The organism is Nocardia brevicatena NBRC 12119 (assembly GCF_000308495.1).
GTDB lineage: Bacteria > Actinomycetota > Actinomycetes > Mycobacteriales > Mycobacteriaceae > Nocardia > Nocardia brevicatena.
In genome coordinates this window covers 1-57,671 of the sequence record NZ_BAFU01000006.1, presented here as the reverse complement: position 1 = coordinate 57,671, position 57,671 = coordinate 1, and the positions used below count along the sequence as shown (strand labels likewise).

The window sequence follows — 57,671 nt, the reverse complement described above, 5'->3', positions numbered from 1 at the left end:
CCCCAGCCCATGCAGATAGGCGGACAGCTGCCCGGGACCGCAACCGATATCGAGCACCCGACCTCCGGACAGTTCGGCCCATCGCCGCACCATCGCGAGATCATCGGCGTGCACACTGTCGACCGATCCGAAAAGCTCGATGTACTCCCGGGAACGCGCCGCGTAGGCGTTCTCGACCGTTCGTTGACCCATCCGGCGACCCTAACGAGGGGGTCGAACCCCGCCACGAGGGGACGCGGATACGCCCGAAGCGCGGCATAACTCGGCAGCGGGCCGGCCGGAATATCGGACGGGTACCGCTGTTGCACGGGACGACAGCCGAAACCGAGACGGACGGGATTGCGACCATGCGGGCAGCCATATATGACCGGTACACCTCCGAGAACACCGATGTGCGGATCGGCGAACTGCCGAAACCCAAAGTGTTCCCCGGATCGGTACTGATCGAGGTCCGCGCGGCAGGCGTCAACCCCGTCGACTGGAAGGCGATGTCGGGCGGTCTGGACGGTCTGATCGACGCACAATTCCCCGTGATCCCGGGCTGGGACGTCGCCGGGGTGGTGGTCGAAACCGGTATCGACACCCCCGAATTCGCGGTGGGCGACGAGGTGCTGGCCTATGCCCGCAAGGACATCCTGCACGGCGGCACCTTCGCCGAACTGGTAGCGGTCGAGGCAGCGCACGTGGCGCGCAAACCGGCCACGCTGACCTGGGAGCAGGCCGGAGCGCTCCCGCTGGCCGGGGGAACCGCTCTGCGCACCCTCGACCTGCTCGAGGTCGACGCGGACGACACCGTGCTGATCCATGCCGCGGCGGGCGGTGTCGGCAGCCTGGGCGTCCAGATCGCGAAGGCCCGTGGTGCCCGGGTACTCGGCACCGCGTCCCCGACCAACCACGATTTCCTCCGCGAGCTCGGCGCCGAACCGTTGGCCTACGGCGAGGGTCTCGCCGACCAGGTCCGGGAACTGGCATCCGGCGGCGTGCAGGCCGTCGCGGATTTCGTGGGCGGCCAATTGGACGTCACCCTCGCCGTCCTCGCCGAGGGCGGTAGACACGCCTCCATCGCCGACGGCACCGTCGCCGAACACGGCGGCCACGTGGTCTGGGCGCGGCCCGACGGCTCCCACATCCAGCGCCTGGCCGATCTCGCCGCCGAGGGCAAGCTCACCGTCCCCATCGCGCGGACCTTCACGCTCGAGGAGGTCCCGCAGGCATTCGCCGCCGGTCAGAGCGGACACACCCGCGGGAAGAACGTCATCGTCCTGTGAGCCACCCCACGCCGAACGGACGGTGTCGGAATATGACGACCGGCTCGTCGAAGTCGAGGCCATAGCCACCGCCCGGGCGAGTGATTCTTCCTCGTCCTGGGCTCCTCGCTTGCCGCGATGAGCTCCGGTCGTCGGCCTCTCACGCCCTGCACCGACATCACGTCGACCGGTATCGACACCGAGTTCGCCTCGACTTCGACAAGCCGGCGCATCCTTCCTGTTGCGTCGCAGGACACCAGCGGCTTATAGTCGAACTCGACTAGACGAAATCGACTATAAGGGGTGCCGGTGGCCCGGGAACCGCGCGCGGTGGAGACGCCACTGACACTGGCGGTGCTGACGCTCCTGGCGGAGCGACCACGACATCCGTACGAAATGAAGATCGCCATCCGCGAGCGGCATGTGGACGATGTGGTGAAGCTGCGCGGTGGATCGCTCTACGACGCGATCGGCAGACTCGAACGCGCGGAATACGTACGGCGGGCCGGCACCGCCCGCGCCGGCACCCGCCCGGAACGGACGGTCTACGAGATCACCGAAACCGGTCGGGAAGCGCTGAACACACTGCTGGAGCGATTCCTGACCGAGCCGGTGAACGAATACCCCCGATTCGTCGCCGCACTGGCCCACCTGCCCGCGCTGACCCCCGACAACGCCGCGCGGCTGCTGCGGCGGCGCGCCGAGCGGCTGCGCGAGGACGCCGCCGACGCGAGCCGGATGCAGGCGGAATACGTGACCGGTCTGCCTCGCGCGGTGCTGCTGGAAGCCGAATACCTCCACCATCTGCGCGACGCCGAAATCACCTGGTTGGAACGAACCGCACACGATATCGACCACGGTATGCCGTGGCCGGAGGCCGACAACGCCCCGGACAGCGACAAGGAGTAACCATGACCAGCGAAAACGACCGGCTGCGGCGGCGCCTGAAGCGACTCAACCGAGTGGTGATCGCGTTCCAGCGGCTCGGCCTCGCGGTGGGCACGATGCGAGTTCTCTCGGTTCCCGGCCGCAAAACCGGGCAATTGCGCACCACACCGGTCTCCCCGCTCACCGTCGACGGGGTGATGTATGTGGTCGGCGGATTCGACGACGCGGACTGGGTACGCAACGCCCGCGCCGCGGGGTGGGGTGTGCTCGCGAAAGGTCGGCGCAACCAACGGGTTTCGCTGGTGGAACTGCCGGCGTCCGAGCGGGAGCCGGTGCTGCGGGCATTCCCGGAGAAAGTGCCGCACGGCGTACAGTTCATGATCCGATCCGGCACGGTCGAATCCGCCGACCCCGACGCGTTCGCCGCCGCCGCACCTCGCTGCCCGGTCTTCCGGATCGAGCCGGCGCCCCATGCGCCCGCGCCCGCAGACCCCCCATCGCAAACCTGACAAAGGACTCCGCGATCCTCGCCCCGCGTACCCACACGACGGACTATGGGCCACTTCCCCACCCGACACCTACACCGTCGTCCTCTGCGGCGCCGGTGTGCGGAACGCGACGTTCGGGAAGGCGAACGTGACTCTGTGGCGGATGTCGGCAGCAATGGAGCGGTGAGAAGAACCCGGCCGAGCAGACCTTCCTGTCCGAAGCCGACCCACTCGTCGTCCTGACTTCACATAAATTCCCGTGCCCGCGCCACCGGACGAGAACTGGATTTCCCCACTGGAAATCCCGTGGAGGATTGCTCATCCGCCATAGCGGGTATACGACCGTGCCGCACTGCCGCCGCAATGGTCGGACACCCGCCATCCGCTCGCAGTGTCTGCTTTCTACAGTCTCGCACTCTTCGCCGTATCCTCCTGAACAGCACAAACCAACCAGGCGAGCGGAGAGGCAACCGTATTCGATCTCACGGAACCCGGCAGTGAAACCTCTGAACGGCCACCCCCACCGAGCCGGACGAAGAAATACCGGCGAGCCGGACGAAGAAATACCGGCGGAATTTACGATACGAACCCGATCGGACCTGGACGCAAGATCGAAGCCGAATATTTCCCAATTCGTTTCCATCGTGCGCCGAATTTCGTTACGTCCCGTTATTTCCTGCCGACAGAGAGGATGGCGACGTAGCGCGCCTTCCACTTCCCATGGCAAGGCGGCGGAAACCTGGTTGTACGCCGCACGAACGGCCGACTCGCTCGCGACCATGGGCGGGTACCGCCAGTACTATCGTGGGCTCCACTCCGACCCGTTACCGCGGTGTTACCCAGCGCTGCCGTTCGAGCGTCATCCGGAAGCCGAATGATCTCATACCGATCCTTCGGATACGACACGCCCGGCACCATCGGAACTCGCCCGTCCCTTCGAAAGCGCTGGTGAACTGCCCTCACCAGATCGTTGGACCGGACTTCGAGCCATGCGGCTCGTGCGTGCGGGCAGCCTGCCGGCCACCCTGCGACCGTATTGGAGACCGCTGTGACCAATATGGCAAGGCATAGTGCAGCGCGGGGCGGTGGCGGGGGTTGGACGGACGGTTCCGGGTCAAGCGGATCAAAGCGGTCGTCACCGACCTCGGGATCCCGCCGGGAAAAGGTGGAGCCGCCTGGGGGAATCGAACCCCCGACCTTTTCATTACGAGTGAAGCGCTCTACCGACTGAGCTAAGGCGGCATGCCGTTCGGCGTGGCGAGTCTATCGTCTCGCACCACCGAATGCGAAAACGGGTGGTCAGGGGGCTTGCGCGGCGATGAGGCCCGCGACCATGGCCGCTACCGCGAAACGGGGTTTGACATTGTGGTCCAGGGCCTCCCGGCAGGCGAGAACGGCTTCCACCGACCGGAGCAGACCCTCGGGGCGTACACGGTCGGCGAGGTCGCGGGCCTGATCGGCCATATCGGGGTGGTTCATGGTGATGCCGGGGACCGCGGCATCGGTTCCGAAGCGGAGGGCCAAGGCGTCACGGTAGAGGCCGGCGACATCGATGAGGGCGCGGTCGAGGGCGTCGCGGCCGGTGCGGGTGGCTCGGGATTTCTGGCGACGTTCGAGGTCCTTGAGTACGCCGGCGGAGCCGCGGGTGGCGCTCGCGGCGCCCTTTCCGGTTCCGCCGGCGCCGAGGGCGGTCGCGAGCTCCTCGCGTTCGCGCTCGTCGCGGTCGGCATTCAACTGTCTGGCCTCGTCGTCGGCGGCTTTGACCAGTTCGTCGGCGGCAGCGTAGGCGGTGCCGGGGCGGAATACCGCGGTCACCAGCGACAGTGCTCGTTTGCGCCGGGCCCGTGTTTCCTCGTCGGTGGCGAGCCGACGCGCCCGCCCGATATGGCCGCCGCTGACCGCGGCCGCCCACGCGGCGGCCCTCTCGTCGATCCCGTCCTGTTCCCGCAATACCCGCGCGATCGCCGGGACGGACGGGGTCACCAGATGCATGTGACGACATCGGGACCGCAGGGTGATCGATATGTCCTCCGGGTCCACCGACGGGGCGCACAGCAAGAACACCGTCCGGTCCGGCGGCTCCTCGACCACTTTCAGCAATACATTGCCCGCCGCCTCGGTGAGGCGGTCGGCGTCCTCGATCACCACCACCTGCCAGCGGCCGGTGCTCGGCCTGCGGGCCGCGATCTGCACGATCTCGCGCATCTCCTTGGTGGAGATACTCAGACCCTCGGGAACGACGCGACGCACGTCACCGTGCGTACCGGTCATGGTGGTGGTGCAGGCATGGCAGCGACCGCAGCCTGGTGTGCCCGGGTCGGTGCACTGCAGTGCGGCGGCGAAGCAGAGGGCGGCAACGGACCGGCCCGACCCCGGTGGCCCGGTGAACAGCCACGAATGTGTCATCGCGCCCGCGACCACCCCCGACCGGGCGGCGACCGCGGCGGCGGTCAGCGCGGATTCCACCGCTTCCTGGCCGACCAGACGATCGAAGACACCCGCCATGCGCTACACCCTAATGGGGCACCGGTCTGCGCCATCCATCCACGGCCGGCACGGTCCCGCGGGCGGGCCGAAGTGAAGGCGGGGCCATGCCTTGTCCGACGCGCCGATACCAGGATCTCGGTCCCGTGTCGTTCGCGGTCGATCGGATGACAGCACACCGGGGACCGGCTCGCCGAGGGCGGCGTGTCCACGGACCCGCTCATCGGGGCGCCCCGGAAGAGACCGCTGCTCGTCGGGAGGTCGATCGCGTCCTCACGATCCCGCCCGGGTGGCCGGGTTATTCCGTCTCCCCACCCGAACGCGATGTGGCCCGGCTCGCCGTGGCCTTCTTCGCGGTGGTCTTCTTCGCCGCCGCCTTCTTCGCGGTCTTCTTCACCGGGCCGCGCGCCCGTCGATCGGCCAGCAGTTCCGAGGCACGCTCGTCGGTGATCGTCGCGATATCATCGCCCTTGCGCAGGCTGGCGTTGGTTTCCCCATCGGTGACGTACGGGCCGAACCGGCCGTCCTTGATCACCATCTGCTTGCCGGTGGCCGCATCCGTGCCGAGTTCCCGCAGCGGCGGTGCCGCCGCGGCCTGTCTACCGCGGCGCTTGGGTTCGGCATAGACCTTCAGCGCTTCTTCCAGGGTGACCGTGAAGATCTGGTCCTCGGCGGCCAGGGAACGGGAATCGGTGCCCTTCTTCAGGTAGGGACCGTAACGGCCATTCTGGGCGGTGATCTCCTCACCGGACCCCGGATCGGTACCGACCACGCGGGGCAACGACAGCACCTTCAGGGCTTCGTCGAGGGTGACGGTCGCCGGGTCCATGGACTTGAACAACGAACCGGTGCGCGGTTTCGGACCGGTCTTCTTGGCCGTTTTCCTACCGTTCGCCGAGTCCTCGACCGGCTCGGGCAGGATCTCGGTGACGTACGGACCGAACCGACCGTCCTTCACCACGATTTCGTGTCCGGTCGCCGGATCGGCGCCGAGGGAACGTCCCTCCTGCGGAGTGGCGAAAAGTTTTTCGGCCGCCTCGGGCGTCAACTCGTCCGGGGGAAGGTCGTCGGGCAGGTTGGCGCGCTGTGAGACCGGCTCGGCGTCGGGGTTGTCCGGGTCGGTGACCATCCGTTCGAGATACGGACCGTATCGACCGACGCGCACCACGACATCGCGGCCGTCCGCGTCGGTGAACAGCTTGATCGAATTGACCTCGCGGGCATCGATCTCGTCGAGCCGGTCGCCGACCATCTTCTTCAGCCCACCGGAGCGGGCAACCGACCCCTCGGCGCCGTGGTCGCCACCGAAATAGAACCCGGTCAACCAGTTTCCCCGCCGCTCACGACCGGCCGCGATGGCGTCCAGATCGTCTTCCATGGCGGCGGTGAAGTCGAAGTCGACCAGCCGGCCGAAATGCTCCTCCAACAGGCCGACCACGGAGAACGCCACCCATGACGGCACCAGCGCACTACCGCGTTTGTACACGTAGCCGCGATCGAGGATGGTCTTGATGATCGACGAGTAGGTGGACGGCCGGCCGATGCCCAGCTCTTCCAGGGTTTTGACCAGCGACGCCTCGGTGTAGCGGGCGGGTGGATTGGTATTGTGCCCGTCCGGGGTCAGCTCGACCGCGGTGACGGCCTCGCCCTCGGACAGGTCGGGCAGGCGGTTCTCCGCGTCGTCGGATTGGCCGCCCGCCTCCTCGTCGACGCTCTCCACGTACGCCTTCAGGAAACCCGGGAAGGTGATGGTCCGCCCGGACGCGGCGAATACGCATTCCTCACCGGTCCCGGCGGTGCCGGTGATCCGCACCGTCAGGGTGGTGCCCCGTGCGTCGGCCATCTGCGAGGCGACCGTGCGCTGCCAGATCAATTCGTAGAGGCGGAACTCGTCCTCGTCGAGCCGGGAGTGCAGCCGGCCGGGCGTGGCGAAGGTGTCGCCGGCCGGACGGATGGCCTCGTGTGCTTCCTGGGCGTTCTTGACCTTCCGGTTGTACTGGCGGGGGGTGGGGTGCAGGTACTCCGCTCCGTAGAGCTGGGTGGCCTGGGTGCGTGCGGCGTGGATGGCCGACTCGGACAGGGTCGTCGAGTCGGTACGCATATAGGTGATGTAGCCGTTCTCGTACAACCGCTGCGCCACCCGCATGGTGCGTTCCGAGGTGAATCGCAGTTTGCGGCCCGCCTCCTGCTGCAGCGTGGATGTCATGAACGGTGCGTAGGGCTTGCGGGTATAGGGCCTGGACTCGACCGACGACACCACGAGATCGGCGCCGTCGAGCGCTTCGGCCAGCCGGCGGGCATAGGCCTCGTCCAGCACGACGACCCGCGGAACATCCTTCGCATTCGCCTGGGAAGGCGCTTTGAGCTGCCCGTCGGGGCCGAAGTCTCGGCCGGTGGCGACGCGGGAACCGTCGATATCGACCAGTCGCGCCGAGAAGATCCGCGGATTGGTGGCGTCCGCCTCACCGCCCGCGTCGAGCTTGGCCGCGATATCCCAGTACTCCGCCGAGCGGAATGCCATCCGCTCGCGTTCCCGCTGCACGATCACGCGGGTGGCGACCGACTGCACCCGGCCCGCCGACAGCCGCGGCATGATCTTCTTCCACAGCACCGGGCTGACCTCGTAGCCGTAGAGCCGGTCCAGGATGCGCCGGGTCTCCTGGGCATCGACCAGGTCGTTGTCCAGTTCGCGGGTATCGGTGGCGGCCGCGCGGATGGCCGGTTCGGTGATCTCGTGGAACACCATTCGCCGGACCGGGATCTTCGGTTTCAGGGTTTCCAGCAGATGCCAGGCGATGGCCTCGCCCTCGCGGTCGGGGTCGGTGGCCAGATACAGCTCGTCGGCCTCGGCGAGCAGGCTCTTGAGTTCGGTGACCTTGCTCTTCTTGTCCGGGCTGATGACGTAGATGGGCTCGAAGTCATTGTTGACATCGACTCCGAGGCGGGCCCAGTCCTGGCCCTTGTATTTGGCCGGGACATCGGCCGCGCCGCGCGGCAGGTCCCGGATATGGCCGACGGAGGCCTCCACCGTGTAGTCACGGCCCAGATAGGGCGCGATCTTCCGAGCCTTGGTCGGAGACTCGACGATCACGAGACGACGCAGGGGGCGCCCCTGGTCGGCTGCACTGCGGTCTCGTGTTGCCACCGGTGGATACACCTTTCCTCTCGACCTGCTCGGCACCATTGGCGCGGGCGCGGCTGGGGTAATGGCGGCAACAAACGTTCGAAGCCACCAGAGACGTTTATACCTTGACGCTGCGCATGGTCGAGCGGTTGCGAGAAACCACCGGGCGTAGGCGTCGACGCGTTCAGTATGCAGTGTCGCCGGCCGGCCGCGCCGCGCGGTGTGATGCGGATCTACCCGGATATAGCTCGTCCCTCACCGCCGTTATGGGGGTGAGGGACGAGATGGATGTCACGTGCTCAGCTGAGCGCGCGGACTCCGGTGGCCTGCGGGCCCTTGGTGCCCTGGCCAACCTCGAACTCGACCTTCTGGTTCTCCTCGAGGGTGCGGAATCCCGAACCCTGGATCTCGGAGTAGTGAACGAAGACGTCAGCGGAGCCATCCTCCGGCGCGATGAAGCCGAAACCCTTCTCCGCGTTGAACCACTTCACAGTTCCCTGTGCCATTCTGTTCCTTCTCTTTTCTTACTCGGAACGGCGGACAACTGGGTTTCGTCCACCGGGCCCGTTCCGACCGCTGTACTGTTGGCTTCTTTCTCACGAAATACCACCATGTACACCGGTCGCAACATCGATCCCCTGCCGACGGTTTGGACTTTGCATCCGTCCCTCGAACACAGAAGCTTGCGACCAGGACCCAGTGAACCATGTCTTCGGGCAATTCAACAGCGGAGTTACCGACAATTTGCAAAAAACCTGATCTTGCGAATGCGCAGATAAGGGACAGATTGCCGTATTCTGGACTTCCGGTATGTTTGCCTCTCGATAACCAGGATTCGGTCCGGCAACACTACTGTGACCCAGATCGCTATTTGGTATCGAAATCGCAGGTAGCGCAACTCGGACGCACACGTTTCACACTTCGTGGCCGCCTGGAAGACTGGACGCCGTGAATCCCCGGGGTCGAGAACACCGATCGACGGACACGATCGGCTCCAGCTACGGCCAATCGTTGCTGAATCGTGTCCTGAAAGGCAAGCACGACGGGGAACTCCAACCGACCCATATCGCGGAGCTTCCCGAACGCGCCGCCTCGGTCGCGGACTGGCCCGAGTGGGTGCCCCCCACGGTCGTCGACGCATTGCGGGCCTCGGGTATCACCGCCGCGTGGAGCCATCAGGTCGCCACCGCCGAATCGGCGATCTCGGGGCGCCATGTAGTGGTCGCCACCGGCACCGCGTCGGGTAAATCGCTGGGTTACCAGCTGCCGGTGCTGAGTACGCTGCTCGACGACCCCCGGGCGACCGCGCTCTACCTCGCCCCGACGAAGGCGCTCGGCGCCGATCAGCTGCGGACCGTCGCCGCGCTCACCCACGACGGTCCGCTCCGCGATATCCACGCCGCCGGATACGACGGCGACACCCCGGGCGAGATCCGACAATGGGTGCGGGCCAATGCCCGCTGGGTCTTCACCAACCCGGACATACTGCACCTGGGGCTGTTGCGCGCCCACCCGCGCTGGGCACGCCTGTTGCGCCGCCTGCGCTTCGTGGTGGTCGACGAATGCCACGCCTACCGGGGAGTATTCGGATCGCATGTGGCGCTGGTCCTGCGCCGGCTACGTCGGTTGACCGCACACTACGGAGCCGAACCCGTATTCATCCTGTGCTCGGCGACCACGGCCGAACCCGCGGCGGCGGCGTCCCGGCTGATCGGCGCGGACTGTGTGGCGGTAACCGAGGACGGTTCCCCGCGCGGCCCACGCACCGTGGCGTTCTGGGAACCGCCACTCCTGGCCGAGAGCACCGGCGAGAACGGAGCACCGGTGCGACGGGGAGCGGCCTCGGAAGCCGCCCGGCTCACGGCCGAACTGGTGCTCGCCGGCGCACGGACGCTGACCTTCGCCCGTTCCCGCCGCTCGGCCGAACTCATCGCCATGGATACGCGCAGGCTGCTGCGCGAGGTCGATCCGGTGTTGGCGGACCGGGTGGCCGCCTACCGGGGCGGCTATCTGCCGGAGGACCGGCGAGAGCTGGAGGCGGGCCTGTCGAACGGTTCGCTGCTGGCCGTCGCGACCACGAACGCGCTGGAACTCGGCGTCGACATCGCGGGCCTGGACGCGGTGGTGCTGTCCGGTTTCCCGGGGACGGTGGCCTCTTTCTGGCAGCAGGTGGGACGCGCGGGCCGCGATGCCCACGGGTCGTTGGCGCTGCTGGTGGCACGAGACGATCCCCTCGACACCTACCTGGTGCACCACCCTCGGGCACTGCTGGACAAACCGGTCGAGGCCACGATCACCGATCCGGGAAACCCCTACGTACTCGGCCCCCAGTTGCTGTGTGCGGCCATGGAACTGCCGCTCACCGACGAGGAAGTGGAGCGTTTCGGTGCCGGCCAGGTCATCGGAGACCTGGCCGAACAAGGCCTCATCCGACGACGGGAGAACGGGGCCGCCGGGGCGGCGCGTTGGTTCGTCACCGCCGAGACCGAGCCGCACGATTCCGTGGACGTGCGCGGCGGTATCGGTACGCCGGTGGCCATCGTGGACAGCGAGACCGGCCGGCTGCTCGGTACCGCCGACGCCGCCCGAGCCCCCGCTACTCTGCACGAAGGGGCAGTTCACCTGCATCAGGGCGAGACCTATGTCGTCGAGGAACTCGATCTCGACACCGGCGTCGCGTTCGTCCGCGCGGACAGCCCCGGCTGGACGACCAGTGCCCGCCAGGTCACCTCCATCGAGGTGGACGAGGCACTCGAACACCGGGTATATCGCGGGGTGACCACTGCGCTGGCGACGGTCCGAGTGACCGGTCAAGTGGTCGGCTACCTTCGCACCCTGCCGACGGGAGAGGTTCTCGACCTTGTGGAACTGGATCTACCCGCCCAGACCCTGCCCACGGTCGCGGTCTTCTACACGGTGACGGCCGACCTGCTCGAACGAGCCGATATCGACCCCACCGAACTGCCCGGCGCGCTCCATGCCGCCGAACACGCCGCGATCGGTCTGCTGCCACTGGTCGCCACCTGCGACCGCTGGGATATCGGCGGCGTCTCCACCGCCGAACACCCGGATACCGGCTTGCCCACCGTATTCGTCTACGACGGACAGCCCGGTGGTGCGGGCTTCGCCGAACGCGGCTTCACCCGCCTACGGAGCTGGTTAACGGCCACGCTCGGTGCCATCGACTCATGCGGTTGTGGCTCCGGGTGCCCCTCCTGCGTGCAGTCGCCCAAATGCGGGAACGGCAACGCTCCTCTGGACAAGACGGCCGCGACCCGGTTGCTGAGTGTTGTTGTCGCCGACCTGGCCTATGAGGCGGAAGGCGAGTTCGGGACCACCTCCTGAGATCGCAGTGCGCGGCGGTGTGGGCGGCCCACAAATCAGGTCGAATGTCCAGTTGTTGATCTCAATAAAGAGGAGCGCTGTCCGGTTAACCGGCCAATAGCCATTCCCGATTCGGTTTGCTCACCCGCACCCTTCCCCAATTTCCGCTTCTGTGCGGAGAACCATTAACGGCGCGACAATTCCAATTACTGCACGATTTCAATAATTCCCGTTAACAAATTTCACCGCGAGAGCTTCAACTCCCTTCTTCGACCTGCCCTGCCCGCGCGATCGCACGTACACTACGCGACCCGAACGCTCCCCCCGGCAGATCTTCCTCCACCGAGATCACGGCATCCCAGCCGATGACTTCGCAACGGACGAGCCGCACCTCCATCCGGCGGGCAAGGGTCTCCGCTTCCGCGCAACCGGCCTCGACACCGCGAAGGAGTGCGCTCGCCGCGGCAAGCGCCGCGAGATCGGCGCCGGCCTGCGCACGGTGCCGCGCCACCACGACGGCACCGACCTGAACCACCGCAACCGTCACGGCGAGCAGCCCGGCCAATGCCAGAGCCGCCGCCACACTCGCTGCCCCGGCGTCGTCTCGCCACCCCTTCCATTCCGTCACGGTATTCCTCCCGGCTCCACAGCGGCGACCGCTTCCGCCCGCAACACCAGTAGGGGCAACAGCGGCGGCTCGGCGGAGACCACAACGACCACGCGGTCGCCCTCTCGACGGATGGCTATACCCGCATTCTCGGGCGCTACTCGCCGCGCCGCCTCCAGCGCGTTCGCCCGATCGCCCCTGGCGGCCAGTCGAGCGGCTTCCCGAGCCGCATCGACGCAACGCACCTGGGTCGATGCCGCCAGCACGGCACCGATACACAGGGTGGCAGCGGCGGCAATCGCTCCCAGCGCGATCGCCGCCTCGACCGTCACACCGCCCCGCTCGCCACGGAGCGGATTCCCGCACGGGCGGGTCCGTGCGGCGCCTTCGGCCGCTACACGCCGGTGTTCAACGCCTTGTCGATGATCTTCGTCAAGGCGTCCGGAATGCTGTCCCCGGTCACCACCCCGTACAGCACGGCACCGAATGCCGCGGCCGCAATCGTGCCGATCGCGTATTCGGCGGTGCTCATCCCCTCCTCCCCGCTCGAGAATCGCAGCAGCCGTATACGCGCTTCCCGCGACACCACATGCGATACCCCGACCGTCCGCCGTACCAGTTCGATACGCACCTGATTCCCCTCTCTCATCCGCCCGCACAGCCGATCCGCGCGGACACATCTCGATTGCCGGACCATGCGAGGCGCTCACAGCAGGCCCCCACCAAGCACCCGTCCGGCCAGGCCGATGATCACAGGCACGATCCCCAGGCAGATGAAGGCCGGCAGGAAACACAGCCCGAGCGGGCCGCCGATCAGCACACCCGCCCGCTCGGCCCGCGCCGCGGCCGCATCCTCGACCTCCCCGCGCCGCTGCTCCGCCAGCTCGCCCACCGCGGCCGCCAGTGCGGAACCCGAGCGCGCCGAACGCCGCACCATCCGGGCCAGCGATTCGAATTCCGGTGTGGTCGCGGCGGCGGGTCCGGACCGCCCCCATGCGAGGGACGGGTCCGCGCCGAGAGCGAGCAGATCGGCCGATCGGCGTAGGGACGTCCGTAAGGCTTCGGGGGCACCCGGGAGCACCGCGCGGACCGCCGGGACGGTCGGCAGACCCGCGCGCAGGCAGGCCGCCAGGAGATCGAAGACGGTGGCGACCGCGAGCGGATCATCCCTTGTCCGTTCGGAACCGCGGGGCGCTCTCCACAGTCGCTCGGGCGCGGAACGCAGTCGAGCGGTCACCGGACGTGGACCCGGAACCAGCAGTGACACCGCCGCCAGGATCGCGCATGGCAGCGCCATCGCCGAGTTCATCGGGATCTCCGTGCACCGAACATGCCGGCACATCGCCGATACCAGAGTCCCCGGCGTTCCGCCGCGTGCGGTGCGCGGCAGCCATGTCGCGGGAGCGCGCGTATCGGGCCGGGCCGATATCGAACACCTTTCACAGCAATACCTTTCGTGCGATGGCATCGGCCCAGAGCAGGCCGGCGCAGGCCAATACGGTGCCGAGTGGAAGCAGATAGGCTCCGGCGGCGGATGCGAACAACACCCGCAGCGGTTCGGCACCCATCAACTGCCCCAGTGCGATCCCGAGCACCGGCAGCACGGCCAGCACGGCGGCGGTGGCGCGCGCACCCGCGAGAGCGGCGTCGGTACGGTTGCGGAACCGGATCCGGCCGGCCAGGTCTGTTCGGGCGGCGGTCAACGGTTCGGCCAGGGCGAGCCCGTACCGTTCGGCCACCTGCCATGCGTCGGCGACCCGGTCGAGTTCCACAGCGATCACCGAGCCGGGACATCGCAGTCCGTCGGCACCGGAACCGCCGAGTCTGCCGCGCGCCGACCCCACCGCAAAGACCTGTGCCGCGATCCCCGCGACCTCCTCCGCGGCGGCCTGGGCCGCGACGCTCGGATGCGCGCCGACGCGCAGTTCGCCGATCACCGACTCCAACGCCGCGAGCAGATGCCCGCATTCGCTACGGTGGCGGCGGTCCCGACGCACCCGCCGCATCCTGATCGTGGCCGTGCCCAGAACGAGTACCGCGGCGATGAGCGCGCCGCTCCCGAATGTGAACGCGGCGACGCAGCCGATGCCGAGACCGCAACGGAGCAGGGTTGCCGTAGAGAGGTTCCATGATCGCGGCCCTGGGCCGAACAGATCGTCGAACCGCCGCCGCCCGGCCGAGACCGGTAGGACCACCAGGGCGAGAGCGCCGCATATCAGAGGCCCGGTCATGGTCGCATCCGTTCGCGCAACAGGCGGTCCAGCGCGGCGCCCGCGGGTGTGGGTTCGCCGGCCGCGGCACACCATGCGGGACCGATATGGACATATCCTCCGCTATCGCGGGCGACCATACCGATCTCCCTCAGCCCGCGGGACCCGTCGGGCCGTCGGTGCACATGCAGTACCACTTGAACCGCCGCCGCGAGCTGACTGTGCAGGGCCGCACGATCCATACCGCCGAGAGCGGCGAGCGCCTCCAGCCGTGCGGGAACCTCCCGAGGCGAGTTGGCGTGTACGGTGCCCGCCCCGCCGTCGTGGCCGGTGTTGAGCGCGGTGAGTAGGTCGACGACCTCCGCACCACGCACCTCCCCGACGACGATCCGATCCGGACGCATCCGCAGGGCCTGGCGGACCAGATCACGCACGGTGATCTGTCCGGCGCCCTCGATATTGGCGAGGCGGGCGACCAAGCGGACGACATGCGGATGCGGTGGAGCCAGTTCCGCCGCATCCTCCACGCAGATGATCCGTTCCCGAGGGTTCACCTCGGCGAGCAACGCGGACAGCAGTGTGGTTTTGCCCGCACCGGTGCCACCGACGACCAGAAAGGCCAGCCGGGCGCGGACGATCCGCCGAAGCAGAGCCATCGCCTCGACGGGAACGGCGTTCGAGGCGGCGAGCGCGTTCAGACCCTGGGTCGCCGGCCGCAGCACACGCAGCGAAAGACAGGTGCCGCCGTGCGCGATCGGCGCCAGCACCGCATGCAGACGGACACCGAAGGTTTCCCCGAGTGCCGCGCCGAGCGCGGGCAGCCGCCCGTCCACCCAGGGCTGCGCGTCGTCGAGGCGGCGCCCCGCCGAGAGCGCGAGCCGCTGCGCCAGTCTGCGTACCGCTGCCTCGTCGGGGAAGGTGATCGGGGTCTTCTCCAGCCCGCGCCCCCGGTCCATCCACACCGCGTCCGGCGCGGTGACCAGGACATCGGCGATGTCCGGGTCGTGTAGCAGCGGCTCCAGCGCCCCCGCACCGGTCAACTCGGTCTGTAGCAAACGAAGCGCCCGCAGCAAATCGGTATCGCCGAGCACCCCGCCGGCTTCGGCGCGGATCGCCTCGGCCATCCGCGCGGGTTCCGGCTCGCCGGACTCATTTGCCAGCCGCTCCCGGACCCGGTCCAGTAGTTCGGCGGTCACCACCCCGCCTGTTTCCGGCGATGTCACCGGCCCGCCGGCGCTCGGCAAACCGCCTCGTTCCCCGGTCCGCAGCACCGGCGGCAGCGGAGGTAACGCCGGACCCGCACCGAACGGCCCTGTATCACCGATCATCCCGCTCTCCGCTCCGCGAGTGGGCTCAACACGGACAGAACCGCATCGCATGCGTCGCGCAACGGCCCGCGCCGCAGCCGAAGACCCCCGCGTTCGAGCCGAGCGGACAATCCCGGTTGGGCGCGAACGGCGGCCAGCAACGGTAGGTCGAGTACTTCGGCGATCTCGTGGCCACGGAGATTTCCCGGCGACGGACCACGGACCACCAGGGCCTGGTTCGGGTTTCGGCATGCTATCCACCCGGTGACGGCCTCGGCCGCGGCGACGGCGCGTATGCGGGCGGGGACCACGAGCACCACCAGATCGGCGGCTTCGAGTATCCGATCGGCATGTGGGCCGCGCTCACTGGATATATCGCAGACGACCAGGTCACCCGCACCGCGCCCGGCTTCGATCACCGCGTGTACCGCGGCGGAGCCGAGATCGCCGGGACGTCCCGCACCGCGAGCGCACGACAGCACCGACAGTCCGAGCCCGGCTTCGGGAAGCGCGTTGTGCAGTGCGGCGGCGGCCACGCGTCCGTCGTCGACCACCAGGTCCGGCCAGCGCAGACCCGGTGTCTGCTCGATACCGAGCAGCAGGTCGAGCCCACCGCCGAACGGAGCACCGTCGACCAGGATGGTGTGCGGCCGGAAACCCGTGGTGGCCGACCGCAACGCCGTGGCCGCCGCCAGTGTCGACGCTCCGGCACCGCCGCCGGTTCCCGCGACGGCCACGACCATCCCGCCATCGGCGCGACGTTCGGCATGTTCGGCGAATTCCTCGATGAGTCCGACAGCGGCGTCCGGTAGCGCGACGACCCGTTCGGCGCCGACGGCCGCGGCAGCCCGCCAGTCGTCCAGGCCGGGTTCACCCTCGGTGACCATGACGATGCCGGGCCGCCGCGGGTGCCGGGAGGTGGCACATCGGGCGGCGGTCTCGGTATCGAGGACGATGAGCGGCGCGGCGACCCATGGATGTCTGCCGATAGGCGGTTCGCGTTCGTCGAGCTGCCGACCGGCCGCCGCGGCGACGCGACGGACTTCTTCACGCAGCCGACCGTCGCCGATGAGCACCAGGGCCGCCGGGGCCGCGTGCTCCGCTGTCAGGTCGTGGTCCATGCAGGTCAGCATCGCCGAGATGGCGACGGGTCGATCGGACCTGATACCGAATGTGGATAACTGCGGGGGTGTGGACAACTGTGGACAATTTCCACATCCGCAGTGGTCACATCCGGAACGGAGCAGGAGGCCGCGATAGAATGACCGCGGGGAAATGTTTCCGCGACCGCTCGGAAAAATCGCGGCCACCTGGAAATAGAGGACGGCCCCAGCCGGGGGGGGGAGGAGGCTGGGGCCGTCGGGTTCAGCCCCGGGGGGTCGGGCTGAACGCGCCTGGAACATGTCCAGGTGCCAGCAATACTACACCCAAGAACCGGCCACCGTGCAAGTCCGACTCGGGAGAAGTTCATTGTGTCGTGTTACCTACGACGCAGAGGAAAAACCACCAGCTCACGACCGTGGAGCCGGTCATAGGAGGCCGGATCCGCGCAATTGCGATGCCTATCCTGGACTTGTGACCGACCTCGGCAACACGACAGATTCTCCGAATGACGCGAGTCGCTCGAACGGCCGCGTCGCCGCCTTTTTCGATCTCGACAAAACGGTGATCGCGAAGTCGAGCGCATACGTATTCAGCAAACCGTTCTTCGCTCAGGGTCTGCTCAATCGCCGGGCCGTTCTGGAGAGTAGCTACGCGCACTTCATGTTCCTGCTCGCCGGTGCCGATCACGACCAGATGGAACGAATGCGGGCCCATCTGACCGATATGTGCACGGGCTGGGATGTCGAACAGGTGAAGACAATCGTCTCCGAGACCCTGCACGAACTGGTCGAGCCGCTGATCTACGCGGAGGTGCTCGACCTGATCGCCGATCACAAGATCCGCGGGCACGATGTGGTCATCGTCTCCGCCTCGGGCGAGGAGATCGTCGGGCCGATCGCCGAGGCGCTGGGGGCCACGCACACGGCGGCGACCCGCATGACCGTCGTGGACGGCAAGTACACCGGAGAGGTGGAGTTCTACTGCTACGGCGAGGGCAAGGTCACCGCGATGGAAAAGCTCGCCGCCGCGGCGGGTTACGACCTGTCCCGGTGCTACGCCTATTCCGACTCGATCACCGATCTGCCGATGCTCGCCGTGGTCGGTCGCCCCACGGCGGTGAATCCCGACCGGAATCTGCGCCGCGAGGCGGCGGTCAGGGGCTGGCCGATACTCACCTTCTCCAATCCGGTATCGCTGTGGGCGCGATTCCAGGCACCGTCGTCGACAACCCTGGCCGCTGCCGGACTGGGCCTGAGCGCGATAGTCGCGGCAGCTCTCACCTACCGACTCCTGCGCCGCCGCTGAGCCCGCAGACGGCTCCTGTTCGCAGGGCGCCCCCGGGCGGCCGAACCCCGGCGGGGCCGCTTCGGTGAGCTTGCAACCAGGGATTTAAGCACAAAATTCCGATCGACACGCCAAGAATTCAATACCTTCCGAACCCTTGATGTGAGTGCAGTCACAGTGGTAAGAATGGAGGCACGGAGGGACGGAAGGCCAAGGCGGAGCCGGAAGAGAAGGTTCAGTCTCCCGACCATCCTTCCCAGCACGGACGCCAGGAACCCACGCGGAGCTCGCCGCGACAAGGGCAGAAGCGTTGTGGGCCTGCGAAATCCGGCTTGCCGGCGGCGACGGCCTCGCACAGTCTGCGGGGATGAGCCGCGGTAAGGCTCGGAGGAACGCCGAGGCCGTGGACACAACCCACTCAGCACGCCTGGTACCCCGGCGATCCGTGCTAGCGGGCGGTGAGGTCGACAACGACAACGCCGCCCGCTTCGACGTGTGCGCCCGCTACCCTCGGCCGGCTACGGTGTTCGCGATCGACATCGCCTCGCGCGCACCGTCCTCCAGCGCGCCGCAGCACAGAATCACCCAGCCGCCGACTCCCTCGGCGGTCCCGGTGGCGAACCCGGCGGCGGCATCCCGATACGCCTGCCGCCGACGCAACCAGAACACCTCGGGCACCCCGAGGGCATGTGGGTCCAGACCGCTGGACACCGTGACCAGCCGGGCGGCCGCCCGCGCCACGATCCCGTCCGCGGAACCGAAAGGCCGCAGGGACAGCAGCTCGCCGTGCACAACGGCGGCCACTACCGGTGCCGGCGCCGATGAGCCGAGCACCGTCTGCGCGAGCAGGTCCAACCGCTCGGCCACCCCTTCACCGGCGCGCGGACGGCCCAGCCGATCCTTGTCGTCGACCAGGTCCGCCGCGGCGAGCAGATGCAACCGGGCCAACGCCTGCAACGGCGCCCGCTGCCACACACCGGTCAGATTGCGCAGACCGTCACCGTCCAATGCCTGCCCTACGCGCAGCGCACCGGCCAGGATCGGATCGGGTGGGGTGTCGTCGGCGGGCAACTGGGCACTGCCGCCATCGATCGCCCCCGACGAGCGCGCCGCCCGAACCGCCGCCTCGGCGGCCGTGGTGGGCCAACCGCGCCGGTTCGCCTTGTGCCGGTGTACCTCGGCGAGGGCATCACGGGCCTTGTCGGCGGCCGCGCGCACACCGGGCAGTTCGACGAGGGGCTGCAGCGGATCGGTCACGGGGTACGAGGCTACTGCCGCCGGCCCGGCCGGCCCGCCGGCAGGTCCCGTCCCGGAATGGCCGCGAGCAGCCGCCGGGTGTATTCCTCACGCGGGGAGTCGAAGATTTCCTCGGTGCTCGCCGACTCGACGATATGACCGCCCCGCATGACGAGCACCTCGTCGGCGATCTGCCGGACTACGGCGAGATCGTGCGTGATGAACAGGTAGGTCAGGCCGAGCCGATCCTGGAGTTCGTCGAGCAGGTTCAGGATCTGTGCCTGGACGAGGACGTCGAGCGCGGACACGGCTTCGTCGCAGACCAGCAGCTCCGGTTCCGGCGCCAGCGCGCGAGCGATGGCGACCCGCTGCCGCTGCCCACCCGACAGTTCGTTCGGATAGCGCCCGAGCACACTACTGGGCAGGGCCACCCGGTCGAGCAGTTCCCGCACCCGGGTCTCCCGCTCCGCCCGGGTACCGATGCCGTGGACGCGCAGCGGTTCGAGCAGGCAGCGGTGAATCGAATACATCGGGTCCAGGGATCCATACGGGTTCTGGAAAACCGGCTGAACGCGCCGGCGAAAGCCGAGCTGTTCGCCGCTCCGCAGCCGTGTGATGTCCTTGCCGTCGAAACGGACCGACCCGGAGCTCGGCGGTATCAACCCCAGGACGAGCTGGGCGATGGTGGACTTCCCGGAGCCCGATTCGCCGACCAGGGCGGTCGTGGTGCCGCGCCACAGTCGGAACGAGATACCCTCCGCCGCCACGAGTTCCGTCGACTTCCAGGGCGCCGACCCCCGGACCCGATATCGCTTGGCGAGCCGGTCGGTCTCCAGAATCGGGGCCTCACCCGGCGTACCCCTGTCCATCGCGTCTTCGGCCGCCGGCCCCATGGCGACCGATAGCCGGCTTCGCCGCGTCGACCGGCGGGCCGATGTCAGCGATGGCGCCGACTCCACCAGCCGCCGGGTGTACTCGTGCCGGGGCTCGCGCAGCAGATCCGGTGCGGGACCCGATTCCACAACCCGTCCCCGATACATCACAACCAGGTGTTCGGCACGTTCGGCGGCCAGACCCAGATCGTGGGTGATGAGCAGCATCGCGGTCCCGAGCTCTGTGGTGAGCCTGTCGATATGGTCGAGTATCTGCCGCTGCACGGTCACGTCCAGGGCCGAGGTCGGTTCGTCGGCGATGAGCAGATCGGGCCGCCCGGACAGGGCCGTCGCTATCAGCACCCGCTGTCGCAGCCCGCCGGACAGTTGGTGCGGATATTGGTCGAGCCGGTGCTCGGCATCTGGTATCCCGGCCGCCTCGAGCAACTCCACGGCGCGCTCCTGGGCCGCTCTACCGCGGGCGATGCCACTCGCGGCGAGCGTTTCCCGGAGCTGGAAACCGATCTTCCACACCGGGTTCAGGTTCGACATCGGATCCTGCGGCACGAAACCGATCCCGGTGCCCCGCAGCCGCACCAGCTGCGCCCGAGGCGCCTCGGTCAGTTCGCGGTCGTCGAAACGGACGCTTCCGGACACCACTCGTCCCCCGCGCGGCAGCAGGCCGATGATCGCGTGGGCGGTGGTCGATTTACCGGATCCGCTCTCCCCCACGACGGCCACGGTCTGCCCCCGATAGACGGTCAGGTCGACACCGCGGACCGCGTCGACCCGATCCGCACCCTCGCCGAAAGCGATACGCAGATCCCGGACCTCCAAGAGCGGGCCGGCGGGATCGGCTGCCGTCGGTCGGCCGCTCATGGGCGCCTCCTGCGGGATGTGGGGTCGAGGGCGTCACTCAGCGCATCGCCGAGCATGATGAACCCGAGTACGGTCAGCGCCAGCGCGGTCGCGGGGTAGAAGAGGATCAGCGAACCCCCGCGCAGCTGCTGTCGGCCTGTGGCGATATCGGCACCCCACGACACCTCCGTCGGCGGCAGCCCGACACCGAGGAACGACAGGGTCGCCTCGGTGACGACGAAGACGCCCAGCCAGATGGTGGTCACCACGATCACCGGCCCGAGTGCGTTCGGCAGCACATGCCGTACCAGAACACCGAAACGCGATACCCCCAGCGCCCGCGCCGCCAACGCGTATTCGCTGTTCTTGGCGGAGATGACCGCCCCGCGCGCGATGCGCGCCGCCTGCGGCCAGGTGAATCCGGCCAGGGTGACGATCACCAACCAGATGGTGCGCTGCTCCGACAGTTGCATGAGCACGATGGCCGCGAGCATGAGCGGTATCGCGTAGACGATCTCCGAGATACGCGAGATGACCGAATCGAGTACGCCACCGTAATAGCCGGCGAGCGCCCCCAGCGTCGCGCCGATCAGCACGAACAGCAGGGCAGCGCCGACCCCGGTGAGTACCGACGCACGGGCACCGTAGACCGTGCGCGCGTAGATATCACAGCCCTGCAGGTCGAATCCGAACCAATGTTGCGCGTTCGGCGGCATCAGGCTGTTCTCGATCACGCAGTACCGCGGGTCCTGATCGGTGAACAGTCCGGGAAACACCGCGAGCACCAGCACGATCGCGATGAGCGCGACAGAGATGGAAAACAGCGGATTACGCCGCAGCCCATACCAGGCCTCCCCCCACAGTCCCCGCGGTATCCCGGTGATATCCACTCGGTCGACGGCTTCAACCGACACCTCATCCGGAGGGGCGACCCAGCGTTGCTGCCCCGGCCGAACCGGGGGCCGCTCATCGGACATGACCACACCCTCGTTCAGACATAGCGGATTCGGGGATCGAGAACCGCGTACAGCAGGTCCACCACCAGATTGGTGAGCAGGAAGACGACGATCAGCACGGTGACGAAGGAGACCACGGTCGGCGCTTCGCCCCGCACCACGGCCTGATAGAGTGTGCCGCCGATACCGGGGATATTGAAGATGCCCTCCGTGACGATTGCTCCCCCCATCAACGCGCCCAGGTCGGCTCCGATAAAAGTGACCACCGGGATCAGCGAATTGCGCAGGATGTGCGCCACCACCACTCGCCGCCGGCCCAGCCCCTTCGCGGTCGCGGTGCGGACATGGTCGGCGTCCATGTTCTCCGCGATCGCGTTCCTGGTCAGCCGCAGTACATAGGCGAACGACAGCGAGCCGAGTACCAGCGCGGGTACGACGAGTCTGGAGAAACTCGCGTTCGCGCCCACCGTGACCGGCGCTATCCCCCATTCGACACCGAGGAGGTACTGGGCCAGAAAACCCAGGACGAAGACCGGTATCGCGATCACCACCAGGCTGAGCACCAGCATGGTCGAGTCGAACAGTCTCCCCTTGCGCAGGCCGGCGAATACCCCGAAGAGCACGCCGAACACCGTTTCGAACACCACGGCCAGGAAGGCCAACCGGAAGGTGATCGGAAACGCGCGGGCCAGTTCGTCTTTCACCGAGCGCCCGGAGAACGAGGTGCCCAGGTCGAGGGTGAAGATTCCCTTCAGGTAGTACAGATACTGCACCACAAACGGCCGGTCGAGGTGATAGCGGGCGCGCAGCTGCGCCTCCAATGCCGGGGTCAGGGTCCGTTCACCGGCGAGCGCGGCGACCGAACCGCCGGAGACGCGGTAGATCAGGAAGTAGATCAGCAGGGTCGCGCCGAAGAACACCGGAACCATCTGCAGCAGCCGCCGCACGATGTACCACGCCATATGTTCTCCTCGTAGTCTCCCGGAATCGCGTTCGGTCGCCGCTCACTTCGGCTCAATGTTCTCGAAATCGGCCAACCCGTTCCAGGCGAAGGTGACATTGCGAACGCGCTCGGAGTAGCCGGCGGTATTCACATACCCGAAGATCGGGATGGTCGGCAGATCACGCAGCAGCACCTGTTGGGCTCGCCCGACCAATCGCCACGACTCCGGCTCGGTGGGCGCGGCCTCGGCCGCCGTGATGAGCGAGTCGAATTCGAAACTGTGGTAATCGAAGTCGTTGGTCTCCGAGTTGCCCAGGAAGCTCGGTTCCAGGAACTGCAGCATGGTGGGATAGTCGCCCTGCCAGCCGGATCGGAAGGCCTTGCCGACGGTGTGGGCGGTGATCTGGTCGCGCAGCTGTTTGAAGGTCGGGTACGCGATACCCACCGCATCGATTCCGAGCGTGTTCTTGATGCTGTTGGCCACGGCGTCCACCCAGGGTTGGTGACCGCCGTCGGCGTTGTAGGCGATCTCGAAACGGCCGCTCCACGGGGATATCTCGTCGGCGCGCGCCCAGAGCCGGCGCGCTTCGTCGGGGTTGTAGTCGAGCACCTCGGCGCCGGGCAGGCTCGGGTCGAATCCGGGCAGCACGCTCGAGGTGAAATCGCGCGGGGGTATACGGGTACCGCGGAATATCTTGTCGCCGATGGCCTGCCGCTGAATCGCCATCGATATGGCGTGTCTACGCAGCCGGCCTTCCTCACCGGCGAAATGCGGTAGGCCCGGCTGGGTCCCGAGCCACTGGTTCTGTGCGGTCGGCGCCTGGGCGACCCGGTCGCCGAGATCGGCGTCCACGATGGTCAGCGCGCTCGCCGGAACGGTGTCGAGCACGTCCAGATTACCGGCGAGCAGATCCGAGTAGGCCGCCTCGAAATCGGAGTAGAAGATGAAGGTGAGACCCTTGTTCCGGGCCGGACGGCCACCGTGATAGGTCTCGTTGGGCACCAGGTCCAGTTTCACGTCGTGCTGCCAGGCGTCGCCGTCGGCGAAACGATAGGGGCCGTTGCCGATGGGGTGTTGTCCGAACGCCTCCATATCCCGGAACGCCGCCTCGGGCAGCGGATAGTACGGAGCGTATGCCAGCCGGGTTCGGAAATCGATGGTGGGAGCCAACAGGTCCACGGTGAAGGTGAGATCGTCGATCACCCGCAGGCCCGACATCGTTTGCGCACGTGGCGGATCCGCCTGGACATCGTCGAAGCCGACGATGGGCGCGTAGGTGTAGCTCTGCAGCTGCGCGTGGGTGATCAGCGCGCCGTAGTTCCAGGCGTCCACGAACGAATGCGCGGTAACCGGGGAACCGTCGCTGAATGTCCATCCCGCTTTCAGTCTTATCCGATAGTGCTGCCGGTCGGTGGTCTCGATGGACTCGGCCACCTCGTCGTGCAGGTCACCATCGGCGTCGATACGGCGCAACCCGGCGAACAGCCGGTCCACGATGCGACCGCCGCCGTTCTCGTTGGTATTGGACGGCACCAGCGGGTTCTGCGGTTCGGAACCGTTGACCGCGATGGACTCGCCGAGCGCCGAGGTCACCGTGCAGGCAGGCAGGGCGGCAGCGCATACCAGTAACAGAACCAGGCCGACGATCCGAGTCACCGTCCACGCGCCCCGCACCTGTACCCCCGTCTCGTACCGCGAAGAGTTGATCGTCCGACCATAACCACCGCGCTCATGACTTGTCCGGTGGTGCGCCGAATTGCACGCGGCCTTTCCCATCCGCTATGGCGCATACACGTCCCATCCGCTATGGCGCATACACGCAAACCCGTGCTCAGGCGGGTTGCGCCTCTGATACGTTGTCGGCGTCCTCGCGGCGGGGCGCGACGAGAGGCTAAACGCCTGTGGAGCGGGTATAAGTCCTGTAAACGTGGAGGCAATCCGTAATGAAGCAGGAACCCACCGAGACGCGGCAAGGCCGCGTGGCAGGAATTCCGGTCCTCCGGGACCGAAAGGACGTCAAGAGATGACCGAAACCGGCCCACACCCGGGTTCTTACCCTCCGGCGTCGGCGTTCGCGGCTGCCGCGAACGCCGACGCCGGTATCTATCAGCGTGCCGAGCAGGATCGTGAGGCGTTCTGGGCGGAGCAGGCCGGGCGGTTGCACTGGCACCGCCCGTGGACCCGGGTGCTGGACTGGTCGCAGGCTCCGGTCGTGAAATGGTTCATCGGCGGCGAGTTGAACGTCGCCTACAACTGCGTGGACCGCCATGTCCTCGACGGACACGGTGACCAGGTGGCCATCCATTTCGAGGGCGAACCAGGCGACTCCCGGTCCATCACCTACGCCGAATTGCTCGACGAGGTGGGCCGGGCGGCGAACTATCTCACCGAACTCGGACTCGTCGCAGGCGACCGGGTCGCGATCTACATGCCGATGATCCCCGAGGCCATCGTCGCCATGTTGGCCTGCGCGCGGCTGGGCCTGCCGCATTCACTGGTGTTCGCGGGCTTCTCTCCGGCCGCGTTGCGGCAGCGCATCGACGACGCCGGCGCGCGTCTGGTCATCACCACCGACGGCCAGTGGCGCCGCGGTAAGGCCGCTCCACTCAAGGAGGCCGTGGACGAGGCGCTCTACGCGCACGGCGATGTGCCGGCCGGCATCGAACACGTGCTGGTGGTCCGCCGGACCGATATCGAGGTTCCCTGGACCGAGGGCCGCGACCTGTGGTGGCACGAGACCGTGGCCACCGCCGACCCGAAGCACGAGGCCCAACCCTTCGACGCCGAGCACCCGCTGTTCATCCTCTACACCTCGGGCACCACCGGAAAGCCGAAGGGAATCCTGCACACCAGCGGTGGGTTCCTGACCCAGGTCTCCTACACCCACCACGTGGCCTTCGATCACAAACCCGGGCGCGACGTCTACTGGTGCACCGCCGATATCGGCTGGGTCACCGGGCACAGCTATATCGTCTACGGTCCACTCTCCAACCGCGTCACCCAGGTCGTCTACGAGGGGACCCCGAACTTCCCCGACGAGCACCGGCACTGGCAGATCATCGAGAAGTACGGCGTCAGCATCTACTACACCGCCCCGACGCTGGTGCGCACCTTCATGAAGTGGGGCCGGGAGATTCCGGACTCGCACGACCTGTCCAGCATCCGAGTGCTCGGCTCGGTGGGCGAACCCATCAACCCGGAGGCCTGGCGCTGGTACCGCGAGGTGGTCGGCGCGAACAGCGCGCCCGTCGTCGACACCTGGTGGCAGACCGAGACCGGAGCCATCATGATCTCCCCGCTGCCGGGAGTCACCGCCGCCAAACCGGGCGCGGCCATGACCCCGCTGCCCGGTATCTCCGCGCGGGTTGTCGATGAAGAGGGCAATCGGGTCGAGCTCGGGGAGACCGAGGCCAACGGCTATCTCGTTCTGGACAAGCCCTGGCCGGCGATGCTGCGCGGTATCTGGGGCGATATGGAACGCTACAAGGCCACCTATTGGGCCCGGTACGCCGAGCAGGGCTGGTACTTCGCCGGTGACGGCGCCAGACTCGACACCGACGGCGACCTGTGGGTACTCGGCCGCGTCGACGATGTCATGAATGTCTCCGGCCATCGGATCTCCACCGCCGAGGTCGAATCCGCACTGGTCGGACACGCCGGCGTAGCGGAGGCCGCGGTGGTGGGCGCCGGCGACGAGACCACCGGGCAGGGCATCGTCGCCTTCGTCATCCTCACCGCCGACACCGCCGATACCGGTGACGCGCTGGTCGACGAGCTCAGGAGTGTGGTGGCCCGGGAGATCGGTCCGATCGCCAAGCCCCGGGAGATCCACGTGGTGCCGGAATTACCCAAGACCCGCAGCGGCAAGATCATGCGCCGCCTGCTCCGCGATGTCGCCGAGGGTCGGGAGCTCGGGGATACCTCGACATTGGTGGATCCGAAGGTCTTCGAGGCGATTCGGACGAACCGCGCATAGGTCATCCCGCTTTCGGGTCGGTCCACCACCGTGTGGTCCGACCCGAAAGCTTTTCATACCAATTGGTCTCCTCTACTGGTGGGCCGTTAGAATCGCTTACGGTGTGCCGGGAAGTCTGGTCGGCGCGTGGTCGTACGACTCTAGGGAACCACGAGTTCGCCGAGCGACCGCGGTGGCAGTGATCCGACCCGCCGAAAGGTTGCCCGTGCCGAAAACCCCCCGCTCGGAACTCGCCCGGTTTCTGCGCACCGAGACGGTAGGCGGCTCGCTCCTGCTGATCGCCGCCGCGGTGGCACTGCTATGGGCCAACTCGCCCTGGGCGTCGAACTACGTGACGATGACCGAGACCGTACTCGCCATACCCCCGCTGCATCTGGAACTCACCCTCGCCGACTGGGTGAAGGACGGGCTGCTCGCGGTCTTCTTCTTCGTAGTCGGGCTGGAACTCAAACGCGAACTCGTCATCGGCGAACTCGCCGACCGCAAACGCGCCCTACTGCCGATCATCGCGGCGGTCGGCGGGGTGGTGACCCCGGCGGTCATCGCCTTCTGCGTCGGATTCGGTATCGACGGCATGGACCGCGGCTGGGCCATCCCGGTGGCCACCGATATCGCCTTCGCCCTGGCGGTACTGGCCATGACCGGTTCTCGGATCCCAGCCGGGGCCCGGGTGTTCCTACTCAGCCTCGCGGTGGTCGACGACCTACTGGCGATCATCCTGATCGCGGTCCTGTTCACCACCGGCCTCGCGCTGCTGTGGCTGCTCACCGCGATCGCCTGCTGCGCCGCATGGTGGCTGGCCCAGCGCAAACGACTGCGTTCCCCCCTGATCTATCTGCCCTTGGCACTGGTGGCGTGGTACGCATTGCACGAAACCGGAATCCATCCCACACTGGCCGGCGTCGCGGTCGGCCTGCTGACCAGGGTGCACCCCGACCCGGATGAGGACGAGGCGCCCGCAGCCCGGTGGGAGCACAGATTCCAGCCGCTCTCGGCGGGAGTGTGCGTTCCGCTGTTCGCGCTGTTCGCCTCCGGTGTCCCCATGAACGGCCAAGTCCTCGGTCGGCTGTTCACCGACCGGCTCTCCTTGGCGATCATTCTCGGTCTGCTCATCGGCAAGACCACAGGCATTTTCGGAATCAGTTGGATGGCAGTCCGATCGGGGATCGCCAAACGGCCCGCACACCTCGACTACCGCGATATGTTCGCACTGTCGGTGCTCGGCGCGATCGGGTTCACCGTTAGCCTGCTCGTGGCAGAACTCGCGCTGCACGACAACACCGAAGCAGCCGAATTGGCCAAGGCGGCAGTGCTGGTGACGTCCATGGCCGCGTCACTGGCCGGTTCGGCGCTACTGTTGCGGCGTGGGCGTGTCCACCGAGCACGGCGGGATACGGATGCGCTAGAACCAGAACAGCAAGGCCGAGCAGGGCCGGGACAGGGAGAAGGGTCGACCAAGTGAGTGTCACACAGGGCGGTAACGGAACCGATGCGCGAGGCGGACACTCGGTCACCTCGATTCCGCTGTCCGATATCGACCCGCATGCCTCGGCCAGCTTCGGCAGCTTGGTCCGCGACGCCGCCGAACAGGTCTCCACACTGGTGCGCGCCGAAGTCGAACTGGCCAAGGCCGAAGTCACCGGCGAGATCAAAAAAGGGCTGCAGGGCAGCGTCTACTTCATCGCCGCACTGACCGTCCTGCTGTTCAGCAGTTTCTTCTTCTTCTTCGCGGTCGCCGAAACCCTCGACGTCTGGCTGTACCGCTGGGCCGCGTTCTGGATCGTCTTCGGGCTGATGATTCTGGCCACCGCGGCACTGGCGTTCCTGGGCTACCGCAAGGTGAAGAAGCTGCGCGCACCCGAGCGGACCATCGATTCGCTCAAACAGACGCGCACCGTACTGCCCAGCGGCTTCGGCAACCACGAGCGGCACGACGAGCCGGCCTCGCTGCAGTTGGACAAGCCCACCCACTGAATCGGGGTAAGCACGGCGGACGACCGGGCGTTTACTACGCTCGGATGTCGTGGCGTCGAACTTTCCACCGGATCCGTCCAGCGTCCGATACGACGGCCCGTGGACACACCGCGATGTGCACGCCAACGGCATCCGACTGCATATGGCGGCCGCCGACCCCGACCGGGTGGACGCGCCGCTGGTCGTGCTGCTGCACGGCTTCGCGGACTTCTGGTGGTCTTGGCGGCACCAGCTACCGGACCTGGCCGAGCTCGGTCACCGTGTAGTCGCGGTCGATCTGCGCGGGTACGGCGACAGCGACAAACCGCCCCGCGGCTACGACGGCTGGACCCTGGCCGGCGATATCGCAGGCCTGATCCGCGCCCTCGGCCACGCCGACGCCACCCTCATCGGACATGCCGACGGCGGCCTGGTGTGCTGGGCGACGGCCGTGCTGCATCCACGTCTGGTGCGATCCATCGGGCTGATCGGCTCCCCGCATCCGGCGGCGCTGAAGCACGCGGTCTTGCGCAACGGCTCCCAGCGTCGGGCCTGGCTCCCCAATTTCCTGCGCTATCAGCTCCCCCGCCACCCGGAGCACCGGCTCACCCGGTGCGACGGGGCGGAGGTGGAACGGCTGCTCCGGCGACGCAGCTCATACGCCTGGTCGGGTACGGCAGAATTCGTCGACACCGCACGCCGTATGCGTTCGGCCATCCAGATCCCCGGAGCGGCGCATTGCGCCCTGGAATATCAGCGTTGGGCCTTCCGCAGCCAGTGGCGCCCGGACGGCCACCGTTTCATGGCGATCATGCGCCGACCCATCGACATTCCGGTGCTGTCGGTGCGCGGCGCGCTGGACCGGTACGTCCTGGCCGACACCGTCGACCAGAACGCTCATCTCTACCCGAACCGCCGAGTGGTCACCATCCCAGGGGCCGGGCATTTCGCGCATCAGGAGAATCCGGAAGTGGTGACCGCCGAGCTGGCCAAACTGCTGACCTCCTGAACCGACCCGGCACGCCGGTTCAGCTCAGCACACAGGGCCCGGTGGCCACCGGTGTGACGGCCGCCGGCGCGCCGTCGATACGCCGGTGGACCTCGCGCAGAGTGAGCACATATCCGGTGTCGTCGTCGGTGACGGCGGCACCGAACACCACACCCAGCACCTGTCCTTCGGCGTCGACCAGCGGGCCGCCCGAATTACCCGCCCGCACCTGCCCGCGGACGGTGTAGACCTCGCGTTCGACCGTGCCGTCCCGGTAGATGGTGGGACCGGTGAGATCGAGCACCTCCCGCACCCGGGCCGCGCTGGCCGTGTACCGGCCGCCACCGGGGTAACCGAGCACGATGGCGCTTTCGCCGGAACGGGCCGGTTCGGGCGCCTGCGGGATCACGGGCGCGGTGAGCCCCGGCACGGCGAGCACTGCCACATCCGTGGACGGGTCGAATTCGACGACGGTGGCCTCCAGCGGGCCGGCGGAAGTGTCCACCGTGACGCTGGTGGTGCCGGCGACCACATGCGCGTTCGTCAACACCCGTTCCGGCGCGATCACGAAACCCGAGCCCTCCAGGGCCCGCTGGCAACTCGGCGCCGCCCCGCGAATCCGCAGCACACTCTGCTGCAACGATGCCGCGACCGGACTTGCCAGCACGCTCGGGTCCGGCGGCTCCACGGCGGCGATCGGGGCCCGGCCGAACGGCCCGATCACGTCCGGCAGACCGGAGGTGTTGAGCAGTTGGGAGAACTCGTTGGGCAGTTGGCGCAGCCAGTCCGGCGCCACCCGGTTGACATCGGCGAGCACCCGCGAGCCGTTGATGGCCGTGGCGATCGCCGGCTGTGAGGACGTGGCCAGCGGCAAGGCCAGCAGCCAGGCCGTCACCAGCACCGCGCCCGCCTGTAGAACCGCCCCCACGGCGCTGTCCGCGCCGCGCGCGAACGGATGCCGCATACCGCTGCGAGCGGCGCGGCCGAGCACCATACCGGCGACCTCACCGATGATGACCAGCAACACGATCAGCAGCACACCGGCCAGTACCCGGCTGCGCCCCTCGTCGATGTGGAGCAGGATATGCGGTGCTATCAGGATGCCGGCGACCGCGCCCAGCACTACACCGAGGAAAGCCAGCGCGGACGCCACAGCCCCCTGCCGCCACCCGGACGATGCGGCCAACAGGGCAAGTATCACGACCGCGATATCGAGCCACGCCGACGCGCTCACAGCGACATCCCCACAGCCGCCAGTGCCTCATCCAGATCGCGCACATCGGAACGGTCCCATTCCCGTTCCCAGTCCATCGAGGCGACGAGCCCGGCCAGCACCCCACCGGTGAAACCCCAGACGAGCATGCCGTCCACCTGGAAGGCCGGGCTCTGATAGCCGAGGGTGCTGCGCACCAGGAACCGGTTCGCCGGGTCCAACAACTCCGCCATCGGCACCCGAACCACCCGTTCGGTCTCGCTCCGATCCACTACTCGCACCTCACTCGGCGTTCGCCAGTACGCCACCACGGGTATCACATCGAACCGTGACGGCGGGACGAACAGTTTCGGCAATACCGCGACCGGCTGCACACCGTCGCGATCCAGCCCCGTTTCCTCATATGCCTCTCGTAGCGCGGTATCGATCGGCCCGGTGTCGGCGGGATCGACCGCGCCACCGGGAAAGGCCACCTGCCCACGATGCTGGCGCATGGTGGATGCACGTTGGGTCAGCAATACCTCGGCGTCCACCGGAAGTCCACCCGGTGCGGACGGATCCGCCTCCGCGCTGCCGCCGAAGAGTACAAGCACCGCCGCCTGCCGGGGCTCGGCGGCCACCGCCATCGCCCTGCGCAATGCGCGGGCACGCCCCAGGCTGTCGGAGAAATCGAGATGCCCCGGCTCCGCCGCCCGGCGCAGCCAGAGCGGCACCCAATCGTCGGTCATACCGTGGCTCCCAGGGTTTCCGTGACGGTATCGGCGATATCGCCGACGTCCCGGAACGGGCGCGCGACGTAGTCGGCGATCGAACCGTCCGGCCGCACCAGCACCGTGATCGGCAGGGCGGTGGGTGCGCCCGCCGCCGTCCGTACGGTCGCCTCGGAATCCTGTAAGCCAGGTAGACGCAATTCCGGACGCCCGCGGCCGCGCAGTTCGTCGTTCAGCGCAGCCAACAGTCGCAGCGCCTTCGCCTCATCGGGGTCGCTGTGCACGGTCAGCACCGCGACCGCCGGTCCCGCCCGGTTCGCGTACTCCTGCAGGATCGGCAGTTCGGTGCGGCACGGTTCACACCAGTACGCCCACAGGTTCAACACCGCGGGCCGTCCCCTGAGCGCCGCGGCCTCGTCCACCGGCGCTCCATCGGCCAGACAGCGCAACGGCAGCCCGGACAGCGGACCGGCGCCCGCTGCCGAACCCGCGGGCCGGGGGCACTCCGCCACCCCGGACGCCGCCCGCAGCTCGGTGTCGATCCGTTCCACGCTTTGCCGTGCGGTTGCGGGCCCATCGGTCTCGGACCCGACCCGCGGCCACAACGCGACAGCGGCGGCCACCACCACGATCACTCCCGTCAGCGCCCACCGCCACAGCACCGGTATCCGATTCACCGGCCCACCAGCTCGAGCAGATGCTCCGCCTCCGGTCCCTTCACCAACGCGGCGGCGGTTTCGAACTCGACCGGCCCGGCTCCGTACGAAGGACAGTCCTTGGCCAGCACACAGGCCCCGCAGGCAGGTTTACGCGAATGGCAGACACGGCGCCCGTGGAAGATCACCCGATGGGACAGCAGTGTCCATTCCTTGCGTTCGACGAGTGCCCCGACCGCATGCTCGACCTTCACCGGGTCTTTCTCGCTCGTCCAGCCCCAGCGACGTACCAGGCGGCCGAAATGGGTATCGACGGTGATACCCGGTACTCCGAACGCGTTGCCGAGGATGACATTGGCGGTTTTGCGTCCGATGCCCGGCAAACGCACGAGTTCATCCATGGTGTGAGGTAATTCACCGTCGAACTGCTCGACCAGGGTTTGCCCGAGGCCGATCAACGCATTCGCCTTGTTCCGAAAAAATCCGGTCGGACGGATGTATTCCTCCAGTTCGGCCCGGTTTGCCTGGGCGTAGGCACGGGCATCCGGATAGGCGGCGAACAGCACCGGAGTGGTCATATTCACTCGGACATCCGTGCACTGGGCCGACAGAATCGTCGCCACCGCGAGTTCCAGCGGGGTGGTGAAATTCAGCTCGCAGTGTGCGTTCGGAAATGCGACCGCCAATTTCCGGTTCATACGCCGGGCACGACGCACCAATCCCAACCGGGTTTCCGCTTGTCGAGCCCGGATTTTACGTTTCGGGGCACCACCCGTCGCCGGGCGCGCCGAAGCCGCCGCGGCGGGGTCGGCAAGCTCGTTCCCGGCGGTTTCAGAGGGGGTGACACGCACCCGTCCACCATACGGAACGGTCCGACAACGTTGCCTTCCCAGTTCTACTCCCGTATTCCATCTGAGACCTCGACAGTGTTTACTGCTCGGCATGCAAGCTCTCGCTGTGGTGCTCTTCCCAGTGGTGTTGATGCTGTTCGCGCTCATCATGGAGCGGTTCGAGAGTCGACTGCGCAAACTCCTCGAACCCGACGAGGAAGTCCAGCTGTACCTGGACAAGGCAAGCAACGCCGAAGTGAACGAGCTGACCAAGCTCGGCCTGCCGGCCGCGGTGGCCCGAATGCGCAGGCGGCGGACCCGTACCCGGGAAGGCGAGCAGGATCTGGATATTGCGCGCGCCAGCTGACGGTGTTGGATCGCGCCGCCGTGTTGGATTGCGCCACCTCACGGTGGCGCTGTCGGGGCCCTCGCGACCCGACTTTTCCCTTCCTCCGCGAATGTGCTGACGCGAATCCACTCCGGTCGGTCCAGACCCGGGGCGGGCCCCGACTACCAAGGCCGGCATTCTGGCCTAACGTGGTGTCTGTCACTACGGGGTCATCGAACCGCGTAGACTGCACTGTCGGCCGACCCGCTTCGGTCCAGGACTTACAGCCATTTTCCTAAGGAGCACATTCGTGGACGAGGCCCTCGCCAGAGCAGGCATCTTCCAAGGCGTTGAGCCCAGCGCGGTGGCGGCGCTTGCCAAGCAACTGCAGCCCGTGGACTTCCCGCGTGGTCACGTCATCTTCAACGAGGGCGAACCGGGTGATCGGCTGTACATCATCACGGCCGGCAAGGTGAAGCTGGGCCGCCGTTCCCCGGACGGCCGGGAGAATCTGCTGACCATCATGGGACCGTCGGATATGTTCGGCGAGCTGTCCATCTTCGACCCCGGTCCGCGCACCTCCACCGCGACCACGGTCACCGAGGTTCGCGCGGTGACCATGGACCGTGACGCGCTCAAGTCCTGGATCGATCAGCGCCCGGAGATCGCCGAACAGTTGCTGCGCGTACTCGCCCGCCGCCTGCGGCGCACCAACAACAACCTCGCCGACCTCATCTTCACCGATGTCCCCGGCCGTGTCGCCAAAGCCCTGCTGCAGCTCGCACAGCGCTTCGGCACGCAGGAGGCCGGTGCCCTGCGGGTCACTCACGACCTGACCCAGGAAGAGATCGCCCAGCTCGTCGGCGCGTCCCGGGAGACCGTCAACAAGGCGCTCGCCGATTTCGCCCACCGCGGCTGGCTGCGGCTCGAGGGCAAGAGCGTGCTGATCTCCGACTCCGAGCGCCTGGCTCGCCGAGCCCGTTGAACCCATACGGTCGGATCCTCGGGCCCGGCCGTATGCTCGACTCAGCCCTCGGAGCGCAAGTACTCCAGCTGCGCCTCGACCGAACTGCGCGCGGCGAGCCACAGACTCTTGTCCACATCGGCGTACACCACGCGCACCACCGCCATGGCATCGGCGTCCGGCCCGAGTTCCCGCAGCGCGGCGCGGACCTGGTCGAGCCGTTCCCGCCGGTGCGCGATGTAATACCGGGCCACCGGTTCCAGGTCGGGATGGTCCGTACCGTGGGCGGGCAGCAGGATCCTGCCGGCACCTGCCTCCACCAGCCGGTCCATCGACCGCAAGTAGTCGGCCAGGGCGCCGGGCGCGGACCCCAGGACCGTGGTGCCGCGGCCGAGGATGGTGTCCCCGGTGAGCACGGCGTCGTCCAATACGAAACTCATCGAGTCGTCGGTGTGGCCAGGGGTGTGCAGCACGGTGAGCCGTAGGCCTGCGGCCTCGATCTCCTCGCCATCGGCCAGCGGCGCCTCCGTACCGCGCAGATAGGTGGGGTCCATCGCCCGCACCGGGGTCCCGGTCCGTTCCACCAGGGCGTCGATGCCGGCGGTGTGATCGTGGTGGTGGTGCGTGATCAGGGTCAGCGCGATATCACCGCCGGTCGCATCGACAATGCTCGCGATATGTTCGTCGAGGTCCGGACCGGGGTCGACCACCACGCAATCCGAACGTCCCGGCACGCGCAGAATCCAGGTATTGGTGCCGTCGAGGGTCATCTGCCCCGGATTGTTCGCAAGCAGCACCGCCGCGGTCGCGGTGACCCGACGTAGCCGTCCGTACGCGGGATGGGTTGGCGTCATCGATATACCCCGGTCTTCGAAAAACTATGGCAACAGCCGGTTTTCAACGCACTTCGGCGATGAGTTCGACCTCCACCGGAGTGTTCTTGGGCAATTCGAACACACCGACGGCGGAGCGCGCGTGCTCGCCCGCCGGACCGAACACCTCGCCCAACAGTTCCGAGGCCCCATTGATCACCAACGGCTGATCGACGAAACCCGGAGCCGAGGCGACGAAACCGACCACCTTGACAATCCGCACCACCTCGTCGAGTCCGACCAGGCCGTGCACGGCGGCCAGCGCGTTCAGCGCGCACCAGCGCGCCGCGGCCACCGCCTCCTCCAACGAGACCTCGGCGCCGACCTTCCCGGTCGCCGAGAGCCGGCCGGAGACGAACGGGAGCTGTCCAGAGGTGTAGACATGCGAACCGCTACGGACCGCGGGCACATAGGCCGCGACCGGCGCCGCCACCTCGGGCAGGGTCAGACCGAGACGTTCCAGATTGGCCCGCCAGTCGATAGGAGGCACGTTCACCGCCGAATCCGACATCCCGACCTACTGCTTCGGCCGCTTGAGGTAGGCGACATGCTGCTCGCCGGTCGGGCCGGGCAGCACGGTCACCAACTCCCAGCCATCCACACCCCACTGATCGAGGATCTGCTTGGTCGCATGGGTCAACAACGGCACGGTCGCGTATTCCCACTGGGTCGTATCGCTCATGCGCCGAGCATAGGGCGTGGCCCCCGGCTCGCCCGCGGCAGTGTGGCGTGCGATACAGCACCAGTTCGGGAACCGGTTGTTCACGGGCCCCGACAACATCCCGGTATAGGCTCGCGACCGTGGCAGTACCAACGACGGAGTCGGGCTCGGCCGAACCAGAGCTGAAAACAGGATGGCCGGAGCGGGCGGCCAACGCTCGGCTGCACTACGTATCCGGTAAGGGCGGCACGGGTAAGTCGACGGTCGCCGCGGCACTCGCGTTGGCACTCGCCGCGGGCGGGCGTCGTGTACTGCTGGTCGAGGTGGAGAGCCGCCAGTCCATTGCCCAGTTGTTCGACCGGCCACCGCTGCCGCCCACCGAAACCAAGATCGCGACCGCCGACGATGGCGGCGAGGTGGTGGCGCTGGCCCTCGATATCGAGCATGCCTTCCTCGAATACCTGGATATGTTCTACAACCTCGGCTTCGCGGGACGCGCCATGCGCCGGATGGGCGCGATCGAATTCGTCACCACCATCGCGCCCGGTCTGCGCGACGTCATCCTGACCGGCAAGATCAAAGAGTGCGTGACCCGGACGGACACGAAGGGCGTACCCGTCTACGACGAAGTGGTGGTCGACGCCCCGCCGACCGGCCGGATCGCCGGTTTCCTGGACGTCACCAAGGCCATGGCCGAGGTGGCCAAGGGCGGCCCCATCGCCGGTCAGGCCGAAGGAGTGTCACGGCTGCTGCATTCGGACCGGACGATGATCCACCTGGTCACCCTGCTCGAGGCGCTGCCGGTCCAGGAGACCACGGACGCCATCCACGAACTGACCGCCGCCGATCTGCGGATCGGCAGTGTGATCGTGAACCGCGCGGATCAGAGCCCGCTCACCGTCGAACAGCGCACCCGCGTCGCGGCGGGTGAGCTCGATACGGCCGCGATACGCGCCGGGCTGGAAACCGCCGGAATCACTCTCTCCGCCGCGGATTTCACCGGACTGGTCACCGAGACCACCGAGCACGCGACCACGCTACAAGGGCAGGACGAGAACGCGCTACAGCTGCTCGAGCTCGAGGTGGCCCGGCTGACGCTGCCGACTCTGTCCGAGGGCATGGACCTGGGCGGCCTGTACGAATTGGCCGCCTATCTGCGTGAACAGGGAGTCCGATGAGCACGTCGACCGTGGGCCCCGCCCCGTGGGATATCTCGTCGATCATCACCGACAGGCAAACCCGAATCGTGGTGTGTTGCGGTTCCGGCGGTGTCGGCAAGACGACCACCGCCGCCGCGATCGCGCTGCGGGCGGCCGAGGAGGGTCGAAAAGTGGTGGTGCTGACCATCGATCCGGCACGGCGGCTGGCACAGTCGTTGGGCGTCGCCGATCTGGGCAACAGCCCGCAACGGGTCGTGCTCGGCCCCGAGGCGCGCGGCGAACTGCACGCCATGATGCTGAACATGCGGCGCACCTTCGACGATATGGTGCTCGACCACACCACCCCGGAGAAGGCGGAGCAGATCTTCGCCAACCCCTTCTATCAGGCGGTGGCCTCCTCGTTCGGCGGCACCCAGGAATACATGGCGATGGAGAAGCTGGGGCAGCTGGCCTCCCGCGACGAGTGGGATCTCATCGTCGTCGACACGCCGCCCTCGCGTAATGCGCTGGACTTCCTCGACGCTCCGAAGCGGCTCGGCAATTTCCTCAACGGGCGGATGATCCGGGTCATCATGGCTCCCGGCCGCGGGGTCGGCCGGTTCGTCACCGGGGCCATGAGCCTGGCCGTCCGGGGTGTGTCCACCGTCGTGGGCGGCCAGATGCTCAAGGACGCCTCGAATTTCCTGCAATCACTGGAATCATTGTTCGGCGGTTTCCAGGAACGCGCCAACCGCACCTACGAGATGCTGTCCAAACCGGGCACCTATTTCCTGGTGGTGGCCGCTCCGGAACCGGACGCCCTGCGGGAGGCCTCGTTCTTCGTGGACCGGCTGTCCACCGAGCGTATGCCGTTGGCCGGGTTGGTGCTCAACCGAACACATCCGATGCTGTGCTCGCTACCGGCCGGTCACGCGCTCACCGCGGCCGACCAACTCGCCGAGTGCGATCCGCTGACCACCGCGGTATTACGCGTCCACGCCCACCGGGCGACCACCGCGCGACGGGAACAGCATCTGCTGCACCGGTTCACGAGGGCCCATCCACGGGTGCCGATCGTCTCGGTGACCGCGTTTCCGTTCGAGGTAGCCGATCTGGTGGCGTTGCGCGCCGTCGGTGATCAGCTGGCCGGTGAGCCATCCTCCGCGGCCGGCCGACCACGTACGGGGTAGCGGCGTTACATCGCCACCTGATGCTGACGCTGGGCCTGAAAGAAATCGGCCCAGGAGGTCACTTCCGGATGCTGTTTCAGCAGCGCCCGCCGCTGCCGCTCCGTCATACCACCCCACACGCCGAACTCGACCCGGTTGTCCAGGGCGTCCGCTCCGCACTCCATCAGGACGGGGCAGTGCCGGCAGATCGTCGCCGCCTTGCGCTGCGCCGCGCCACGGACGAACAGCTGATCGGGGTCCACTTCCTTGCATCGAGCCCGGGAAACCCAGGCGATCCTTGCTTCGGCCTGCTCTACGTTCAATCGAGCGACGGGGGATGTCGTTTGCATTTGATGTGCCCCTTTGCAGTCCGAACACCGGGTCAACGGCGCTCCGGAATCGCGTACACCCCACAGCAACCCAACCCCGCTGGGAAGTGCACCACATTCCACTTTGAGTGTTAGCTCTATCACACTGAGCTCTCAATCTAGGTAAAGGTATGCCGCGAGCGCAAGACCGAATGGTGACTTTCTGGTACGTTCGTGCCTACTTCTGTTCGATTCGCCTGGTCCCCGGCCCGGACGCGTCCCGGCCCCGCCGATACCGCTCATCACTGCCACCACTCCGTATTCCCGCGGACGCCTACCCGCGACTCGCCCGACCACCCGGCCATATGCCGAGAACCTGCGGTAAGACATTCCGACCAAACACGCTCGCGGAGCCCGGTCGACCACCCCGTAGGCTGTGAACCGTGTCGATCACACATTCGCTCGCGAAGCTGGCCGGTAGCTGTGCGCTTGCCGCCGTGCTCGTTGCCGGGCTGTTGTTCCCGATCGCCGGCGGTTTCGGTATCGCATCCAATCGGGCCGCCGACGCTGTCGACAATGTGTCCGCGGAGTTGGTGGAGGGCAACGTACCCGCGGTCTCCACCATGGTCGACGCGGCCGGGAATCCGATTGCCTGGCTATACGAACAGCGACGGTTCGAGGTGCCCAGCGACCGGATATCCAACGATATGAAGCTGGCCATCGTCTCCATCGAGGACCGGCGCTTCGCCGACCACGACGGTGTCGACTGGCAGGGCACGCTCCGCGCCTTCCTCACCAATACCAGCAGCGGTGAGGTCCAGCAGGGTGCGTCGACGATCGACCAGCAGTACGTGAAGAACTTCCTGCTGCTCGTCGACGCCAAAACCGACGCCGAACGGCGCGCCGCCACCGAGACCACCCCGGCGCGCAAGGTCCGCGAGATCCGGATGGCGCTCACCCTCGACAAGGAACTCAGCAAGGACGAGATCCTTACCAGGTACTTGAATCTGGTGCCGTTCGGCAACTCCTCCTACGGCATCCAGGACGCCGCCCAAACCTACTTCGGCATCGATGCCAAGGACCTCGACGTGGCCCAGTCGGCCATGCTGGCCGGAATGGTGCAGAGCAGTTCCAAACTCAACCCCTACACCAATCCGGATGGTGTACTGATCCGGCGAAACACCGTGCTGGACACCATGATCCAGAACATCCCCAGCCGCGCCGAGGAATTCCGGGCGGCGAAATCCCGGCCACTCGGCGTACTCCCCGAACCGAAGGGACTGCCGCGCGGCTGTATCGCCGCCCATGACCGCGGTTTCTTCTGCGACTACGCGCTGCAATACCTGGAAAACGCCGGAATCACGCGGGAACAAATCGAAAAGGGCGGTTATCTGATCAAGACCACCCTGGACCCCGCCGTCCAGGATTCGGTCAAACGCGCCGTAACCGAGGCCGCCGACCCGCATCTGCCCAATATCGCCGAGGTGATGTCGGTGATCGGCCCCGGCCAGGACAAGCATCCCCTGCTGGCCATGGCGAGCAGCCGAACCTACGGCCTGAACCGGGACGAGCACGAAACCCTGCTTCCGCAGCCGTATTCGATGGTCGGCGACGGCGCGGGATCCGTGTTCAAGCTCTTCACCACCGCCGCCGCGATGGAGAAGGGCCTCGGCACCAACGCCCAGCTCGATGTGCCCGGCCGATTCGACGCCCAGGGCATGGGTAACGGCGGCGCACCCGGCTGCCCGCCCGCCACCTACTGCGTGGAGAACGCGGGCCGCTACAAATCGCCGATGTCGGTGACCGAGGCCCTGGCCACCTCGCCCAATACCGCGTTCGTGAAACTCATCCAGGCGGTCGGTGTCACACCGACCGTGGATATGGCGGTGCGCCTGGGTATGCGCTCCTACACCGAGCCCGGTACCTCCGGGCTGGAGAACAACCAGAGCCTGGCCGACATGATCAAGGGCCAGAACCTGGGTTCGTTCACCCTCGGCCCGGTGGCCATCAACCCCCTGGAACTGTCCAATGTCGCCGCCACCCTCGCCTCCGGTGGTCGCTGGTGCCCGCCCTCACCGATCCAGGAGGTCATCGACCGGGACGGCAGGCCGGTACCGCTGACCGAGCAGGCCTGCGAGCAGGTCGTCGAACCCGGCCTGGCCAACACCCTCGCCAACGCGATGAGCAAGGACTCCGCCGGCGGCGGCACCGCGTCCGCGGCCGCGGGCGTGACCGGATGGCACCTCCCGGTGTCGGCCAAGACCGGAACCACCGAAAGCCACCGCTCGTCGGCCTTCCTGGGTTTCACCAATTCGCTCGCGGGCGCGGTCTACGTCTACGGCGACAGCCCGACCCCCGGCGAGATCTGCTCGTTCCCGCTGCGCAACTGCGTCAGCAACAACTCCAGCGGCCTATTCGGTGGTAACGAACCCGCCAGAACCTGGTTCAGCGCCATCAAACCCGTGGTAGCGAACTTTCCCCCTCCCGCATTGCCGCCCCTGGACGACAAGTATGTTCGGGGCGCGAACAACGCCCAGGTGCCCGACGTGGTCGGGATGACCCGCGGCGAGGCGACGGCCGCACTCACCACCGCCGGTTTCAAGGTCACGGCGGTGGATCAGCCCGGTTCCGCACCGAAGGGCACGGTGACCGGATCGGCGCCCAACGGCTCCGCAATTCCCGGCTCGCTGGTGACGATCTACATCAGCGACGGGACCGTGCGCTCGGCGCCGCCGCCGGGCCGCCCGTCCTCACCGCCACCGGGCATCCCGGGCCTGCCACCGCCGCCGTTCCTGCCCCCCATCCCCATCCCGATCCCCATACCGCGTTAATTGGGCCGCGCGTTCGCGCGGCCGTGTTCGCGGCCCTTTCGGGTCTCGCGTTTCGGCACCCGCGACTTCGGCCTTCGGCCGTTACGCTGCGGGTGCCGAAACGCGAGACGGGCCGCGAACGAGGCTCGACGACGAGCCCCCGGATGGGGCCGAGTGACCGGTCCGGCGGTAAATTCGCCGAGGGTATCCCGAACATCTCGATCCGGGCCGGGGAACGGGGCCCTCGGTCCTGGGAACCAGGGCCGGATGGCTGTATCGCTGCCGAACTCGGTGTGGGCCCGGTGAGGTGAACAGGCCCCTATCCGCGGAGTGGACCGGTTGTTTGGGGTACTACAGGCGCGCCTTGACGGCGGTGGAGATCCGGGACCCGTCGGCCTTGCCCGCGGCCAGTGCGGTTGCCACCTTCATGACCTGGCCCATCTGCCGCATACCCGGTCGCTCGCCGAGTTCCTCGGCGACCTGGGCGATGGCGGTATCGGCGAGGTCGGCGACCTCCGCCTCGGTCAGCTGACTCGGCAGATACTCGTCGATGATCCGCGCCTCGGCGTGTTCGTTTGCCGCGAGTTCGCCACGCCCGGCCTGGGTGTAGATCTCCGCGGATTCGTTGCGCTTCTTCGACTCCTTCGCCAGCACCTTGACGATCTCGTCATCGGATAGCTCACGCGCCTGTGAGCCTGCGACCTCGGCGTTCTGGATGGCGGAGAGCACCATGCGCAGGGTGTTCAGCCGCAGGGTGTCCTTGGCTTTCATGGCGGCGGTCATATCCGCCCGCAACCGCGATTTGAGTTCCGACATGTGCACAGACGGTAGCCGCTGCACGACCACACGCCCACTACATAAAGGCGCGTTCACAAACTACGGTGCACACACTCGAACGCGGTCACCTATGCTGGGCAAATGCCCGTAATCTCGACCTCCGCTCTTCGCCGGACGGCGATCGGTGCCGCCGGAGCGGCGGCAGCCGGAGTCGGCTACGCCTCACTGATCGAGCGCAACGCCTTCGTCCTGCGCGAGGCCACCATGCCCGTACTGCGGCCGGGATCCGCGGCGCTGCGGGTCCTGCACATCAGTGACCTGCATATGATGCCCGGGCAGAAGCTCAAACAACAGTGGTTGCGCGAGCTCGACCGTCTGGAGCCGGATCTGGTGGTCAATACCGGCGACAATCTATCGCACCAGAAGGCCGTACCGGCAGTGGTCCAAGCGCTCGGCGGACTGCTGTCCCGCCCCGGACTCTTCGTCTTCGGCAGCAACGACTACTTCGCACCGGTCCCCAAGAACCCCCTGAAGTACTTCAACAAGAACCACCGCCGCACCCATGGCGCCCCGCTGCAGTGGAAGGATCTGCGCGCCGCGTTTACCGAACGAGGCTGGCTCGACCTCACCCACGTGCGCCGCGATATCGAGGTGGGCGGCATCCGCATCGCCAGCGCCGGAGTCGACGATCCGCATCTGCAGCGCGATCGCTACGACACCATCGCCGGGACCCCGAACCCACTCGCGGATCTGCGCGTCGGCCTGACCCATTCTCCCGAACCGCGGGTCCTCGACCGTTTCGCCGAGGACGGCTACGACCTGGTCTTGGCCGGCCACACCCACGGCGGCCAACTCTGCCTGCCCGGCTACGGCGCGCTGGTCACCAACTGTGCTATCGATCGCTCCCGGGTCAAGGGCCCGTCCCAATGGGGTGCGCACACCCGATTGCACGTCTCGGCCGGTATCGGCACCTCGCCGTGGGCACCCTACCGTTTCTGCTGCCGCCCCGAGGCCACGCTGTTGACCCTGGTGGCCGCCCCGCCGAAGCGGCCGAACTCCGATTCCGGCCAGGGCCGCTCCACGTCGCAGGCCGTGGCCCGCTGAGCCGGTCGAACCGAGCGTCGAAAAACTCGCGTTCACCTGCCGGTTTAGCGTCTGAGCCGCCCCTGATGTAAGCTACCTCAGGTCCGCTTCACGGGGTGTGGCGCAGCTTGGTAGCGCGCTTCGTTCGGGACGAAGAGGTCGTGGGTTCAAATCCCGCCACCCCGACTCGTGTGTGGAGACACGTTCGGCCCCTGACCAGTTCGCCTGGTCAGGGGCCGAGTTGTCTCCGGGGCTTCCGGGCGGGAGAGGTCCGGCGCCGATCCATCGACTAGTCCGCATCGGTCCCGGGGGCCGCACGCGGCGCCAGGGCGGCGATCGCCGTCGCGATATCGGCCCCACTGGGCAGTTCGCCGTCGGGGTTGCTCACCCACTGCATCGCCAGGCCGTTGATGAGGATGAAGTACAGCTGCGCCACGGCATACGCCTGATCGTCGCGCAGTTGCGGATGTGCCTGCGTCAGCATGGCCGCGGTTTCCGATACGGCCTGCGCGTTCAGTTCGCCCATCCTGGCTCGCTCGCTCCCGGTGCGGTGAATGCGGACGACATTCTCGATGCTCGCCACCAATACCTCCCGGTTGCGCGCGAACAGCTCCGCGATGCCGTTCCACACCTGGGGGAACGCCACCGCGAGGGGTTGTCCGGCAATGGCCTGGATCCGGGCCTCGAGGGCATCGCCGATCTCCCGGCCCGCCTCGGTGGTGAACGCCTCGGTGAGCAACCTGTCCTTGGACCCGAAATGGTAACCGATCGCGGCGAGACTCACCCCGGCCTTGTTGGCGATATCGCGGGCGGTGGTCGCAGCGAATCCACGTTCGTAGATGCAGGTACGGGCGGCCGCAAGCAGATCCTCCTTGTTTCCCATATCCGCCACTGTAGACGGCTCTTGGACATTTGTTCTAGACAATCGTGCAAAACCATGTTAGACATTTGTCTTAGACGTTCGACCCAACAAAGCGCAGCGCGTGCCGAGACAAGGACAGGCCGATGACCACAGAAGCCACCACGACAGCAGCACCCCGGGTGCTCGTATCCGGCGGCGGTATCGCCGGAAATGCCGTCACCCTGCAGTTGCTCCGCGCCGGAATCCGGCCGACGGTGCTCGAACGGGCCGGGGCGCCCCGCCCCGGCGGTCAGGCCGTGGACCTGCGCGGACCCAGCCGCATCATCGCTGAACGCATGGGCCTGATGCCCGCTGTCCAAGCCCGGCAACTCGACGAGCGCGGCATGATCCACATCGATGCGGCGGGCGGCGAGCTGTTGCGCATGCCCGCCGAGTTGTTCGGCGGCAACGGCGCCGTTGCCGAAATCGAGATCACCCGGGGCGACCTGAACCAGGTGCTCCTCGACGCTATCGCCGCGGTGGTGGGCACCGGCCACCCGGGTGACCCGCACAACCCCGGCCTCGACTACCGGTACGGCGAATGGATCACCAGGGTGCGCGAAGACAAGAACGGCGTATCGGTGACTCTGGCCTCTGGTGCCACGGAACGATTCGATCTGCTCATCGGGGCCGACGGCCTGCATTCGACCACCCGAGAGCTGGTATTCGGGCCGGACGAGAAGTTCAGCACCTATCTCGGCGGCCATATGTCGTTCTTCACCATGCCGACCCCGGCGGGTATAGAACCGTACTGGATGTCCATGCATTCGATGCCCGGGGGGACCGCCGTCGGTATCCGCCCGGACGCCGACCCCGCGACCTGCAAGGCGATCCTGACCTTGCGCGGCGACGCCGATCCGGCCCTGTACCGCGATACCGACGCGCAGAAACAGCTGATCCGCGACCGGCTGGCCGATGGCGGTCGGCTCACCTCCGCAATCCTCGCGGCCATGGACGAGGCCACCGACTTCTACTTCGACGAGCTCTCCCGCATCACCATGCCGCGATGGACCACCGACCGGGTGGCGCTGCTCGGCGACGCCGGCTACTGCGGATCCCCGCTCTCCGGGCAGGGCACGGCCATGGCCCTGGTCGGCGCGTACATACTGGCCGGCGAAATCGCCCACACACCCCACGACCTGCCCGCCGCCCTCGAACGCCATGCCCGGGCCCTGCGGCCGTTCATCACAGCGGCGCAGGAACTCCCGCCGGGCGGTCTGGCGGCGATGGCGCCCCGATCCCGACTGGGTATCCGGGCGGGCCTCCTGCTCTCCCGGCTCATATCCTCCCGCCCGCTGCAGCTGCTGATGACCCGGGCGTTGACGAAAACCGAGGATTACGATCTGCCCGACTATCCGATGCCGACGCCACAGTCCTGACCGGACGGTACGCGAGGGCCGGATCGGTCACCCCGCGAAGACCGATCCGGCCGTACCCGCCCCGGGCCCGGTCCATCACCCCGCGAGACCGACCGGACCCGTCCCGACCCCTGATCCCTCCCCGGAGCGGTTCCAAGCCCTCCCCAGGTCCCGGTGCCGCTCCCGGTTCCGAGCCGGTGCCCTCGGCTATGGCGGTAACCGAGGGACACTGTGGTCGGATGTGCGCCGGAGTGTTCCGGCGTCGACATAACAATGCGGCCTCGGACTTGGCACGCGCTTAACGAGAACTTATGACGATGAAAGCGCGACCTGCGCGGACCCGCGGAACCCGGGTAGGCCCCCATTCGGATTCGGGCATGATGGAAACAGCTGCGATGACGAGAGTGGGAGTATCAATGGAAACGCTGCTCGTATGGGCCCTGGCCTGCGTGGCCTACTGGTTCAGCATGCTGTAGATCCTGCGGTCCCGGGTGATGCCGATCACGCCGGGTGGATGGAATAGCGGCAGACGGACGACCGTTGAACAGGACTGTCGACGTCCGGACAGCCCCGGGCCGCACCCTTTGTCGCTACGAGCGACCACTCGCCGAGAGGCGCATGTTGGGCGTCGACCCCATCAGGGACAACACGATGCCGCCGGCCGAATACGGTCGGCGGCATCGTCGTATCCGGAATTCATTGTTCGTCCAAAACCTTCTGGTCGCCCACACCGGGTCGATAACCGCCTTGGAGGCGTTCCGGGCATTATGGTGATCCGCATGGTGCGTTTCGGTGGGCTCCTGGTGGGAGCCGCAGCGGTATCGCTGGTGGTGGGGCACGTATTCGCGGCAAACGCTCACGCCGACCCCGCGACCACGGCCGCGGTGGAATGTTCTGTGACTTCCGGGCGGGAGCTACAGCGAGCGACGCCCGAACAGGTCGGCCTGGATTCCGGGCGGCTGGCCATGGCGCTGGGGTTCGCGAGCGGCCGCAACCGCTTGAACGTCCAGGTCTTTCGGCACAACTGCCTGGTCGGCGAGGGGCCTACCAACAATCAGACCGGGAACACCGCCTGGAATGTCTGGAGCGTAACCAAGAGCGTGGTCTCGCTTCTCACCGGAATCGCCTGGCACCAGGGAAAAATCGATATCCAGGCCCCGATCGACCGCTACCTGCCGGGCGGGCTCGGCGACGCGCGGCGGCGGGCGATCACCGTGGAGAATCTGCTCACCGAAACCTCCGGGATGCGAGCCGGGGTGGTGACCGAGGGTCTCACCGGAGTCGTTCCCCTCGACCCCAACAGCGCGGTGCAGGCCCTCGGCGTCCCCCTGGACCACGAACCCGGCACCGTATTCAGTTACAGCCAGCGCAATGTCGATCTGCTGGCGTATGTACTGGAATTGGCCCTCGGCGAACCGCTGCAGCAGTTCGCCCAGCGCGAACTGTTCGAGCCGCTCGGGATACCTCGAAGCGACTGGTACTGGGCCCGTGACCGTTCCGGCCACACCTATGGCTACGCGCACCTGTTGATCCCGCCGAACGATCTGGCCAAACTCGGTCTGCTCGTCGCCAACGAGGGACGGTGGGGCGATCGGCAGATCGTGCCGTCGGCCTACATTCATCGTGCGAGCACCCCGTCACGGGCGAACCCCTGTTACGGGTATCTGTTCTGGGTCGGCCCCACCTGCGCCGAGAACGCGAGCTTCGTCCCCCCGGACACCTTCGCCATGGCCGGGATGGGTATGCAGAACGTCTTCGTGATCCCGAGCCTGGACCTCATGGTGGTGTGGACCGGCCTTTACGGGAATGTGAGCAAACTGGGGCCCCCCGGGATCGTCCAGAACACCGGCGAGCTACCGCACGAATTCTTCCGCCGCCTGTTCGCGGCCTTCCAGGAACCGCCCGTCCCCGACCCCGGACCGTATATCGAACCGCCGATCACCATCGACCCGAGAGGCTTCGTCGATCTGGACATCCTCATCGCGGTATTCGGCATCGGCGCCTCCGCCTACCCCGGATGCAATGTCTTCGCCTGCCTGACCCAGCCGCTGGCTCCCCCGTTCTCCGATGCCCCGCCCGGCTGCGCCGTTCTGGCCTGCCTCGGCCCGGATCCCCGCACGCCGGGAATCCGCTGAACGAAATGCGGGCGGTGCGCCTACCGGGTGCACCGCCCGCGAAGATCGGTCAGCGGTCGGCGAGCAGGACTTCCGCGATCTGGATGGTGTTGAGGGCGGCGCCCTTGCGGAGGTTGTCGCCGGAGATGAACAGGGCCAGCCCGCGTCCGTCGGGGACACCCGGGTCCTGACGTATCCGGCCCACCAGGGATTCGTCGATACCGGCGGCCTGCAGCGGAGTCGGGACGTCGACCAGTTTCACGCCCGCGGCCCCGGCCAGGATCTCCTTCGCCCGTTCGACCGACAGCGGGGCGGCGAACTCGGCGTTCACCGACAGCGAGTGCCCGGTGAAGACCGGCACACGCACGCAGGTGCCGCTGACCAGCAGGTCGGGGAGGCCGAGAATCTTGCGGCTCTCATTGCGCAGCTTCTGGTCCTCATCGGTTTCCCCGGAACCGTCATCGACCAGCGAACCGGCCAACGGCAGCACATTGAATGCGATGGGGGCGACGTACTTGTTCGGGGCGGGGAACTCGACCGCACTGCCGTCGTGGGTGAGTTTTTCGGCGTCGTCGATCACCGCACGGGCCTGGCTCGCCAACTCCTCGACACCGGCCAGCCCGCTACCCGAGACGGCCTGATAGCTGGACACGATCAGCCTGCACAGACCCGCCTCGTCGTGCAGCGGTTTGAGCACCGGCATGGCCGCCATGGTGGTGCAGTTGGGGTTGGCGATAATGCCCTTGGCCGGGTTGCGGGTCTGTTCCGGATTGACCTCGCTGACCACCAGCGGAACGTCGGGGTCCTTGCGCCAGGCCGACGAGTTGTCGATCACCGTGACACCCGCGGCGGCGAAGCGCGGGGCCTGTACCCGCGACATGGTGGCGCCCGCCGAGAACAGCGCGATATCCAGGCCGGACGGGTCGGCGGTCTCGGTGTCCTCCACCACGACCTCGCCACCGCGCCAGGGCAGTTTCTTGCCCGCCGACCGCGCGGAGGCGAAGAAGCGCACCTCGTCGGCCGGGAAATCACGTTCTTCCAGCAGTTTGCGCATTACGGCGCCGACCTGTCCGGTCGCGCCGACCACACCTACTCGTACACCCATGGGCTGTGTCCTTCCGACATGCTCGGGAGCACCGCGTGGTTACGCCACACTGCCTCCGCAGCGCTTGACCCGATCATTCGACCTCCTCCCCTCCTTGAAAGAGGGGATGCCAACCCTCACAAGTTGGGCTTCCTGTTCATCGCGGACAGCTGGAAAGGCAAACCTTGTACAGTCTTACATCCGCTCCGCAGGCGTTTCATGTCTCCGCCGGCCCGGCGGCGACAGTCCCGGACTGTACCAGACGCGCCGGCCTCCGCCTGAACGCGCCAGGCTTGCGCGCTACGTTCGCCGGCTCAGCGTCCCGTTCCCGCGTGCACCACGGCCACCTCGTCGCCGCCGAGGTCGAAGGCGCGATGCAGCACCTTGACCGCTTCGTCGAGTTCGATGTCCTTGACCAGTACCGAGATCCGGATCTCGGAGGTGGAGATGAGATCGATATTGATACCGGCCTTGGCCAGCGCCTCGCAGAAAGTGGCGGTCACCCCGGGGTGGCTCTTCATACCGGCGCCGACCAGCGACACCTTGCCGATGTGATCGTCGTAGAGGACTTGGGAGAAACCGATCTCGCCCTGGTGTTTGCTCAGCATCTCCACCGCGCGGGCGCCCTCGGCCTTGGGCAGGGTGAAGGTGATATCGGTCTTGCCGGTCTCCACCTTGGAGATGTTCTGCAGGACCATATCGATGTTGATCTCGGCATCGGCGACGGCGCGGAACACTCGGGCGGCGTATCCCGGCTCGTCCGGCAGGCCGACCACGGTCACCTTGGCCTCGCTGCGGTCGTGCGCGACGCCCGTGAGGAGTGCTTTTTCCAAGGGGATGTCCTCCATCGATCCGTATACATAGGTGCCCCTTTTGTCGGTATAGGACGAGCGCACATGCACGGGCACGTTGTAGCGGCGCGCGTATTCGACGCAGCGCAGCATGAGCACTTTGGAGCCGCAGGCCGCCATCTCCAGCATCTCCTCGTAGGAGACCTGCTCGAGCCGCTGCGCGTCCGAGACGATGCGCGGATCGGCGGTGAACACTCCGTCCACATCGGTGTAGATCTCACAGACATCGGCCCGCAGCGCGGCGGCCAGCGCCACGGCAGTGGTGTCGGACCCGCCGCGGCCGAGCGTGGTGACATCCTTGCTGTCCTGACTCACGCCCTGGAAGCCGGCGACCAGCACGATGGTGCCCTCGTCCAGCGCCTCGCGCACCCGACTCGGGGTGACGTCGATGATCTTGGCCTTACCGTGCGCGGACGTGGTGATCACGCCCGCCTGGGAGCCGGTGAACGAGCGCGCCTCGGCGCCGAGGGAGTGGATGGCCATGGCGACCAACGCGTTGGAGATGCGTTCGCCCGAGGTGAGCAGCATGTCCATTTCCCGCGCCGGCGGCGCCGGGGCCACCTGTTCGGCGAGGTCGAGTAGTTCGTCGGTGGTATCGCCCATGGCCGAGCAGACCACGACGACATCGTGCCCCTGCTTCTTGGTCTCGACGATCCGTTCGGCGACGCGCCGGATCCGTTCGGCCGTCGCGACCGAGGAGCCTCCGTATTTCTGGACAACGAGAGCCACGTCAGGGTCCTCCAGTGTCGGCGAACAGCATCAGGGGACCAGCGTACCGGCCCGGAACCGGCGATTCCGGACCTATCCCGGTCGCTGTGTAGTAACCCACAACTATGTGGTGTGGCGGTTGCCCATGGGTATCGGGGCCGGTCGGTGCTCTTCCGACCCGGCGCCGCCACCATGGCCGGAGTTCCGGACGGCCGCCGACTCGTCCCCATCGCCGCGGTACGCGGCATAGCCGATAATACGGCCTTGTGATGTGCGACACCCGATTCGATAATGGTCCCATGATGGCCAACGTCGGAGATCGGCTCCATGTACACGGGCACACCGTGGGGGAGTATGACCACGAAGGCGAGATCGTCGAGGTGCGCGGGCAGGACGGCGCACCCCCCTATATCGTGCGTTTCGAGGACGGACACGAATCCCTGGTCTTCCCCGGACCGGACGCGACGGTCGAACGATCGTCGCCGCACTGACCCTCCTCCCCCGCCCGGCAACGGGCCGGTCCCGCTGATTCACGGCCGGTATACCAGCACACCGGCCGGTTTTTCCGCGCCGGTCCGGTGTTGACGATCACCATGGCGCTGGGGACAATCGGGCCGGTCGGGTACCCGCGGGGGGCTGGAGGATAAACCATGCGTATGAAGACCGGCATCAGCTTTGTGGTCGATGCCGATCCCGATCGGACAATGGACGTGTTGACGGCCGTCGAGATGATGCCGGAATGGTCGTCGGTCTACTCGGACGCACGCGTCGCCGGCCGCGACGAGCTGGGCCGTCCGCTCAGGGTTTTCGTCAAGGCCGCGCTACTCAACTTCCTCGACGACCAGGTCTTGGAGTACACCTGGACCGACAACCGGTGCTCCTGGAAGGTCGCCGACAGCACCCGCGGCGCCAAGGGCGGCGGGTACATCGAGATCGATATCGACGCGGACGCCGGCGGCACCGAGGTGCGGTACGGCATCGATATGTACATGCCCCTCCCCGTTCCCGGCATTCTGCTCAAACGCTCGGTGCGCAAGGCGCTCGAGGCGATGGTGCCGAGCTTCACCGCCTTCGTCCAGCAGTATCCCGAGCGGGAGAACTATCAGACCATCTGACCGCGGCGGTCAGCCGTCCCGGCCGGCGGGCACCGCTGGGCCATATGCCGACGGGGCGACCTTGACCCCGCTGCGAACCGCCTCGCGGAGCTGTTCCACATTCTCCCGTAGCAGGTCGGACACCAGTTCGTCGGTGCGCGGATCGGCGAGTATCTGGAAGACGATCCGGAACACGGTATCGGCGATGAGCCGGATGATGTCGTCGTGGAAGGGTATGTAACGCACCCGGCCGGCCTGCGGGTCCTTCTTGATCATCTCCAGGATCATCTCGTCCAGTTCGCTCCGGTTCTCCTCCAGCGCCGCGGCGATATTGCGGGTGTAGTGACCGGTGCGCAGCACTTCGGCGACCTCGTCCATCACCGCGATGGTCACCGGGCGTTTGATGATGTCCACAATGGTGCCCACCGAGCGGTTGACCACCGCAGCGGTTACTCGATCACCGAACACCCGGTCCGCGACGCGAGCCAGGCGAACCAGGATCACCACGAGCCGCAACAATCGGAACGCGCGGAAGAAGGGGCTGGTCACCGGGATCATACCGAGCACTTCGTACCAGTAGACGAACGGGAAGCTCCACGGCCATCCGGCCCGGCGCCACCGCCACAGGAATTCCGTCGCGAAGACCGCGCAGGTCGCGTAGTCGACGAGCACGATCACCCGGTACGTCTCGTCCGACACATCGAAGAATGTGACCCAGCAGATCAGCGCGACGGAGACGACGGCCAGCGCCAGCATCAGGAAATCCGTCCACAGCGCCGGCGGCTTCCGGGGGAAGCTACCCCGATCGGAGATAGTGCTGGTGTCGCCCACCGCGGGCGGCGCTGATACCACGTGCGAATCCCTTCAATGCCGAACGGTATCGCCGACCCTAATACCCGAAAAGCACTGCTACCCGAATATTCCGATGCATTCCTGCTATATCGAGCACTACCGGCCGGCGCGGATGATCGCCTCGATATTGCGTTCGGCGATCGCGGTGATGGTGAGCGAGGGATTCACCGTCGCGGTGCTGCCCGGGATCAGGGCACCGTCCACCACATACAGACCGGGATGTCCGTGCACCCGGCCGTAACCGTCGGTGGCCTTGCCCAGTACCGCGCCGCCCAGCGGATGGGCGGTGAACATGGCGTTGGCGTCATAACCCAGGGCGCCGTAGTCCGCGAGCGCGCCGGCACGTTCGGCGATCCGATGGTCCACGGCGCGCGCCGCGGCCACGACCCGGTCCTGGGTCGCGCGCGACCAGGACACTCCCACGCCGCCCGTCGCCTTGTCGTAGCCGAATTTCGCGCGCGTGGAATCGAGCACCATACCGAGCGAGCCCAGGGCGCCGGTCTCGAACGGGATACCGGGGATGTACCAGTTCTCCAGCGTGATCGCCACATCGGTGTCGTCGAAGATCCGGCTCGCGCTCGGCACGCCCTGCCCGAAGCCGGCCACCGAACTGGCGCCACGGGCCAGCACCACATCACCGTTGGTGCCCCAACCGGCACCTGTGTGTTCGTTGAGGTTCGCCAGGGTGCCCGTGGCCTGGGCGCGCACCAACAGCTCCGAGGTGCCGACGGAACCAGCGCCGAGGAACAACCGGTCACAGGTGAGGGTGCGGGTGCCCAGTACCGCGCCGATGGGATCGAGTTTCGTCACCGTCACCACGAACCGCCCGCCCGATTCCTGGGCGATGGCCTCGACCCGGTGCCCGGGATACACGGTGCAGCGGCCCGTCTCCTGCGCGTACTTCAGATAGTTCTGGTTCAGGTCGAACTTCGCGCCGTTGGAGTTGCCGAGATTGCTGCGGCCCACCGTGGCCGAGGGGCGGGTGGCGCCCGACAGCTCACCACGCAGCACCTCCCAGGTGAAGATGGAATCGTTCGGCACCGGTGTGTAGCCGGCCTTGCGGACCTGTTCGTCCCAGGCGCGGGAGTGGGTGAACGGCGGCGAAGCGTAGATATCCGCCGGCATGGGGTCCAGGCGCAGCATCTGCCGCACGCGCGGGTAGTAGACCCGCTCCAGTTCGCCGTAGTCGACCACGCCGCCGAAGACGTGATCGAACAACGTGCGCTCCGGTGCGATCATCGCCCCGCTGAAGACCACCGATCCACCGCCGACGGCCGCGGCACGCCATATGTCGATACCCGGGTACCGGGCGCAGTCCAGCACCCCGCCGAAGTCGGCGAACGACATCGGCACCTTGGTCACCCCGGTGAAGCTGGTGCTGTGCCAGAAGCCACGACCGTCCGGCAGATCGTCGCCGGTGAAGATCTCCCGCCAGGGATCGCTGGGCCATCGGGAACCGCGTTCGAGCACAGTACTGGCGATTCCGGCCTCCGCCAGCCGCAACGCGGTGGCCGCCGCGCCGAATCCAGAGCCCACCACGATCGCCTCGGTGTGCTCCGGCGGATCCGATATCGGTCGGAAAATTTCCGGAACCCACTGTCGGAACAGTTCATGCCAGATCGGGTCGGCGGTGGCCTGCGGTGTTCCGATCCGCGGTATACCGACCGCCGATCCCGTCACTCCGAGCAGGGCAGCCGCCCCCACCGATTTCCAGAAGGTGCGTCTGTCCACCCCGGCCTAACCTTTCTCGAACGCCTTTCGGCCGAGGGATGGTACCGATATTTCGGCCATCATGACGGACAACCATGTTGACCACCGCCCGACACCAGGCCTTACCGCACCTTCACGTATCCGTCGACGGATTGCCTTCCGGCCCAACCGTCTAGGCGAAAACGAGCCGGATCACCGCGATCACCCCCACCACCACGATGACAGCACGCAATACGTTCGGCGGTAGCCGGCGGCCGACGGTGGCACCGAGCCGGCCACCGATCACCGCACCGACCGCGATCAGCGCGACGACGGGCCAGGCGATATCGGCGATCACGATGAAGATGACCGCCGAAACGGCGTTCGCCAGCAGAGCGAGGACGTTCTTCACGCCGTTGAGGCGCTGGATGTCCTCGTGCACGAAGATACCGAGCAGTGCCAGTAGCAGCACCCCTTGGGCGGCGCCGAAGTACCCGCCGTAGATACCGGTACCGAAGACCGCCACCCACAGCACCGGACCACCGTGCGCGGGCGCGGGGCCGCTGTCCCGCCGCTGCTTCACCCAGGCCGACAATCGGGGCTGCAGCACCACCAGCACCAGCGCTATGCAGATCAGCACCGGAACGATCGCCGCGAACGCGCCCTCGGGCAAGGTCAGCAGCGCAGCGGCACCGGTGACCGCGCCGAGCAGCGTCGCGCTACCCAGCCGCAGCAGCCGGGTTCGCTGTCCGTCCAGCTCGCGGCGATAGCCGATCGCACCGCTCAGCGAACCCGGGACCAGTCCCACCGTATTCGACACATTCGCGGTCACGGGTGGATATCCGATCGCCAACAGCACGGGGAACGTGATGAGGGTGCCGGAACCGACAATGGTGTTGATCCCGCCCGCGGCTATTCCCGCACCGACAACGGCCAGTATCTCCAGCCACGTCATGGATATTTCCCTCGATTCTCCCCGGCCCGTCCGCGCGGCATTCCGCCGATCCGGCGCCGGTCCACACGATCCTGACCGGTGATGCTGCCGGCCACCCACGACGCGGGATGCCGCGGACCGCCCGTCGGCACCCTGTTCGGAGGAAGGTAGAATCGCACAGGTCATGCAGCGGGCACTTCTTCTCGGCCGCCGCGACGGGGTCTGACCAGATCGGCTTCCCGTCGCGGGGTTTCGCCACGCCGGTCGACCCGCATACGCCGACACTCTCACCCACGGAGAAACCGAATGTCACCCGCTGACGCCTTCGTTTCCAACATGCGCACCATCACCGCGCCCGCCAAACCCGCCCCCGACGACCAGCCGGCGTGGAACAAACAAAGGAATTCGGCCCTGCCGGTTTTCCGCTACCGACCGTTCGCGGAAGAAGTGGAACCGATCACCCTCCCGGACCGCACCTGGCCGGACAAGGTCATCGATCGGGCACCGGCCTGGTGCGCGGTGGACCTGCGCGACGGCAACCAGGCCCTGATCGACCCGATGAGCCCCGCCCGCAAACGTCGCATGTTCGACCTGCTGGTGCGGATGGGCTACAAGGAGATCGAGGTCGGTTTCCCCTCGGCCAGCCAGACCGACTACGACTTCGTGCGGGAGATCATCGAAGACGGAGCCATCCCCGACGATGTCACCATCCAGGTCCTGACCCAGTGCCGGCCGGAACTGATCGAGCGCACTTTCGAGGCCTGCTCGGGTGCGGCGAACGTGATCGTGCACTTCTACAACTCCACCTCCATCCTGCAGCGCAGGGTGGTGTTCCGGGCGGACCGCGAGGCCGTCAAGACGATCGCCACCGACGCGGCGAAACTGTGCCTGGAGACCGAGAAACGCCACCCGGAGACCAACTGGCGCTACGAGTACAGCCCGGAGTCGTATACCGGCACCGAACTGGTGTATGCCAAGGAGGTCTGTGACGCCGTCTCCGAGATCATCGCGCCCACCCCCGACAAGCCCCTGATCATCAACCTGCCCGCCACGGTCGAGATGGCGACGCCGAACGTATACGCCGATTCCATCGAGTGGATGCACCGCAATCTGGCCCGGCGTGAGTCCATCGTGCTGTCGCTGCATCCGCACAACGACCGCGGCACCGCCGTCGCCGCCGCCGAACTGGGTTACCAGGCCGGTGCCGACCGGATCGAGGGCTGTCTGTTCGGCAACGGCGAGCGCACCGGCAATGTCTGCCTGGTCACCCTGGGGATGAACTTGTTCTCCCAGGGCGTGGACCCGCAGATCAACTTCTCCGATATCGACGAGATTCGCCGCACCGTGGAGTACTGCAACCAGCTGCCGGTGCACGAACGGCACCCTTATGGCGGCGACCTGGTGTACACGGCGTTCTCCGGCAGCCATCAGGACGCCATCAACAAGGGGCTGGACGCGATGAAGGCCGCGGCCGACACCGCGGACACCGATATCGACGATATGCGGTGGGAGGTACCGTATCTGCCGATCGACCCGAAGGACGTGGGCCGCACCTACGAGGCCGTGATCCGGGTCAATTCGCAGTCCGGCAAGGGCGGTGTGGCCTACATCATGAAAACCGATCACGGGCTGGCACTGCCGCGCCGGCTGCAGATCGAGTTCTCCCAGGCCATCCAGCAGATCACCGACGGTGAGGGCGGCGAGGTCACCCCCAAGGAGATGTGGGATGTCTTCGCCGAGGAATATCTCAATCCGATCGTGCCGCTGGAGCGGATCCGGCAGAAGGTGACCGCCTCGGAAACCGACGGCGGGACCGACACCATCACCGCGGTCGTCAAGATCGACGGGGTCGAACACGAAGTCACCGGTACCGGGAACGGGCCGCTGGCCGCATTCGTGGATGCTATCGCGGCAGTCGGCTTCCAGGTGGAGGTGCTCGACTACTCCGAGCATGCCCTGTCGGCCGGCGACGACGCCCAGGCCGCCGCGTATGTCGAATGCGCGATCGGCGACAAGGTCGTCTGGGGGGTGGGTATCGCCACGTCGATCACCACCGCCTCGCTGCGTGCCGTGGTCTCCGCGGTCAACCGCGCCGCCCACTGAGCCGAATCCACCGAAACCGAAGGGCCCGCCGATTCCCCGGCAGGCCCTTCGGCCCCATCACACCCATCTCACGGCTACCGCGGTTTCGGCCTACTTACTGGCAAGGGTGAGAAGAGACCATACCTGCTAGCGTTGATCTCGACTCCAGCCGCCGAACATTCTGCTCGAACACCCGAGCAGATGGGGGAACTTGTGACAAGTAACGACCACAACCCGACCTCTCCGCCCTGGCTCCAGAGTCCTCCGGTGGACGCCGGTGAGGACACCGGTGAGGTCGACGTCGAATCCGAGGGCCGGCAGCAGACCGACGAAACGGGTGTGACCGGGGAACAGCCTCAGGCACCGGAATCGTCCGGCAATACCGATACTTCGTCGTCGGCCGCGGGCGGGGACGTGTCGGAAAGCACCGACGACGACCGATCCGCCGCGGCGCCGGACAGCGCGTTCAACCCTGGGCCCGGCGAAGATCCGACGGAACTACCATCGGGCGCCGACCCTTACGAGCCGCCCCCCGCGGAAGGCCAGCTCTCCCCGCCGGAGCCCGGTCGGTTCGAGGCCGGGGGCGCGGAGCAATTCGCCGCTCCGCACGGCAGCGGGCAATTCCCGCAACCGG

51 protein-coding genes, 2 tRNA genes and 1 pseudogene (1 of these 54 running past the window's edge) are annotated in these 57,671 nt (G+C 67.1%); 22 read left to right on the top strand and 32 right to left on the bottom strand.

The features are described from left to right. A protein-coding gene (locus ON20_RS01380; protein WP_040832980.1) for a class I SAM-dependent methyltransferase crosses the window boundary here: on the bottom strand, positions 1 to 192 show its 5' portion. It extends 411 nt beyond the left edge of the window; only the first 192 of its 603 coding nucleotides appear in the window; its start codon is at positions 190 to 192; its stop codon lies beyond the left edge, outside the window. 155 nt (positions 193 to 347) lie between these two features. On the opposite strand from ON20_RS01380, the gene ON20_RS01375 reads away from it, so the two are divergent. The 3 genes from ON20_RS01375 to ON20_RS01365 all read left to right on the top strand — a co-directional run bounded on the left by ON20_RS01375 (position 348) and on the right by ON20_RS01365 (position 2,644). Continuing rightward, positions 348 to 1,268: an NADP-dependent oxidoreductase gene (locus tag ON20_RS01375; RefSeq protein ID WP_040832979.1), complete on the top strand. Its 921-nt coding sequence runs from the start codon at positions 348 to 350 to the stop codon at positions 1,266 to 1,268. Between the two features lie 288 nt (positions 1,269 to 1,556). Further along, on the top strand, positions 1,557 to 2,156 hold the full coding sequence (locus ON20_RS01370) for a PadR family transcriptional regulator (protein ID WP_051161378.1): 600 nt from the start codon (positions 1,557 to 1,559) through the stop codon (positions 2,154 to 2,156). Between the two features lie 2 nt (positions 2,157 to 2,158). After that, a complete protein-coding gene (locus ON20_RS01365) occupies positions 2,159 to 2,644 on the top strand; it encodes a nitroreductase/quinone reductase family protein (RefSeq protein WP_040832978.1) in 486 nt (161 codons plus the stop codon). A gap of 1,145 nt (positions 2,645 to 3,789) precedes the next feature. Here ON20_RS01365 and ON20_RS01360 read toward each other — a convergent pair. The 4 genes from ON20_RS01360 to ON20_RS01345 all read right to left on the bottom strand — a co-directional run bounded on the left by ON20_RS01360 (position 3,790) and on the right by ON20_RS01345 (position 8,737). Next, a tRNA-Thr gene (locus ON20_RS01360) sits at positions 3,790 to 3,865 on the bottom strand. Between the two features lie 57 nt (positions 3,866 to 3,922). Then, positions 3,923 to 5,128 carry a DNA polymerase III subunit delta' gene (locus ON20_RS01355; RefSeq protein WP_040832977.1) on the bottom strand — a complete coding sequence of 402 codons (1,206 nt, stop codon included), beginning with the start codon at positions 5,126 to 5,128 and terminating at the stop codon, positions 3,923 to 3,925. Between the two features lie 277 nt (positions 5,129 to 5,405). After that, on the bottom strand, positions 5,406 to 8,252 hold the full coding sequence (gene topA, locus ON20_RS01350; protein ID WP_040832976.1) for a type I DNA topoisomerase: 2,847 nt from the start codon (positions 8,250 to 8,252) through the stop codon (positions 5,406 to 5,408). 278 nt (positions 8,253 to 8,530) lie between these two features. Continuing rightward, positions 8,531 to 8,737 (bottom strand): cold-shock protein, encoded by a 207-nt coding sequence (locus ON20_RS01345; RefSeq protein WP_011206895.1) that lies wholly within the window; start codon positions 8,735 to 8,737, stop codon positions 8,531 to 8,533. Positions 8,738 to 9,242: 505 nt separating this feature from the next. On the opposite strand from ON20_RS01345, the gene ON20_RS01340 reads away from it, so the two are divergent. Beyond that, a complete protein-coding gene (locus ON20_RS01340) occupies positions 9,243 to 11,576 on the top strand; it encodes a DEAD/DEAH box helicase (protein WP_051161369.1) in 2,334 nt (777 codons plus the stop codon). A gap of 235 nt (positions 11,577 to 11,811) precedes the next feature. On the opposite strand, the gene ON20_RS01335 is transcribed toward ON20_RS01340, so the two are convergent. From ON20_RS01335 to ssd, 7 genes are all read right to left on the bottom strand, one after another. Next, on the bottom strand, positions 11,812 to 12,183 hold the full coding sequence (locus tag ON20_RS01335; RefSeq protein WP_083864453.1) for an Rv3654c family TadE-like protein: 372 nt from the start codon (positions 12,181 to 12,183) through the stop codon (positions 11,812 to 11,814). Beyond that, positions 12,180 to 12,494 (bottom strand): TadE family type IV pilus minor pilin, encoded by a 315-nt coding sequence (locus ON20_RS01330; protein ID WP_040832974.1) that lies wholly within the window; start codon positions 12,492 to 12,494, stop codon positions 12,180 to 12,182. The genes ON20_RS01335 and ON20_RS01330 overlap by 4 nt, the downstream gene beginning before the upstream one ends. Before the next feature lie 62 nt (positions 12,495 to 12,556). Next, the gene (locus ON20_RS01325; RefSeq protein ID WP_438803363.1) at positions 12,557 to 12,793 is read right to left on the bottom strand and encodes a DUF4244 domain-containing protein; all 237 of its coding nucleotides are present in this window, start codon (positions 12,791 to 12,793) and stop codon (positions 12,557 to 12,559) included. A 75-nt stretch (positions 12,794 to 12,868) separates the two neighbouring features. After that, positions 12,869 to 13,471 (bottom strand): type II secretion system F family protein, encoded by a 603-nt coding sequence (locus ON20_RS01320; protein ID WP_040832973.1) that lies wholly within the window; start codon positions 13,469 to 13,471, stop codon positions 12,869 to 12,871. 130 nt (positions 13,472 to 13,601) lie between these two features. Further along, positions 13,602 to 14,393: a type II secretion system F family protein gene (locus tag ON20_RS01315; RefSeq protein ID WP_040832972.1), complete on the bottom strand. Its 792-nt coding sequence runs from the start codon at positions 14,391 to 14,393 to the stop codon at positions 13,602 to 13,604. Then, the gene (locus tag ON20_RS01310) at positions 14,390 to 15,700 is read right to left on the bottom strand and encodes a TadA family conjugal transfer-associated ATPase (protein ID WP_083864449.1); all 1,311 of its coding nucleotides are present in this window, start codon (positions 15,698 to 15,700) and stop codon (positions 14,390 to 14,392) included. The genes ON20_RS01315 and ON20_RS01310 overlap by 4 nt, the downstream gene beginning before the upstream one ends. Beyond that, a complete protein-coding gene (ssd, locus tag ON20_RS01305; RefSeq protein ID WP_051161376.1) occupies positions 15,697 to 16,800 on the bottom strand; it encodes a septum site-determining protein Ssd in 1,104 nt (367 codons plus the stop codon). The genes ON20_RS01310 and ssd overlap by 4 nt, the downstream gene beginning before the upstream one ends. Positions 16,801 to 17,254: 454 nt before the next feature. Between ssd and ON20_RS01300 the strand changes: the two genes are divergently transcribed. Continuing rightward, on the top strand, positions 17,255 to 18,088 hold the full coding sequence (locus ON20_RS01300) for an HAD-IB family hydrolase (RefSeq protein ID WP_040832971.1): 834 nt from the start codon (positions 17,255 to 17,257) through the stop codon (positions 18,086 to 18,088). 483 nt (positions 18,089 to 18,571) lie between these two features. Here ON20_RS01300 and ON20_RS01295 read toward each other — a convergent pair whose 3' ends face one another. Genes ON20_RS01295 through ON20_RS01275 form a run of 5 tightly spaced genes read right to left on the bottom strand, consistent with a single transcriptional unit; the run spans position 18,572 to position 24,589 of the window. Continuing rightward, a complete protein-coding gene (locus ON20_RS01295; protein ID WP_040832970.1) occupies positions 18,572 to 19,324 on the bottom strand; it encodes a hypothetical protein in 753 nt (250 codons plus the stop codon). An 11-nt stretch (positions 19,325 to 19,335) separates the two neighbouring features. Next, complete coding sequence (locus ON20_RS01290) at positions 19,336 to 21,054, bottom strand: dipeptide ABC transporter ATP-binding protein (protein WP_040832969.1); 1,719 nt, start codon at positions 21,052 to 21,054, stop codon at positions 19,336 to 19,338. Next, the gene (locus ON20_RS01285) at positions 21,051 to 22,010 is read right to left on the bottom strand and encodes an ABC transporter permease (protein ID WP_040832990.1); all 960 of its coding nucleotides are present in this window, start codon (positions 22,008 to 22,010) and stop codon (positions 21,051 to 21,053) included. Before ON20_RS01285 ends, ON20_RS01290 begins: the two co-directional genes overlap by 4 nt. Positions 22,011 to 22,024: 14 nt before the next feature. After that, entirely contained in the window at positions 22,025 to 22,951 is a 927-nt protein-coding gene (locus ON20_RS01280) for an ABC transporter permease (RefSeq protein ID WP_040832968.1), read from the bottom strand. Between the two features lie 42 nt (positions 22,952 to 22,993). Next, positions 22,994 to 24,589, bottom strand: a complete 1,596-nt coding sequence (locus ON20_RS01275; RefSeq protein ID WP_438803362.1) for a peptide ABC transporter substrate-binding protein — start codon at positions 24,587 to 24,589, stop codon at positions 22,994 to 22,996. A 367-nt stretch (positions 24,590 to 24,956) separates the two neighbouring features. On the opposite strand from ON20_RS01275, the gene acs reads away from it, so the two are divergent. From acs to ON20_RS01255, 4 genes are all read left to right on the top strand, one after another. Next, positions 24,957 to 26,909: an acetate--CoA ligase gene (gene acs / locus ON20_RS01270; RefSeq protein WP_040832967.1), complete on the top strand. Its 1,953-nt coding sequence runs from the start codon at positions 24,957 to 24,959 to the stop codon at positions 26,907 to 26,909. A gap of 205 nt (positions 26,910 to 27,114) precedes the next feature. Then, complete coding sequence (gene nhaA / locus ON20_RS01265) at positions 27,115 to 28,371, top strand: Na+/H+ antiporter NhaA (RefSeq protein ID WP_040832966.1); 1,257 nt, start codon at positions 27,115 to 27,117, stop codon at positions 28,369 to 28,371. Continuing rightward, complete coding sequence (locus ON20_RS01260; RefSeq protein ID WP_040832965.1) at positions 28,368 to 28,883, top strand: phage holin family protein; 516 nt, start codon at positions 28,368 to 28,370, stop codon at positions 28,881 to 28,883. The genes nhaA and ON20_RS01260 overlap by 4 nt, the downstream gene beginning before the upstream one ends. A 49-nt stretch (positions 28,884 to 28,932) precedes the next feature. After that, positions 28,933 to 29,871: an alpha/beta fold hydrolase gene (locus tag ON20_RS01255; protein WP_040832964.1), complete on the top strand. Its 939-nt coding sequence runs from the start codon at positions 28,933 to 28,935 to the stop codon at positions 29,869 to 29,871. Positions 29,872 to 29,890: 19 nt separating this feature from the next. On the opposite strand, the gene ON20_RS01250 is transcribed toward ON20_RS01255, so the two are convergent. Genes ON20_RS01250 through nth form a run of 4 tightly spaced genes read right to left on the bottom strand, consistent with a single transcriptional unit; the run spans position 29,891 to position 33,181 of the window. Continuing rightward, positions 29,891 to 31,084: a MarP family serine protease gene (locus ON20_RS01250; protein WP_040832963.1), complete on the bottom strand. Its 1,194-nt coding sequence runs from the start codon at positions 31,082 to 31,084 to the stop codon at positions 29,891 to 29,893. Further along, positions 31,081 to 31,791, bottom strand: a complete 711-nt coding sequence (locus ON20_RS01245; protein ID WP_040832962.1) for an NUDIX hydrolase — start codon at positions 31,789 to 31,791, stop codon at positions 31,081 to 31,083. Before ON20_RS01245 ends, ON20_RS01250 begins: the two co-directional genes overlap by 4 nt. Next, on the bottom strand, positions 31,788 to 32,450 hold the full coding sequence (locus ON20_RS01240) for a TlpA disulfide reductase family protein (RefSeq protein ID WP_051161367.1): 663 nt from the start codon (positions 32,448 to 32,450) through the stop codon (positions 31,788 to 31,790). The genes ON20_RS01245 and ON20_RS01240 overlap by 4 nt, the downstream gene beginning before the upstream one ends. Continuing rightward, positions 32,447 to 33,181 (bottom strand): endonuclease III, encoded by a 735-nt coding sequence (gene nth / locus ON20_RS01235; RefSeq protein ID WP_040832987.1) that lies wholly within the window; start codon positions 33,179 to 33,181, stop codon positions 32,447 to 32,449. Before nth ends, ON20_RS01240 begins: the two co-directional genes overlap by 4 nt. A gap of 190 nt (positions 33,182 to 33,371) precedes the next feature. On the opposite strand from nth, the gene ON20_RS01230 reads away from it, so the two are divergent. Beyond that, complete coding sequence (locus tag ON20_RS01230; RefSeq protein WP_040832961.1) at positions 33,372 to 33,626, top strand: hypothetical protein; 255 nt, start codon at positions 33,372 to 33,374, stop codon at positions 33,624 to 33,626. Between the two features lie 271 nt (positions 33,627 to 33,897). Next, positions 33,898 to 34,572, top strand: coding sequence for a Crp/Fnr family transcriptional regulator (locus ON20_RS01225; protein ID WP_040788047.1), 675 nt, complete (start codon positions 33,898 to 33,900; stop codon positions 34,570 to 34,572). A 41-nt stretch (positions 34,573 to 34,613) separates the two neighbouring features. On the opposite strand, the gene ON20_RS01220 is transcribed toward ON20_RS01225, so the two are convergent. From ON20_RS01220 to sp36, 3 genes are read right to left on the bottom strand one after another with little or no spacing between them, the layout of a single operon-like run. After that, the gene (locus ON20_RS01220) at positions 34,614 to 35,405 is read right to left on the bottom strand and encodes an MBL fold metallo-hydrolase (protein ID WP_040832960.1); all 792 of its coding nucleotides are present in this window, start codon (positions 35,403 to 35,405) and stop codon (positions 34,614 to 34,616) included. Positions 35,406 to 35,448: 43 nt separating this feature from the next. Further along, positions 35,449 to 35,934, bottom strand: coding sequence for a RidA family protein (locus tag ON20_RS01215; RefSeq protein WP_174361839.1), 486 nt, complete (start codon positions 35,932 to 35,934; stop codon positions 35,449 to 35,451). A 6-nt stretch (positions 35,935 to 35,940) separates the two neighbouring features. Next, positions 35,941 to 36,105, bottom strand: coding sequence for a Sp36 family protein (sp36, locus tag ON20_RS35570; protein ID WP_086008890.1), 165 nt, complete (start codon positions 36,103 to 36,105; stop codon positions 35,941 to 35,943). Between the two features lie 119 nt (positions 36,106 to 36,224). Between sp36 and bagA the strand changes: the two genes are divergently transcribed. Beyond that, positions 36,225 to 37,262 (top strand): ATPase BagA, encoded by a 1,038-nt coding sequence (gene bagA, locus ON20_RS01205; RefSeq protein WP_040832958.1) that lies wholly within the window; start codon positions 36,225 to 36,227, stop codon positions 37,260 to 37,262. After that, positions 37,259 to 38,413, top strand: coding sequence for an ATPase BagB (gene bagB / locus ON20_RS01200; RefSeq protein WP_040832957.1), 1,155 nt, complete (start codon positions 37,259 to 37,261; stop codon positions 38,411 to 38,413). The genes bagA and bagB overlap by 4 nt, the downstream gene beginning before the upstream one ends. A 5-nt stretch (positions 38,414 to 38,418) precedes the next feature. Here bagB and ON20_RS01195 read toward each other — a convergent pair whose 3' ends face one another. Further along, positions 38,419 to 38,742, bottom strand: a complete 324-nt coding sequence (locus ON20_RS01195) for a WhiB family transcriptional regulator (RefSeq protein ID WP_040832956.1) — start codon at positions 38,740 to 38,742, stop codon at positions 38,419 to 38,421. 401 nt (positions 38,743 to 39,143) lie between these two features. On the opposite strand from ON20_RS01195, the gene ON20_RS01190 reads away from it, so the two are divergent. After that, positions 39,144 to 41,531 carry a penicillin-binding protein gene (locus ON20_RS01190; RefSeq protein WP_040832955.1) on the top strand — a complete coding sequence of 796 codons (2,388 nt, stop codon included), beginning with the start codon at positions 39,144 to 39,146 and terminating at the stop codon, positions 41,529 to 41,531. A 330-nt stretch (positions 41,532 to 41,861) separates the two neighbouring features. On the opposite strand, the gene ON20_RS01185 is transcribed toward ON20_RS01190, so the two are convergent. After that, on the bottom strand, positions 41,862 to 42,326 hold the full coding sequence (locus ON20_RS01185; RefSeq protein WP_040832985.1) for a GatB/YqeY domain-containing protein: 465 nt from the start codon (positions 42,324 to 42,326) through the stop codon (positions 41,862 to 41,864). A gap of 102 nt (positions 42,327 to 42,428) precedes the next feature. Here ON20_RS01185 and ON20_RS01180 point away from each other — a divergent pair, with 102 nt between their 5' ends. Both ON20_RS01180 and ON20_RS01175 read left to right on the top strand, forming a co-directional pair. Further along, entirely contained in the window at positions 42,429 to 43,391 is a 963-nt protein-coding gene (locus ON20_RS01180; protein ID WP_040832954.1) for a metallophosphoesterase, read from the top strand. A 91-nt stretch (positions 43,392 to 43,482) separates the two neighbouring features. Beyond that, positions 43,483 to 43,556: transfer RNA gene (locus ON20_RS01175), tRNA-Pro, on the top strand. Between the two features lie 103 nt (positions 43,557 to 43,659). Here the strand turns inward: ON20_RS01175 and ON20_RS01170 are convergent. Then, positions 43,660 to 44,253: a TetR/AcrR family transcriptional regulator gene (locus tag ON20_RS01170; protein ID WP_040832984.1), complete on the bottom strand. Its 594-nt coding sequence runs from the start codon at positions 44,251 to 44,253 to the stop codon at positions 43,660 to 43,662. Between the two features lie 122 nt (positions 44,254 to 44,375). On the opposite strand from ON20_RS01170, the gene ON20_RS01165 reads away from it, so the two are divergent. Both ON20_RS01165 and ON20_RS01160 read left to right on the top strand, forming a co-directional pair. Further along, a complete protein-coding gene (locus tag ON20_RS01165; protein ID WP_040832953.1) occupies positions 44,376 to 45,650 on the top strand; it encodes an FAD-dependent monooxygenase in 1,275 nt (424 codons plus the stop codon). A gap of 758 nt (positions 45,651 to 46,408) precedes the next feature. Then, positions 46,409 to 47,764 carry a serine hydrolase domain-containing protein gene (locus ON20_RS01160; RefSeq protein WP_040832983.1) on the top strand — a complete coding sequence of 452 codons (1,356 nt, stop codon included), beginning with the start codon at positions 46,409 to 46,411 and terminating at the stop codon, positions 47,762 to 47,764. Positions 47,765 to 47,813: 49 nt separating this feature from the next. On the opposite strand, the gene ON20_RS01155 is transcribed toward ON20_RS01160, so the two are convergent. Next, the gene (locus ON20_RS01155; RefSeq protein ID WP_040832952.1) at positions 47,814 to 48,848 is read right to left on the bottom strand and encodes an aspartate-semialdehyde dehydrogenase; all 1,035 of its coding nucleotides are present in this window, start codon (positions 48,846 to 48,848) and stop codon (positions 47,814 to 47,816) included. Positions 48,849 to 49,141: 293 nt separating this feature from the next. Beyond that, positions 49,142 to 50,407, bottom strand: coding sequence for an aspartate kinase (locus tag ON20_RS01150; protein WP_040832951.1), 1,266 nt, complete (start codon positions 50,405 to 50,407; stop codon positions 49,142 to 49,144). Between the two features lie 278 nt (positions 50,408 to 50,685). Here ON20_RS01150 and ON20_RS01145 point away from each other — a divergent pair, with 278 nt between their 5' ends. Both ON20_RS01145 and ON20_RS01140 read left to right on the top strand, forming a co-directional pair. After that, positions 50,686 to 50,877 carry a DUF1918 domain-containing protein gene (locus ON20_RS01145; protein ID WP_040832982.1) on the top strand — a complete coding sequence of 64 codons (192 nt, stop codon included), beginning with the start codon at positions 50,686 to 50,688 and terminating at the stop codon, positions 50,875 to 50,877. Positions 50,878 to 51,036: 159 nt separating this feature from the next. Next, positions 51,037 to 51,501: an SRPBCC family protein gene (locus tag ON20_RS01140; RefSeq protein ID WP_040832950.1), complete on the top strand. Its 465-nt coding sequence runs from the start codon at positions 51,037 to 51,039 to the stop codon at positions 51,499 to 51,501. Between the two features lie 9 nt (positions 51,502 to 51,510). Here the strand turns inward: ON20_RS01140 and ON20_RS01135 are convergent, their stop codons facing one another. From ON20_RS01135 to ON20_RS01125, 3 genes are all read right to left on the bottom strand, one after another. Further along, the gene (locus ON20_RS01135; protein ID WP_245546928.1) at positions 51,511 to 52,332 is read right to left on the bottom strand and encodes an ion transporter; all 822 of its coding nucleotides are present in this window, start codon (positions 52,330 to 52,332) and stop codon (positions 51,511 to 51,513) included. Positions 52,333 to 52,428: 96 nt separating this feature from the next. Beyond that, entirely contained in the window at positions 52,429 to 54,063 is a 1,635-nt protein-coding gene (locus ON20_RS01130) for a GMC oxidoreductase (protein ID WP_040832948.1), read from the bottom strand. A gap of 151 nt (positions 54,064 to 54,214) precedes the next feature. Further along, complete coding sequence (locus tag ON20_RS01125; RefSeq protein ID WP_040832947.1) at positions 54,215 to 54,976, bottom strand: sulfite exporter TauE/SafE family protein; 762 nt, start codon at positions 54,974 to 54,976, stop codon at positions 54,215 to 54,217. Positions 54,977 to 55,261: 285 nt separating this feature from the next. Between ON20_RS01125 and leuA the strand changes: the two genes are divergently transcribed. Then, positions 55,262 to 57,058, top strand: a complete 1,797-nt coding sequence (gene leuA / locus ON20_RS01120; protein WP_040832946.1) for a 2-isopropylmalate synthase — start codon at positions 55,262 to 55,264, stop codon at positions 57,056 to 57,058. A gap of 246 nt (positions 57,059 to 57,304) precedes the next feature. Further along, positions 57,305 to 57,671 (top strand): annotated as a pseudogene (locus ON20_RS01115) (hypothetical protein); the annotation flags it as partial.

Excerpts from the sequence above, each read along its gene's own strand:
- ON20_RS01280 (WP_040832968.1), bottom strand. The coding sequence starts at position 22,951 with ATGGCGTGGTACATCGTGCGGCGGCTGCTGCAGATGGTTCCGGTGTTC.
- ON20_RS01245 (WP_040832962.1), bottom strand. The coding sequence starts at position 31,791 with ATGACCGACGATTGGGTGCCGCTCTGGCTGCGCCGGGCGGCGGAGCCG.
- ssd (WP_051161376.1), bottom strand. The coding sequence starts at position 16,800 with ATGGACCACGACCTGACAGCGGAGCACGCGGCCCCGGCGGCCCTGGTG.
- ON20_RS01140 (WP_040832950.1), top strand. The coding sequence starts at position 51,037 with ATGCGTATGAAGACCGGCATCAGCTTTGTGGTCGATGCCGATCCCGAT.
- bagB (WP_040832957.1), top strand. The coding sequence starts at position 37,259 with ATGAGCACGTCGACCGTGGGCCCCGCCCCGTGGGATATCTCGTCGATC.
- ON20_RS01180 (WP_040832954.1), top strand. The coding sequence starts at position 42,429 with ATGCCCGTAATCTCGACCTCCGCTCTTCGCCGGACGGCGATCGGTGCC.
- ON20_RS01315 (WP_040832972.1), bottom strand. The coding sequence starts at position 14,393 with ATGACCGGGCCTCTGATATGCGGCGCTCTCGCCCTGGTGGTCCTACCG.
- ON20_RS01230 (WP_040832961.1), top strand. The coding sequence starts at position 33,372 with ATGCAAGCTCTCGCTGTGGTGCTCTTCCCAGTGGTGTTGATGCTGTTC.
- ON20_RS01320 (WP_040832973.1), bottom strand. The coding sequence starts at position 13,471 with ATGAACTCGGCGATGGCGCTGCCATGCGCGATCCTGGCGGCGGTGTCA.
- ON20_RS01220 (WP_040832960.1), bottom strand. The coding sequence starts at position 35,405 with ATGACGCCAACCCATCCCGCGTACGGACGGCTACGTCGGGTCACCGCG.
- leuA (WP_040832946.1), top strand. The coding sequence starts at position 55,262 with ATGTCACCCGCTGACGCCTTCGTTTCCAACATGCGCACCATCACCGCG.
- ON20_RS01375 (WP_040832979.1), top strand. The coding sequence starts at position 348 with ATGCGGGCAGCCATATATGACCGGTACACCTCCGAGAACACCGATGTG.
- ON20_RS01310 (WP_083864449.1), bottom strand. The coding sequence starts at position 15,700 with ATGATCGGTGATACAGGGCCGTTCGGTGCGGGTCCGGCGTTACCTCCG.
- ON20_RS01125 (WP_040832947.1), bottom strand. The coding sequence starts at position 54,976 with ATGACGTGGCTGGAGATACTGGCCGTTGTCGGTGCGGGAATAGCCGCG.
- ON20_RS01165 (WP_040832953.1), top strand. The coding sequence starts at position 44,376 with ATGACCACAGAAGCCACCACGACAGCAGCACCCCGGGTGCTCGTATCC.
- ON20_RS01155 (WP_040832952.1), bottom strand. The coding sequence starts at position 48,848 with ATGGGTGTACGAGTAGGTGTGGTCGGCGCGACCGGACAGGTCGGCGCC.
- ON20_RS01145 (WP_040832982.1), top strand. The coding sequence starts at position 50,686 with ATGATGGCCAACGTCGGAGATCGGCTCCATGTACACGGGCACACCGTG.
- ON20_RS01355 (WP_040832977.1), bottom strand. The coding sequence starts at position 5,128 with ATGGCGGGTGTCTTCGATCGTCTGGTCGGCCAGGAAGCGGTGGAATCC.
- ON20_RS01170 (WP_040832984.1), bottom strand. The coding sequence starts at position 44,253 with ATGGGAAACAAGGAGGATCTGCTTGCGGCCGCCCGTACCTGCATCTAC.
- acs (WP_040832967.1), top strand. The coding sequence starts at position 24,957 with ATGACCGAAACCGGCCCACACCCGGGTTCTTACCCTCCGGCGTCGGCG.
- ON20_RS01290 (WP_040832969.1), bottom strand. The coding sequence starts at position 21,054 with ATGAGCGGCCGACCGACGGCAGCCGATCCCGCCGGCCCGCTCTTGGAG.
- ON20_RS01365 (WP_040832978.1), top strand. The coding sequence starts at position 2,159 with ATGACCAGCGAAAACGACCGGCTGCGGCGGCGCCTGAAGCGACTCAAC.
- sp36 (WP_086008890.1), bottom strand. The coding sequence starts at position 36,105 with ATGAGCGATACGACCCAGTGGGAATACGCGACCGTGCCGTTGTTGACC.
- ON20_RS01215 (WP_174361839.1), bottom strand. The coding sequence starts at position 35,934 with ATGTCGGATTCGGCGGTGAACGTGCCTCCTATCGACTGGCGGGCCAAT.
- ON20_RS01285 (WP_040832990.1), bottom strand. The coding sequence starts at position 22,010 with ATGTCCGATGAGCGGCCCCCGGTTCGGCCGGGGCAGCAACGCTGGGTC.
- ON20_RS01195 (WP_040832956.1), bottom strand. The coding sequence starts at position 38,742 with ATGCAAACGACATCCCCCGTCGCTCGATTGAACGTAGAGCAGGCCGAA.
- ON20_RS01160 (WP_040832983.1), top strand. The coding sequence starts at position 46,409 with ATGGTGCGTTTCGGTGGGCTCCTGGTGGGAGCCGCAGCGGTATCGCTG.
- ON20_RS01185 (WP_040832985.1), bottom strand. The coding sequence starts at position 42,326 with ATGTCGGAACTCAAATCGCGGTTGCGGGCGGATATGACCGCCGCCATG.
- ON20_RS01345 (WP_011206895.1), bottom strand. The coding sequence starts at position 8,737 with ATGGCACAGGGAACTGTGAAGTGGTTCAACGCGGAGAAGGGTTTCGGC.